The organism is Paenibacillus alkaliterrae, assembly GCF_021532375.1.
Classification (GTDB): domain Bacteria; phylum Bacillota; class Bacilli; order Paenibacillales; family Paenibacillaceae; genus Pristimantibacillus; species Pristimantibacillus alkaliterrae.
The window spans coordinates 1-57,671 of record NZ_JAKGAP010000042.1 but is presented as its reverse complement, the minus strand read 5'-3'; the positions used below and the strand labels follow the sequence as shown (position 1 = coordinate 57,671).

The following is a 57,671-nucleotide window of genomic DNA, read 5'->3' as shown; positions in this document are numbered from 1 at the left end:
TCTTTACTTTCTCTCGAGCATTCGTGTCCTTCAGAGGAACAGTCGCGGACATTTAGCTTCACTTCCTGTACATGAGGTAGAAATATGCTTCTTATTATATCCCCCTAGGGGGGATAATTCAAGAAATAATATAAGAAGATTCACCTCAATTATTAAATCCAATTCCAAAATATAAAAGAGCCAATCAGAAATGATTGGCTCTTTTATATTTATAAATTTCAAAACGAATTTAGTTTGAGTGACATTCATAAGCGTCAGCTTTCTTCGTAGATGATGCTTCGTACCGGACAAATTCCATGTCGCCATTCATCGCTAAGCCCCTTTCATCAGCTATTCGTTTAATGCTTTCTTCAAGGCTTCCAGGTTTTTGGTCATAATGCCGATATAGTCGAGATTGTCCTTCTTTTCCTCGTCCGTCAGCCCTTCTAGCGGATTAAGCACGTCCGTTTTAGCTCCGATCTCATCCGCAATCGTCTGAGCAATCTTCGGGTCGACGAGCGTCTCAAAGAAAATCGTATTGATCTCATGCTCTTTCGCAAACGCAACAACTTCCGACATTTGCTCTGGAGACGGCTCCTGTTCCGGCGACAGCCCCGCAATCGGAACCTGGGTCAGACCATATCCTTAGCGAGATAGCCGAATGCTGCATGTTGGGTTACAAACTCGGTATGCTTAACGTTTTGAAGTCCGGATTTAAAGGCAGCATCCAGTTCTTTCAGTTTAGAAATATAGGCATCCGCATTCGCCTTGTAAGCAGCCTTATGCTCCGGGTCAGCCTTCTCGAATGCTTCCTGAATCGCAAGCACCTCCTGCTGCGCCAGTACCGGACTTAACCAAATGTGGGGATCGAGGCCGGACTCCTCTTCCTCATGACCTTCTTCCTCATGGCCTTCTTCTTCATGCTCAGACTCTTTGCTTTCCATCAGCTGTATTCCACCGCTTGCTTCTACCACAATACGCTTATCATTCGGTGCACTCTCAAGTGCTTGCTCTGCCCATCCTTCTACAATCCCGTTATAGACGAATATATCAGCTTCTTTAATTTCAGCCATATCCTTGGCGCTTGGCTAATTAGGCGGGTTAGAACTGTTAGATACATTCCATAACGGATTTAACAAATGAAAATACACTTAGTGAATCAATACGATTTCAACGGGCCCGTGGTCATCACAATGATCACCATGAAGATGATGCAGTCGACCATTTACTAAATAATCCATATGATCATCATGGGGAACCATTTCATGACCACAGTCTATTTCGTGGTCGCAACCACAAGTCAAGGGATTGCATTCAGCTGGATTCACATCACTTACCGGAATTTTGCATTCATCCCAATGTCCTTCATGTTCTCGATGCAGGTGACCGTTGTGAACATAGTCTATATGATCTTCATGACGGATTTTGGTATGTCCGCAAGCAATGCTATGGCGGTGTTCATGCTCATTATGGACATGATGTTCCATTTCATCCCCTCCTTTCCAAATTCAATTTGCCCTACTCTTCAAAAATTGATTCATATTCTCACTCTTTGACAAATATTATTGAACCTTCTATACTTATTAATAGTAAAACTTACGATTAAAAATCCCGTAAAAGGAGTGTCGCTTATGTCGCAAGCTGTAGAAGCTGATCTGCGCATTCCGGTTACCGTATTGACCGGATTCCTTGGAGCAGGCAAAACCACCCTGTTGAATCACGTCCTTACAGCCGATCACGGTCAGAAGATTGCGGTAATTGTGAATGAATTTGGAGAGGTTGGAATCGATAATCAACTCGTCGTAGGAGCGGATGAAGAGATTTTCGAGATGAACAATGGTTGTATCTGCTGTACGGTCCGGGGAGATCTTATCCGCATTCTCGGTGAGCTGATGGATGCCAAGAGAGGTGCCGGTGATTCGCGTAAAGCTAACTTCGACCGTGTGCTTATTGAGACAACAGGCTTGGCCGACCCGGCCCCTGTAGCCCAAACCTTCTTCGTAGATGAAGAAATGGCAGAGTTCTACAAGCTGGATGCCATTGTAACCGTCGTCGATGCGAAGCATGCTGACCAGCATTTGGATGATGGTCATGAAGCGCAAGAGCAAGTCGCTTTCGCCGATGTACTTCTGTTGAACAAGACGGATCTTGTCACGGAGAATGAGCTTAAGAAACTCGAGCATCGCCTGATATCCATGAACCCTGCAGCCAAGCTATACCATACCCGGCAATCTCAAATCGATATTAACCATATTCTAGGTATCGGGGCATTCGACCTGGAGAAGAAGCTAGAGCTTGACCCCGGCTTCCTTGAGGAAGAGGACCATGATCACGATGATGATGTCTACTCCCTGTTCTTCCGTGAGGAACAGCCGCTTGATCTGGCGAAATTGGAGCGGTTCCTGCAGGAGTGGTTGACGGATCATGGCACCGATACGTTCCGTTACAAGGGTGTCCTTCATATTAAAGGGGTCAAGCAGCGCATTGTGTTCCAAGGCATCCACATGTTGTTCAGCTCCTACCCTGACCGCGACTGGAGAGAGGATGAACAGCGGGTCAGCGAGTTCGTTATTATCGGCAGAAATCTGGACACGGAATGGTTTAACGAACAATTTGCAAACTGTGTAGCCAGTTCGTAAGGCTTTTCACAATAGTGTGCAAACGAAAGTAAAGCCCGTTACCGTTCAGGTAATACTCGGGCATGTGATGCGAAAGATCTACAAGGATTTAGCGTAACGCTTTCTAAACAATATATAAAAAGGAAGAGCGCTAAGCTCTTCCTTTCACGTTTTGAGAAGCTTTAACTTACGGGGTCGACTTCTTTCAGGTTCTGTACATTAAACAAACGGGCATATCCCCCATCTTTCCTCATCAGTTCTTCATGAGACCCCTTTTCTTTAATTTCCCCATTCTCAATGAGTACAATTTGATCCGCATGCGTAATCGTTGACAGTCGGTGTGCGACAATCAAAGTCGTTCTGTCTTTAGCCAATCTTTCAAGAGATTCTTGAATTAAATGCTCAGACTCCAAATCAAGGGCGGAGGTTGCTTCATCAAGAACTAAAATCCGCGGGTTTTTAAGAAATACTCTGGCAATGGCAATCCTCTGCTTTTGTCCCCCTGACAGCTTTACACCCCGTTCTCCGATTTCCGTTTCGTATCCGTTTGGCAGGTTCAAAATAAAATCATGTGCGTTAGCGGCTTGAGCCGCCTGAATGATTTGTTCTTCGGCAGCATCAGGATTTCCAAAAAGTATATTTTCACGTACGCTGCCGCTAAATAAGATATTATCTTGCAAGACCATTCCAATCTGGCTTCGCAAGCTTTTTATGGTTATATCCTTGATATCCGTATCGTCTAACCGAATGCTTCCTTTCTGGATATCGTAAAATCGTGGGATTAAACTGATTAACGAGGATTTGCCTCCCCCGCTCATCCCTACGAAAGCGATCGTCTCACCTGGACATATGCTCAGTTGAAGATTGTTTAAAACCCAGCCGGCAGAAGCCTCATACCGGAAATTGACGTCGTTAAAATCAATTTTCCCTTTTACATCTGCTATCGGTTTCGCTTGCGGTGAATCCACAATATCATAAGGTTCATTCATGAGTTCAACCACCCGTTCCAAGGAGGCGCTTGCCTGCGTCAATTCTGTCGAAGAATTAACTAAGCGGCGAAGCGGACTATATAGCCGATCCAGATAGGCAAAAAATGCGATAAAGGCACCTAACGTAATATTCTCTTGTATAACCTGATAGCCTCCATAAAACAGAACCAATAAAGGAGCAAAGTCCGTTAATGTATTGATGATGGCGTTTGTCAATGCATTCCATTTGGTCAAAGCTAAAGCTCGTTGCAGAAAGTGCCGGTTTTTCCCGTCAAAATTTTCTTTTTCTACTTCCTCCAGCGTGAAGCTCTTGATGACTGGCATTCCGTTAACCCGCTCAAAAAGATAGCTTTGAATATTCGCCAGAGCTTGTGACCTAGACTTTGTATAAGCCTTCAACCTTTTATACAGCTTTTTGACGGACAAAGCATAAAAGGGAAATACCGCTATAGAGACCAATGTTAATTCAAAATCCATATAAAACATGAATACTAAGGCAATGGACAGCGTGAATAGATCCAGCCATACATTCATCATTCCGGTTTCCACGATGCTCTTTGTTTGTTCAGCGTCATTAATCATCCGGGATATGATTTCACCGGTTTTATGATTTTGATAATACCTTAAGGATAGCTTTTGAATATGCACAAACAGACGATTGCGAAGATCGTATAAAATACGGCTGGTTATTAATTGAGCAAAGTATTGTCTGAGGTACTCTATTGGCGCCCTAACCACAACAAACAGTGCAGCAGCACCCAGCATGACATAACTTAATTTTTCGATTTTTACATCTACAGGGATTGGGTTTAGCAATAAATCGTCAACAACATATTTCATAAGAAGAGGCAGCGTCAACGGTATACCAAATTTAATCATCCCAATCAATAACGTGACGCATACTAGCTTCCAATAAGGCTTTACAAATGTAAAATAGGTTTTGAAGCTCGACATATGTTACTCCTTTTATAACCTCATAGATCTACAAATTAAACATGATGGTACAACGGTCTGCATCTGCTATCTGATGTAGTTATTCAGGGCTTTATTTAAGTCAGCTAACACTTGTTCCTGATTTCCCTTTTGAATCGCATCGACTACACAACCTTCAAGATGATCCTTAAGCAGCAATTTTGCAGCGTTATCCAAAGCCTTCTGAATAGCAGCGATTTGCAGAAGAATTTCGGAACAATCGCGACCGGATGCTGTCATCTCCTTTGTAGCTCTCATATGGCCTTCGATACGCGCTAAACGGTTAACGATCTGTTTTCGATGCTTATGCTCATGAGTATGCTCATGCGAATCATGCACAACCGAGGGTACACTTTTATTTGCCTCTCTATGTGAAGATGCATGTTTCTTGTCATGATGATCAACTCCCATTCCAATAACCTCCTTTTGATATAATTTATCCCCCTAGGGGGGGTATGTCAACATGAAACTATCGACATACAATGTGGAAGGGTGTGTTTATCAATTGATTCGGACATCATAATTGCCCCTTCAGTTTATTGTAACCATGGTTACAATAAACTGAAGGGGCCCTTTTTTTTGTAAAGGCTATGATTCAAGCCGCCGCCCATCAATATTCAACGCCCAATACAGCCGGAACGCCTTCATCATAGTAGTGTTTAACGACTTGAATCTCGGAAACGAGGTCGGCTTTATCCATAATCTCTTGTTTCGCTCCTCGGCCCGTTATGACAAGATGGAGATAGCCTGGTCTGCGGTCGATTAGCTCCAGTACCTCCTGCAGAGGCAAGACATCGTCAATGGGAAACTTCTCAATGGCTAACGCATTATTAAGCTCATCCAACACAACGACATCCCAATCCCCGCTCATCACTTCTTCTTTGGCGATTGACCATGCCGCTTGGAGAGCCTCGCGATGCTCCTCCGGTGTTTTTGTCCATGTGAACCCAACACCGAGCTGACGCATCTCAACACCCAATTTGCGAAGAGCGATTTGCTCACCGTAGGTTCGCTGCGGGGATTTGATAAACTGTAAAATAAGCACCTTATAACCCCGGCCTACGGCTCGAACGGCCAGTCCAACCGCAGCCGTCGTCTTCCCTTTACCGTTGCCCGTATAAACGAGTGTATAGCCTTTACGCTTCAGTCTCCGGTCTTGCTGTTCCTGTTCCATTAGCGATACCTCTTTTCTTTTTGCGATACTCGTGACATATTCCGACCCACCTTGACGCGGCGTCCGGGTTGGAAGCGAAATGAACATGCGTGTACCCCGCCAAAATATTGCCGCTGCAGTAGCCTTCTTTCTTGACGCCCCGTAAGCCCGTAGTCTCGTAAGCATAAGGATAAGTATCGCTGTTGTCTGCCGTCAGCGTTGAGTAATGAAATTCATGCCCCCGCATGCGTGAATCTTCAGGCAGAAGCAGGCTGTCCTGTATCGCCCTTACTTCCCGGTAACCGAGCGCTGCTAGCTTAGGCTGCATTTCCACGATCGCAGGAATGATGCCTGCCATTGGATAGGTCTGTCCGGAGCGGTCCTTAATCGAACGGCACAAATACATGTAACCCCCGCATTCGGCGTAAATCGGCATGCCTCTTGCTGCGAGCGTAAACAAATCATCCTTTAAACGGATGTTGTCAGCCAGCTTCGCCGCAAATTCCTCCGGGAACCCGCCTCCGAAATAAACGCCATCGGCATCCGAAGGAACCGTTTCCCCGGCTAGCGGACTGAAGTAAATGACCTTTGCTCCGCAATGCTCGAGCATCTCCAGGTTTTCCAGGTAGTAAAAGTTAAACGAAGCATCGCGCGCGACTGCTATAGTCGGACCGGAGTCCCTTTGCGACGCCAACAGCCGCTCTACCGGTAAAGCTAAAGCAGGCGCATCATTCGCAAAGGATAATATACGGTCCAGATCAACCGTCGCTTCCACCTGCTGCGCAGCAAGCTCGAACAGCGGATTCAGCTCGCCGCGTTCTATCGCCGGAATAAGTCCAAGATGCCGTTCGGGAATATCCAGCTCTTCATTGCGGCCAAGCCAGCCGACAACCGGTATCCCGCATTCTTGCTCAATGGCGGATTTCACGATACGGTAATGACCTTCGCTTCCGCATTTGTTCACGATGACCCCGGCAATCCGGGCACCTTCGTCCAGCTTTTGAAAGCCCATGACAACAGCCGCCGCGCTGCGGGCCATACTCTGAACGTTGACCACAAGAATAATCGGGCAATCCAGCAGTGCGGCAATATGTGCCGTCGAGCCTTCATTGCTTAACGGATTTTTGCCGTCATAAAGGCCCATGACCCCTTCGATAACGGACACATCGGCACTATCCGAGCCTCGTATGAAGATTTCCTGCATCGTCTCATGGGGCACCATCCACGTATCCAGATTACGTGAGGCTCTGCCCGTAACGGCGCTATGATAAGTCGGATCAATGTAATCCGGACCGCATTTAAAGCCTTGTACTTTTAGCCCTTTGCGTCCGAGCGCCCGCATGATTCCGATAGTGAGCGTCGTTTTTCCTACTCCGCTTCCGGTTCCGGCTATAGCAAAACGCGGGCGATACGAGTTCATATTCCGACCACCCCGGCTTCTTCGGCAGCAGGAATACGTGCGACAGAGATCGTACAGTTGCCGCTCTTCTTCTTTTCCAGCAGCCAGTCCGCCGCACCGGCGGAGAGCAGCGCAGCCGGTTCGCTGACCCCATAAGCGCCGGTATAGCGGTAGACGGTCTCCGACGGATTTTTAAGCGGAATTGCATTCAGTTGTTCCGGTGTATACGTTACAAACTCCCAGCTATACCTCTTGCAAACATCCAGCAATCCTTGTTCATCCTTCTTCAAATCGATCGTCGCAAGGCTGCGTACGCTCTTTACAGACAAGCGCAGCTCGTTCAAAGTATCCAAAATGACGGCTTCGATTTCTTCCGGCGGCGTTCCCCGATTGCAGCCCATGCCAAGCACCAGGCTTTTGGGACGATATAACACGCCGTTGCGAAGCAAGACTGACTCCTCGTTCGCATCGAGCAAGCGATCCGTGACGACAAGCGCAGCGTCAAATTCCGTTTTCATCGCCTCATCCGCTGAACCATATACACGGATAGACGGCGGTAGCGGCTTATCGTACATCCACCAGTTTTTCTCCCCTGCCTCCTGAACGACGGCCACCCGCTCCTCATTTACGACTGAAGCGCTGACCGGCGTCGCTTTCTCGAAGCTTTCAATGACCCAGCCGAAAGAGCGGCCAAACATATCCACGGGAATCGTCTGCTGCACATCGGAAGCCGTAGTAATAACCGGACGCGCCCCTATCGCCTTCGCCACTTCCCGGGTAAGCTCGTTGGCCCCTCCCAGATGTCCGGACAACACGCTGATCACATGCTCGCCGCGGTCGTCGATCACGACAACCGCCGGATCCTTTTTCTTATCCTCCAGAATCGGCGCGATCATCCGAACTACGGCACCTAAGGAAATAAATAAAATAATGCCGTTATAGCTCTTGAACAGCTCGGGAAGGATGAGCTTAACCGAGCCTTCAAATAGATGGATATTTTTGCCGAACTCGTCACCGCGGGCAAACTTGCTCATGTAGTACAAATCCGATGCCGGGAATATATCTGCAAGGCCTCGAGCCATCTCAACGCCGTGCTTCGTTATCGCCACGACAGCGTATGGCTTATTCACTTGCCTTCACTCCCCTTCTATAACCGTGCGTGAACGTTTTATCATAAAGCTTGGAGCGATGCGCATCCCGGTCCGTGATGGTCGGATCAAGCGACCAGCCCGCCAGTATCATCGCATGCATGCGGATTCCAGCTTGCCGCATGTCCTCATCCAGCTTATTCAATGTCGTACGGACAATTTTCTGATCCGGCCAGGTAGCACGCTGAACCACCGCCACTGGCGTGTTCTCGGACCAGCCGGCCTCTATAAATTCCTTCACTACCTTTTTTGTCAGCGTGGCGCTGAGGAACAAGGCCACCGTGCAATGATGGGAAGCCAGATCCCTCAGCTTCTCACGTTCAGGAACAGGCGTCCGTCCCTCGGCGCGCGTCAGGATTACCGTTTGCGTCAAATCCGGTACGGTCAATTCCGCACCCAGTACGGCGGCTGCCGCAAATACGGAGCTGACCCCGGGAATGATCTCGTAAGAAACTTCATTTTGTTTAAGCAAAACAAATTGCTCCAGCACGGCACCGTACATCGATGGATCGCCCGTATGAACTCTCGCTACGCTTTTGCCGGCCCGTACCGCTTGCACCATGACATCTACCATCTGCTCCAAATCCATCCCGGAGCTTTGCAGCACCTCGGCATGCTCCCCCGCTTGCGCAATCAGGTCATCGTTAACGAGCGAGTCGGTATACAAGACGACATCAGCCTGCTGCAAAATTTTTAAACCTTTGACTGTAATGAGGTCCGGATCGCCGGGTCCGGCTCCTACGATATAAACCTTCGGTTCCAACGCCATCATTTTCTCACCGCCATTAACGTCAAATATTCAAGCTCATATCCCTTCAACACGCGGACATCGCGCCAGACCGTCTCATAAGGGGATGTCGCCTTCGTCACAACGGACGCTTTGCTCGTTAGGTCGAGCTCTTCCAATAAATCGATCATCATATCGATGACCTTGGCCACCTTAATAAAAATAACCGTATCATGCTCTTCGATCGCTTTCTTCATTGCAGCCCTGTCGTCCGTTGCAGGAATAATTGCAACCTGCTCATCACCGTCTGCAAGCGTAATGCCAAGCTGCGCAGCCGCTCCCAGCACCGAAGAAATGCCTGGCACGGTGCGGATCGGAACCTCGGGGTGAAGCTCATTCATGAGACGCGCCATATGAATAAAGGTGCTGTACAGATTCGGGTCTCCTTCGGTTACAAAGGCAATGTCCCTTCCCTCTTTTAATTGCTCCCAGCATAGGGCTGCCGTCTTGTTCCATTCCTTCCCGAGCACGGCCGGATCCTTGGTCATCGGAAAGATCAAGCCAAGCATTTCCTTCTCGGCAGGATTCACATACAGCTCAACGATTTCGAGTGCATACGACTTGCCGCCCATTCGCTTCTTGGGATAAGCGATAACCGGGCACTCCTTCATCAAGCGAAACGCCTTTACCGTAATGAGCTCAGGGTCACCGGGTCCAACGCCAATCCCATAAAGCGTTCCTGTTCTCGGTATATTTATCACGTTAATTGCTCTCCTCTGTTGTCGTTTTTTCCTCGGCTTTAAAGCCTGTAATGACGTAAATCGGATTCAGCCCTTCGAACCTTGTCATATCCAAAATCGGCTTGCTTCTCGAAATCTGAACAAGCGTCACGCGGGCCTCGAACCCTTCTTCCTTCAAGGCGCGGCAGGAATCCGTCAGCGTTTCGATCGTTGCCGCGTTAATGACGAAGCGTCCTCCCGGACGCAGTCTGCCGCAGCAAATCCGAATAAGCTCGCGAAGCTCGCCTCCGCTCCCGCCTATGAAGATTGCATCCGGGTCCGGCCATGCATCAAGACCGTCGGGCGCTTTCCCGTGCACGATTGTGAAATCAGCCCGAAACTTAATACGGTTCTGCTGAACGTTCTCCATATCGCCTTCATTTTTCTCGATGGCAAACACTTGCCCATACGGAGCGAGCCGCGTGCTCTCTACGGCTACGGACCCCGAACCTGCGCCAATGTCCCACACCACGCTGCTCGAATGAATGTTCAGTTCGGATAAGCTTAAGACGCGGACCTCTTTTTTCGTTATCAAGCCCTTCTCCGGCTTACGCTGATGAAATTCCCCGTCGTCGAAGCCGAAGCCGGTGCGCACCGCATAAGCCGCCTCTTGACGATAGCGAAGAATGACAATATTAAGCGGGGAAAAGGCCCCTCCCGCCATATCCTCTAAGGAATAGAAGCCGCAGCGTTCCTGTTCGCCGCCTAAATTTTCCGCAACGAAGGCTTCATATTCCCTCATATTAAATTGCAATAGATACGAAGCTATCGCAGATGGCGAATTCGTATCATCCGTCAACAGCGCCACTTTCGATTTGCCGTCGATGCGCTGCGCCAAGCCTTGCAGCGGACGTCCATGCACGCTCTCGAGCGCTGCGTCCTGCCAGCTTTCGCCCATTCGGGCAAAGGCCAATTGCAAGGAACTCAGGTTTGGATATATATCAACAGCCTCGCGGCCAAGCTTGGCAACAAAAAAACCGGCTATGCCGTAAAACATCGGATCGCCAGATGCGAGCACAACGACCCGCTGATGCCCGCGCATTTGCGCAACCTGTGACACCAATTGAGATAAACCGCCTTTTATAACAAGCTTCTCCCCTTGAAACTCAGGAAAGAAAGCAAGATGTCTCTCACCTCCAACCAGCACCTCCGCAGCCTCTACCAATGCTGAGGCTGCGCCGGGCAATCCATGTGCACCATCGTCGCCAATGCCAATAATAGCTATTCGGTTACCCAACAATTTCCACCCTCCCCAATACGTCGCCCTTCATCGTGACCAATACCGTCTCCACAACCATTCCCCCGTCGACATGGCTCACGGCGTGTTCCGATGCGTATTTGCACAATAATTGAAAATAGGTTTCCAACCCGGCTTCGATTGCCAAATCCGAAGCATGCGATGCCGTATTCGCTCCTAAAATAGCATCTCTCAGCGCATCATCACCACCGGCTTGAACGGCCACACCCGCCAGAAAATTCAAATCCACCGGCGCGCTTTTGGAATGCACCATCATGACGCCTTGCGCCACCTTTGAAAATTTCCCCATCATCCCGATGAGGCTTACCCTTTCCATGCCAAGCCGCTTGGCATGCTTTAATGAAAAGCCTACGAAATCACCCATCTGTACAAATGCTTCCTCCGTGAGCTCCGGAAGAAGCTTCATCGCATATTTCTCGCTGCTTCCGCCGGTAGTGAGCACGATATGCTTACAGCCTGTAGCTTTGGCCACCTGGATGGCTTGTACGATACTTGCTTTATAAGCAGAGGTAGAGAATGGAACAACCGTACCCCGGGTTCCGAGGATTGATATCCCGCCTAAAATGCCCAGTCGGGAGTTAAGTGTTTTCTTCGCAATCTCTTCTCCGTCCGGAACCGAAATGACGACACGGACACCGCGATCCACCTCATATTCATTAAGCACCTCCTGCACGGCGCTAGTAATCATTCGTCTAGGCACAGGATTAATCGCAGCTTCTCCGACCGGGACAGGAAGACCCGGCTTTGTCACCCTTCCAACGCCGATGCCGCCGTCCAATTCGATACCTTCGCCGCCGCTCCACGTTACCGTACATATAATTTTCGCTTTGTGCGTGGCATCCGGATCATCGCCGCCATCCTTGATGGTCGCGCACTGGGCCATGTCCTGCGTCATCTCGCATTCTATTAATTCGAAGGTGTGAAAAAATCCTGCCGGCAGCCATATCTCTGCCTGCTCCACTTTATTTTGCGTGATTAGCATCGTTACCGCCGCTTTAGCGGTGGCTGTCGCGCATGCCCCTGTCGTATACCCATGGCGAAGCGGTTGTGCTTCCGTTTCGACATCGTCGCTCATGCCGTCATCTCCTATTCCTTATTTCTGAGCGGCCGCCATAATAGAGATCGCATTAATGGCCGATACGACGATGGTACTTCCGCCCTTGCGTCCAATGTTTGTTATGAATGGAATATCAAGCTTTCGCAATTCGTCCTTCGATTCCGCTGCAGATACGAAGCCGACCGGCATGCCGATAATAAGCCCGGGCCTCGCCTCACCTTCCTTCACAAGCCGTATTAATTCAAGCAGAGCTGTCGGGGCGTTTCCGATTGCATATATACCGCCGTCCGCCTCTTTAATCGCTTTGCGCATGGAGATAATCGCGCGCGTCGTGTTCAATCGCTTGGCTTCCTCCATGACATCCGGATCCGATATAAAGACCTTTACTCCGCCGCCAAAACGTTCAAGCCTCTCCTTGCTCACGCCGGCTTGAATCATTTGCACGTCTGCTACGACGGTCCTTCCTTCGCGGATCGATTTAATCCCGGCTTCAATGGCATCCTTGTGGAACACGAGACTGCGGCCAAGCTCGAAATCAGCTGAAGCATGGATGATCCGCTGCACGATCGGGTATTGCTGCTCCGTGAAAGGATGCTCCCCCAGCTCCTCTGTAATGATCTCAAAGCTTTTTCCTTCAATCTCTTGCGGCTGAACGGTCAGCGGTTTGAATTCCGTCTTAAAGTCCATCATGATCCTCCTTTTCGTATGAAAACAGCTCTTTCAGCCGGTCTAACACACCGTCATAGTGCGTGAATACATCGCCGAACTCCAGCTCGGGACGCGATATGAGAATGACATGTATGTCCATCGCCAGTGCCGCATTAACCTTTTCGTCCACGGCTCCAGTCTTTCCGCTTTCCTTCGTAATCATGACGGTCGTACCGAATTTCCGGTACAATGCCTCATTTAAGTCACTGGAGTAAGGCCCCTGCAGGGCTATAATGTTCTTTTGCTCTATGCCAAGCTGCTCGCAAAGCTCCATATTATCTTTGCGCGGAAGCATTCTGGCGACGAGCCGAATGTCAGGGTCCTGCAGCAGATGCTTGGCGAATATGGCCAGTGTTTTGCTTCCCGTTGTGAGCATAACCGAGCCTTTGAGCCTTTGAGCTTCCAGAGCTGCTTCCTCATAAGAGGAAACGACCGTCAGCATAGGGTGATCATCATACACTAAGGAGGATCGCTCGAATCGAATATACGGCAGCCCGGCTTCCTGTGCTGCCCGCATCGCATTGCGATGGGCTTCCTCTGCGAATGGATGACTCGCATCTACAACCGCCTTGCAATTGGATTCACGCAGCAGCTCAATCATTTGCTCGGAGGCTAACCGGCCGGTCCGTACGGCAATGCCTGCCTCATCCAAGCTTTTCGCCGCGTTATCCGTGACTACAGAAGCAAGCAGCGGGTAACCGGAAGCTTTTATCCGGACAGCCAGCTCGCGTGCATCACTGGTCCCGCATAAGGTTAAAATCATGAAACAACCTCCTGTTTTTTATCAGCATGCTGATGATCGTGATCGTGGTCGTGATCGTGATGGTCATGACTGTGGTCGTGATGATGGCCGTGACTGTGCCCATGATCGTGATCATGATGATGGTCGTGGTGCTTGGCCGCTTCCGTCCGATACTTGCACATATCGCAGTTCATGAGAGCACGGCCTTCGCTAGCCTCCTCCACCCGGTCAAGCAATAGCTCAACCAGCTGCGGATGAAACCCGAAATATCCGGCAAGCTCCACGTCGATATTGGGGTGTTCTTCTGCAAATTCCGCTGTCATTTGCTCGATTCGTTTGATTAAGACACCTGTAAAAAGAAAATACGGCAGCACGTAAATCTTCTTCGCGCCAAGCAGCTTGCAGCGCTCCAAGCCTTCCGGAAATGACGGCTCCGTCACCCCGATAAAGCTGCTCTCTACCCATTTGACGGGTAATTTCTCCCACAAAAGGCGGGCCATTTTCAGAAAATTGCTGTTCGCATCCGCATCGCTGCTGCCTCTGCCGAGCAGTAAAACGGCTGTGTTCTGATCTCGTTCGCTTGCCTCTCCATCCGTGCTGTATCCGGCTTCCGTCAATCGCGACGCTAAAATGTCAAGCACCTTTTGATGAATGCCGATTGGCTGTCCATAGGCAAAGGAAACGTTAGGGTATTTCAATTTGGCATGATCGATTTCATGCGGGATATGGATCTTCGAGTGCCCTGCGGCAAATAAAATAATCGGCACAAGTACAATTCTCGTTGCTCCGGCTTCAACGCAGCGGGCGATACCCTGCGGTATAGTTGGACTCACGAATTCCAGAAAGCAGGTTTCCACCCATCTCCCCTTTGCGCTATTTCTTACCGAATCCGCAAAACGAAGCATTTCCTCGTTCCCTTCGTTGTCACGGCTGCCGTGACCTACCAGTAATATAGCTTCCACACTTTCTCCTCCTTAATCTCCGCATACGGCATCAACGATCACCGGCGCTATGTATTCTGTGTGCGTAAATCCGGCTACCTGTCCGACGCGTTTGAAAAATTTATGGAAACGTTCACCTGGATGGCCTTTTTCCGTGAATTCCTTTACGACTTGCTCCACCGTTTCAACAATCCGGTCTGCCGGAATGCCTTCGACCACGTTCTGCCCGGCATGAGCATTCCGTCCGATTTGCTTGCCGCCCAAAAATAAATCATAACCGCCTTTGCGGTAAACGATGCCGATATCCTCCATAACAGCCCCATAACACGCCATGCCGCAGCCGTTTAGTCCAATCTTTAGCTCTTTAGGCGCCTCGATTCCCCCAAACCGCATGTGAAGCTCTTCCGCGACAGGAATAGCCTCGTCCTTCTCCAAATTACAGAAGTCGCATGCTTTGACTTGAACGATGTCGCCGATTGCAAATACAAGCAGCTGATGTTCTTTGAGGCGGGTGACAATGGTTTCCGCATCATCCGTCGGCACCCGCAGCAGTACTTGATGCTGAGGCGTATATTCAAGCTCGCCGTCGTCGCCTGCCAATTCAGCTAACAACCCCATTTGCTTAGCCGTAAACTTCTTGTTCGCGATTCCCGGAGATACGCCGACTTCAAATATGGATGGGGTCTTGCTATGGACCTCAGCCGCTTGCGGCAGCACGTTAGGCCCTCCGGATACAAGTGCTTTGCTCTGAAACAGCTGCAGTGCTTCGTTCGCAAGCTCAGCCGCCCCCAAGGAGGACACCTTCTCCTTCTCCACCTCTTCTTCTTCTTCGTTTTCCACCCACTCTTCTTGGGCATTCAATGACCACGGCTCAGCTTCGGTACGCAGCCGTTCATGAGGCTTTAACGTTTGTACATCTGAATTCAACGTATATTTACGCTGATACCCGCGCGGGGTAATGATTTTGCCATCGTAAAAGAAGGTTGAAGAATTGCCGATAATGACCGTAGTCAACATCCCGATATCATGGTCCAGCATGTCTCCAAGCGTAGTGATCACCACATGCTCGCGGTCTCGATAGGCGCTTTTTACTAGCCCTACGGGTGTTTCCGCCGAACGGTATTTCAGCAGAATCCGCTGTGTTTCTACGATTTGCCGCGTACGGCGGCCGCTTCTGGGATTATAGAGCGCGATGACGAAATCGGCGGAAGCAGCAGCTTCAACCCGCTTGGCGATGACCGCCCACGGCGTCAAATGATCGCTGAGCGAAATCGTACAAGCATCGTGCATGACGGGCGCGCCAAGCAGCGAAGAACACGAGTTGATTGCAGAGATCCCCGGAATGATCTCGATCTCCACTCCAGTGGCCTCCGTCCATCCTTTTTCGATCAATACTTCATATACAAGACCTGCCATACCGTATACACCAGCGTCACCACTAGAGATAACGGCAACCTTCTTTCCGAGCTCCGCTTGTCTCACCGCTTCGCGTGCACGGCTAACCTCCTCAGTCATTCCCGTCCGGACGATAGCCTGGTCAGTCAGCAGACCACTGATTAAATCGACATAGGTATTGTAGCCGATAATAACGTCACTCTCTTGGATAGCTGCCCGAGCACGATCTGTAATATGTTCAAACGAACCTGGACCAAAACCGATCACCAATAGCTTTCCATTCCTACTCATGCCATTTCCCTCCTGCCTAGACCTCCGACTGAAATTTTTGGAAGCCGGTCGAACTAGACTCTAATCATAATTAAACAACCAAGCGTTATACCGTAAACCCCATTACATGGCCATGAATTCTATAGCACGACTTGAATGGTTTTGCTTTTGCAATTTCCCATAAAGCTAATAAGCACAACCCTATAGACAACGACCATGCTGGGTAAACATAAAAAAGCACTCCCAGCCAAAGAGGCCGGAAATGCTCAGAGAAACACAAGCGGTATCACTCAAATACTATCGTATTTGAGCATCCGTGTGATACTGTTACATTCCAACACTCTCCTATTACGCGTAGGATTCCATGTTTTTGAAATGGGCAGGTCTCCTGACTTAAGGCTCTCGTTTTCTAGTCTTCCCAGGTATCCCTAGTGACTATATGTAGATGAAAACATAGATATGCCTATTACAGTGGCGCGACCGTGTCGGTTTTTCACCGAACTTCCCTATTAAGTCTGCTTCCAATTCAAAATCAATCGAAGCAAACACCCATTTCAATATATTAAATAAGAATATCTTATCAGCAACTATTTGTATACCTATAGTATTTTAAGTTACTCGACTTGAGTCTTGCAAAAATATGCTGTAAATCTAATGCGAAGGACGCAAAACGATCACTTCGATTCGAAATCAGGCCGGACAATACTTTCACTATGCTCACGATGATGGCAAAAGCCAATGGTCGCATTGCCTCGTCACGTCTCATCTCGTGACCATCCTGTGTTATTATGATGTACGCTGGCACATCGAGACCGGCTATCGTTACTTCAAGGATTTAATGGGCTTTGACCAGATAAGGATTTTTCAGGAGCCCTTTCGGGACACGGCATGTATATCCGAAAAGTACAGCCCGACTTCGTCTTTACCATTTGCAGGTCAAGAGTCGAAGAATATCAAAAGTCGGGTATTCCAGCCGCTCACATGGACTTCGGCCACCACCCGAGCGTACACCGCCGCGTTAAAGCGAGCAAGTTGGATAATCCTGCCCTTCACTTTTCTTTAAACGTGCGTCCTTTTGAGAATAATGCAAAAGAAAAGACGCCAGTCCCGACTGGCGTCTACTTCCATTAAGGCTTAGCAGGCAAGCCGTTCGCGCTGCGGATCAACGAGAAATATTGATCGGCGCGAACCGCAACGTACTCCGGTCCAAGCGAAGCTTGCAGCTCGGCAATGTCTGAAGGCGTTAAGCTCCAAGCAAGCAGTCCCAAGGATACGAACAACGGAGACTTCCCGTCCCACTGGGCCTTGGCGTCGGCAAGAATCTTCTGGCCGTCCTGTACAGTGCTGATGCCCTGAATCGTCGAGACGGGAAGCTTGCCGCCGACAATCTCTACGCCATGGCGGTTTTCCCAGCTCAGGAACAGACCCGGAGCTTTATACTCCTTGATATAGGCAGCGGCATGGGCGTCGCTGAGCGGCACATTCTCGCTGTCGATGCGGTTTAATACGTAAGGAATCGTCATGCCCGTCTTCTCCATATACGAATACGACTGCTTCAGGAAGGCGGAGAAGGATGCTTCAGGCCATGCATTCGGGTAGAAGTAGCCTGCGCCTGATGGTCCCGCGATAAGAAGGTCGTTATCCGTAGCGGTCTCCCGGTAATAATTCAGCATCGCAGGAGCGCCATCGTAGAGCAAAGGACTGGATGTCCAGTTCAGCGGCACTTGACCGCGGCTTGGATCATCCCATAGGATCCGCATTCTATGCTGATTATACTGGAAGTTGTCGCCCTCGCTGAACGTATACGTTACATAAATCTTGTTCTCCAGCTTAGGCGTTTTTGCGGCTTTAGCTTTGGCAGGATTCGCCTTGGTTCCGGAGAATACGGTCAGATTGCTGAACCAATCGGCCGCGAGCACATAGACGCCGTAATTGGATGTAATCTCTACGCCGCTGAATTCTCCGTCAACATCGTTGCTGAACCAGCCTAGGTAAGGCGTGCCCGGCTTCACGTCCGACATGATCTTCTGGAAGAGCGCTTTCTGTTCCGGCACGTTGGAATCGAGCCAAAACACCATCGCTTTGTTCGCAACAGCATAATCACGCAGGTAACCGTAAGGCTCCTTCTGCTCGGAGGATACCGGTTGAACGTTGCCGATGGACACTTTGTATTGATTCCACATGTCGATGGAAGCCGTTAGCTGCTTCGCATCGGAAGGCGGCGTGAATTTGTAAACGAAGTAACGGTTGTTGTCAGCGAACCGATGTCCTCCGTTTCCTGCAGATACTTGCGAGTTTTGGCGATCGTACAGGAACGGCTCTTCTTCCGGCGTACCCGGAATGAATTGAGCGATGGTCTTGCCGTCAGCTTTGATCGTAACCTCATGAACAGCCGTACCCCAGCCGTCCTGCGGGAACGCATCGTCGAAGCGGAGATAAACGTCCGACTTGCCGAGGCTGGCACTTAGATCGAGATTATACAACTCCCTATTGTTGCCGTCCCGCTCTTGCGTCGTATCTTCTGCGATCACCTTGAACAGGTCTGCTTGGTTGTCCGGAAGCCTGATCGAGGTATCCGGGCTAAGCCCGACAAGCATCCGTTGCGTCGTCTGGCTCCACAAATTCTCGTATTGCCAGGTGTAAGCGTCCAGCCTGTCCTTGAATTTTCCTTGAAGATCGTCCAGCACCTTTAAGCTGTACGGTGCAGCTTGCAGCTTCTCCGCCAGCTCGGGGCTTGCGACCACGGCGCTTTTCAAGCCGGCCAGCGTCGTTGCCACGTTGACGGAGTCAGGCACTTTCGGATCGTATATAATGATTCCGTTTATTTCCTGCTTGTACATACGGACGATCTGCCAGTAGTCGTCTCTAACCTTGTAAGTCACATCCAGGTCATTCAGCCAAGTGAACTTCCCTTCTTCTTTGTTCTCCAGCAAATAAATTCGAGGCTTGTCACGGTTGACAATGCCTTGCAAGGTTGCCATTAAAAGTTTTATGTCGCCGGGCGCATCATAAATATCCGCCACGTCCAGGTGATTAATCTTCGAAAAGCTTGGAAGCGCTTGCTTTTCTGGCCACGCAATCGTGCTCGCTTGCGGCTTCTCCTTGGAGTCGGCAGCGGATGCGGTTAAAGTCATGGACAATGTACAGACGATTGCTAGTCCGATAACGGAAAGCTTACGTAACATGATCTACACCTCGTTTGATTATGGTATGGAGGACTGTCTTACGACGCGCGCCTTATCCTCTGCCCCTCCTTTACTCGGCAGCGTTCCTTCACGTCCTCTCAAATATATATTTATTATATTGATAATAACATTACAAGCACTTCGACAAAAGTTCTCAAGCTTTGACATCGATTTGAGTCTCATGGTCCAGGTAATTATAGCTAATTCAGTAATGTTGTCCTGCTCGCAGGAGGACTCACTACAGATTTTCTAATCAAGATAAATATATATTATACATAACAATTCGTTGTTTATTAACGACACATTCGTACTCATTCATCCCCTCTGACCAGCCCGGCCGAATACATGATTAACGATTACTTGCGGGATCTGCTGCAAAAGCAAGGATCGTGACGGAACCGGACATCATTTGTTGAAAAAGGAAAACCTCACTTTTAGCCCAAAAAAGCTAATCGTGAGGTTTTTTAAAATAATAATTCCGGATTATCGGATCAGGCCACAGACGGTCAAGGCTAAAAGATACAAAATATACCTGGTTATTTCACCAAGATGATCTAAGAATAGAGAGGGCGTGTTTTGCTGGCGCTGGCGATAGCGATAGCGATTCCTTTGCTAATTATGTTGCTTCAATGGCAAGATGCTCGTTTTGTAGAAAATAGTGCGCCACCTGGTAGCCGTAATTTTCAAGTCCCTTTAATATTTCGACTTTTTTGTTTAGGCAAACCGCCGTCCGCATTTCGCTTACCATCTATTTAGTTTTCAACTTTCTGCGTGATAGTAATATTCATTAACCGCAAAACTTTCATTTCTTCTTCTAACTGCTCTTCGGGTCCCTCAAAGGTCGCTCGTCCTGTGTATAACGGCATCCCATCCCCTAAATCAAGCACGGCCGCCATCGCAGCCGTTTTCCTATCCAGCAAGAGATATACACGGTCTGAGCCCAGAACCGCGGTATTCAATTCGTTGGCTTCAAGCTGTTTCGCCGATATGGAGCTAGGCAATGCTGTAAGCATACCCGTCCTATAAGAATACGAATAGATCTGCTTATCGGCAAAGGCTTCCACGCCCTCTTTTGAGCTGATTCTTTCTTCACTTACTATCAGAAGAATATAGTCGCTGGGCGAAGAATGAAAATCGGATGTTATGAAACTAACTCTAAACACAACATCCTCCTCACTTCTCCAATCACCTAGTTTCTCGTTCCCCAATACTGCCCCTGTTGTGGGCGAAGAGCAAGCGAATAACCGATTGAGCGAAAACAGGACGGGACTAGCCGCTATCAGCCTGTCAAAGGGCGCATCCCTTACCACCGATTCCGTAACATGGTTGCCGCTCCAAGGCTTGAGAGCAGCTTCTGCGAGTGTTCCCATTGCGCCTTGGAATACGCAAGGAGATGGGATGTATATCGTTTCTGTGATGTCAAGGGTCGATCCAAGCGTACTGCTCGGCTGGCTCGATCACGGAAGGCAATAACCAAGTGGAGCGATTGAGGATTGGAAACGCTATACGTCAAACCTGACTTCCTCCAAAGAATATCAAGCAATGATGAAGGAATTGCAAAAGCTGATTTCGGTTTAGGCTTCCTAATTCAAAAAAGAGTCGCGGATTCGCGGCTCTTTCATTTATGTTATGGAATGTATTGTTGAACGATCCGAACGATTTCTCCATCCTTGACCGTCAAATGATAAGGGAAGCCCTTTATGTTTAAATCATCTTCCGTTTGAATGAGTTCTACAAATTTGTCGACGGAAATTTGCTCATCCCATACGATATCGGCTTCCAGTATATTGCCGGTCCTATTATAGATTTGCATGAACACTTCGGCATCACCCGCTATGGGCAAATCTTTCAAGTCAGCGTCATCGTCAATGATATAATAGCCGTCCGGCGGGCCTTCCATCTCTCCGTCGCCTTCTCGCTCGAGAAACTTCCGGACGGCCTGCTCGCCTTCATACCATTCGATGGAATCGATGGTCAGCACATACCGGTTTTCCTTCTTCTCGACCTGATCGATAAAAGCTGTTGTAAGATCCGGCGATTGTTCTACCGGCGCATATTCACGGCCAACCGTCGGCGCAAAGCTAAAGGCCGTGAGACAGGCAATCGCAACTGCCGCAACCATGACAGATTTTTTCATAGCGTCGACGCTCCTTCTTTGTGGTGTATATAAATATTCAGCTTACCTATAGATTATAACGTTTGGGACGCGAAATATGTTACAAAAAAGCTAAAGAAAAAATAAATATTTATATGCAAAGACCGCTCTCCTTCATTGGATCATTTTAGGTCGGTTCATCGTACAAATGCTGGTAGCCAGCCCTCCGGCTGTAATGGTCATAAAGGATAGGAATAAGGTATCGTCCGGCAAAAGGATTTCACCGATACTAATAATCAATAGGTCTATCATTAAAATAATGAAACCGACATTTAAGGGAATCAGTCTTGTAACAAAATGAGCCAGCAAATCCGTTCCTCCCGTAGAGCTCTCAAACCTGAGCATAATTCCCATTCCCGTGCCGATAATAAACCCGCCGATTATGGACCGCGTAAACGCCGTCCATTCCACATAATAAATAAAGTAATATTGATAGGGCTCTAATAAATCGATCATATAACTGGAAAACAGCAAGCCGCTAATACTGTAATATAATAAGTCGCGGCTATAGAACCAAGCCAGTATAAAAATAGGTATGCTGCATAATATCATGACGAGTCCAATCCTTATGTCGAATAAATAATTGATGATCAGTGCGATACCAATGACTCCTCCGTCTAATATGCCTAAGGGGACCAGAAAGAAATTTATGCCGATTGCGATTAGGACGCTTCCTATAAGAATTGCAATAATTTTATTCAATGATACCAAGCGAATCAACCCCCTCGATAAGGCCTGTCTGATTTATATGCAGAAATTGGATTCTGCATGAAAGCTTATCAGAAATATCGCAAGGAGAATTATTCCATGTAAGCTTTTATTTGACTGATCGAGATTTCAGCCGCCTCTCCATCCTTTATCCAGCTTTGCGTCCAGTCCACGACTTTGTCCAGCGCCTGGCTAATCGTCCATTTGGGTTTCCACCCTAAGCGATGCTTCGCTTTAGAGCTGTCAAGGCGCAGTACCGCACTTTCCTTAATCTGCTGTTCATCAAGCTCGGATCGATATGCCGCAGAGCCGCCCCATTTGGAGCAAAGCAAGCTGGCTATTCCCTCAACGGAATGAAAACCGCTTTCATCCGGTCCGAAATTCCACGCTCCCTCATACGAATGCCCATTATCGTACATTTTTTCCGCAAGCTGCAAATATCCGCCTAGAGGCTCGCATACATGCTGCCATGGACGAACGAATGAAGGATTTCTGAGGCTGATCGGTTCACCTTTCATGAGCGCCTCCAAGCAATCGGGAATTAAACGGTCTTGAGCCCAATCCCCGCCGCCAATAACATTTCCGGCTCTCGCGGTCGCAACGGCACAGCCTGCCGCACCGGAGAAATAAGAAGAGCGATAAGCATTCGTTATCATTTCGGAACACGCTTTGCTGTTAGAATAAGGATCGCTGCCGCCTAACGGATCGGTTTCCCGGTAGCCCCATTCCCAATCCATGTTCTCGTAGCATTTATCGGTCGTCACATTAATTACGGCCTTGATCGATTGATCGGCGGCAATCGCACTGCGAATCGCCTCGAATAGATGAATGGTGCCCATCATGTTGGTCTGATAGGTTTCCAACGGCTCGAGATACGATCTCCGAACAAGGGGCTGTGCCGCCATATGAATAATAATGTCCGGACGGGCGTTAAGAATTCCGCTGCGCAGGGCATCCAAATTTCGAATATCATCATAAATAACGCCGGCAAGACGAGTCTCGACCTGTGCGAGCTCATACAGGCTGGGTTTTGTCGGCGGCCTTAGAGCATATCCGTGCACTTCAGCACCGAGGTAAGACAGCCACATGCATAACCATGCTCCCTTAAAGCCCGTATGTCCGGTTAGAAACACTCTCTTGCCTTGCCAAAATGCCGGTCTCACTTCGATCCCCTCCATCTGTGCATCTGTTCAACCATTCATTCGTTCAATCCCATTTTCGCCAAGGAGCTTTTCCGGTTTTCCATACCTCTTCCAAAACCTGTTTGTCTCTCAGCGTATCCATCGATTGCCAGAAACCGGAATGCTTATACGCCATCAACTGACCGCTCTTCGCCAGCTTTTCCAACGGCTCTTTCTCTAATATCGTTTGGTCCCCCTCGATCAAATCAAAGATTTCGGGCTCCATGACAAAGAAACCGCCGCTGATCCACGAACCGTCTCCCTTCGGTTTTTCCTGAAAGCCTTTGACGCGGTCGTCCTTTGCAAGCGAAAGCGAACCGTATTTGCCCATCGGCTGCGTCGCCGTCACTGTTGCTATCTTGCCATGGTCACGGTGACAGCGAAGAAGCTCGTCAAAATTGACATCTGCAAGGCCGTCTCCGTAAGTAAGCATAAACGGCTCATGGCCGATATAATGTTGAATGCGTTTAATTCGGCCGCCGGTCATCGTTTCCTTGCCGGTATGGACCAGCGTCACCCTCCAAGGCTCAATCGGGTGGTTATGAATGATACGCTCATCGCGCTTCAGATCAAACGTAATGTCGGAATGATTGCTGACATAATGATTGAAATAATCTATAATGCTGTGACCCATATACCCCAAGCAAACAATAAAATCATGGAATCCGTATGCGGAGTAAAGCTTCATGATGTGCCATAGGATTGGCTGCGTACCGATTTCGACCATCGGCTTTGGCTTGACCTGCGTTTCCTCGCTGATTCGCGTGCCGAGTCCTCCGGCTAATATGACCACCTTCATGATGACTGCTCCCTTTGAAAGGCCTGAAATAGGTTTCCAATTACATAATGCAGCATCTCTTCCGTTAAGCCGGGATAAAGACCGATCCAGAACGTATGGTTCAAAATGTTATCCGTATTTTTCAACTCGCCTATCGTTTTATATTTCACATCGCGATAAGCAGGCTGCCGAAGAAGATTGCCGGCGAAGAGATACCTCGTAGCGATTCTGCTTGCTTCCAAATACGAGACCAGCTGATCTCTCGTTATCGGCGAATGGGAACGAACGGTAATCGGAAAACCGAACCAGCTGGGCTCGCTCTTCGCTGTCGGTTCCGGCAGCAGCAGCACATCTCCCAATGGTTCGAGAGCGTCTGACAGCAGCCGGAAATTGTCGCGGCGCCGCTTAATGAACGCGGGTAGCTTCTTAAGCTGCGCGACGCCGATGGCGGCCTGCATATCGGTCAGCTTGAGATTATACCCGATGTGACTGTACGTATATTTATGATCATATCCGCGAGGAAGGTCTCCCAGCTTCCAATCGAAGCGTTTGCCGCATGTATTGTCTTTGCCCGGCTCGCACCAGCAGTCCCTTCCCCAATCCCGGAACGACTCTACCAGTTTTTTGAGCTGCGGCCTTGAGGTGAGAACGGCTCCGCCTTCTCCCATGGTGATGTGATGAGCGGGAAAAAAGCTTACGGTAGCTAAATCTCCGAAGGAGCCGACCGGCTTCCCCCGATATGTCGAGCCTACTGCATCGCAAGCATCCTCGATCAGCCATAGCCGATGCTTTCGCGAGATGCGCAGTACCTCATCGAGGTCAAACGGATTGCCAAGCGTGTGGGCGATCATAATCGCTTTCGTCCGGGTACTGATCGCTTGTTCCAGCAAGGTTGTATCAATATTGTAGGTGGAGCTGTTCACATCCAGAAAAACAGGCACGAGCCCGTTCTGCACAATCGGATTCACCGTCGTCGGAAACCCGGCAGCGACAGTAATGACCTCGTCGCCGGGCATAAGCCGGCGCTCGCCTAATGCGGGAGAAGTAAGGGCAGAAAGCGCCAGCAGGTTGGCGCTTGAACCGGAATTCGTCAGCAGAGCGTAACGGGTTCCCATGAAGCGGGCGAATTCGTCTTCAAAACGACGGGCATACCTTCCCGAGGTCAGCCAAAAATCAAGCGAGGAGTCAAGAAGGTGGTACAGCTCTTCATCGTCAAATACTTTTCCGGACACCGGGATGATATCGTGACCCGGACGAAAATCATGATCGGGCCAGCGAAGCTTGTAATACTGCCTGGACAGCTCCAATATTATTTCCCGCAGCTCTTCCGCTGATTGAGCCAATTAGGCGTCCTCCTTCAATCCGTATGTTCGCGATGCTCGAGCATCTCTCTAATTTTCTGCTCATAATCTTTATGACAGACCAGCACCGCATTGTCCGTAACGACGATGATGAGCTGCTCCACTCCGATGGTGCCGACAAAGGAATGATCGCTATAAACAATACAATTTTTCGTATGGCTAAGCCTGTGATTGCCGATAACTACATTGGAATCGGCGTCCTGCGGAAGCCAGCGATCAAGCGAGGACCAGCTTCCGAGGTCATCCCAGCGAAACGAAACGGGAAGGAGATAGGTTAGAGGCAGCTTCTCCAAAATGCCGTAGTCGATCGAAATGCCGGGAATGGCTTCATAGATCGTATGCAACAGATTTCCATGGATGGGGCTGACCGCCGCTTTCCATTGCGCCAAGCCGTGTGCGAGCTGCGGCATATATTTTGTAAGCAATGCCTCTATATAAGAGGCCCGCCAGGCCATGATTCCGGTGTTCCAATAATAGCCGGATTGATTCATCCAGCTCTTCGCTTGAGCCGCATCGGGCTTCTCGGTAAACTTCTCGACCCGGAAGAGATCAGTTGCATTTTCCTGGACGATCTTGATATAGCCATAAGCCGTTTCCGGTCTCGTAGGCTTAACGCCCAGCGTCACCGCGCAGTCCTCCCTTCTGGCCTGAAGATAAGCCTGCTGCAAAGCCTCCCGAAATGCCTCCTCGCCCTCGATGGAATGATCGGCGGGAATGGTAATGAGAATGGGATCCTCCTGTTTGCGAAGAAAATGAATGGCGGCAAGACCGATGCACGCTGCCGTATTTTTGGCCATAGGCTCAATGATTAGCTGGCTTGCTGGAAGGCCCGACTGCTCGAGCGCGATAGCTTCATACTTTGCCAACGTAACCACATAAATATCCTGTAGCGGTAAAAAAGCGGTTAACCGCTCCAGCGTTTTCTGGAACATCGATTTATCGCCCAGAAACGGCAAAAATTGCTTCGGCAGATCGGGCCTGCTTTGAGGCCACAGCCTGCTGCCACTGCCTCCCGCCAACACAACCGCCTTCAGCAATCGAATCCCTCCTCAAGCAAATCGATCAGCATTTCCCGCTTCAGCACATCCCGCTCCAAGTGCGGCGACATATCCTCTATCGGTTTATTCACGTTCAGCTTCGGATGAACGACGGCATGAGCGTCTAACGGAACGTGGACTAAAACGGGGCCTTTATACGCAAGCGCGTTCTTGATGATTCGCTCCGCCTGATCCATTCCGGATATGTGATAGGAACGAATGCCGTATGCCCTTGCGACCTTGATAAAGTCCGGGCAGCTGTACCCGACGAGCGAGGATTGCTGCCTGCCTTGAAAATACACGTCCTGGAATTGCCGCACCATGCCGAGGTTATAATTGTTCATGACGAATATTTTGATGGGCAGCCGATGATAGTTAACGGTTTCCAGCTCTTGAATATTGACCTGCAGCCCGCCATCGCCAGCGATAACGATCACTGGCTGCCCCGGCCTCGCTTTGGCCGAACCGATAGCGGCAGGCAAAGCGAAGCCCATGGCGCCCAGTCCGCCAGAATTTAATAAACGCTGCCCTTGCTTCACTTTGAACGATTGACTCGCCCACATCTGATGCTGTCCGACATCCAGGCAGATCACCTGATCTTTCTTGCAATGCTCTGATAGCAGCCGTAAGAAGGTATTCGGGTCAATGATTTTGGAGTTCGTACTCGTTGGCTCCGAAGGATACCGCTCGCGATAACCTTGAACAATTCGGTACCAGCCGGCTAAATCGTTGGGCTCCATCGGCGATAACACTTTATTCAGCCGGGAAAGAAATATTTTCACATCTGCGTGAAGAGCAATGTCGGCTTGCACTTTTTCGTTTAACTCGTGAATATCGGTATCGACATGCACTTTTTTGGCAGCTCTAGCAAAGGTGCCGGGCCTGGTTCCCGTCTGCCTCGTATCCAATCGCGATCCTAAAATAAGCAACAAGTCGCAATTGGCTAAAGCCAAATTGCTGAAACGATTGCCATAGGAGCCGATCAGCCCGAAAAAAGCGGGGTTATCATGAGAAAGGGCGTCAAGACCCATGAGGGAGGAAACGACAGGAATTCGGGTATGCTGGACAAAATGATGCAATTCCGCTTGTGCCTTAGCCGCCCGGATGCCGCCGCCAACGAGAATCAGCGGTCGTTCAGCCTGCTTGAGAAGTGTGGCAATGTCGTCTAATACAGTACCTTCAAGGTACGGGGCATTGGGGACAGGCGTTTCTTCGTCAGGCTTGTAGCCTTTGAGCTCCTCCGGCTCGATCTCGGCGCGTTGAACGTTAAGCGGAATATCGAGCAGCACGGGTCCGGGTCTGCCGGCTCTGGCAAGATAGGCCGCCTTTTCCAAATGGTAACGTATCGTACTTGGCTCCGCGACCAGCTCCGCATACTTGGTTATAGGCTTGACGATGCTCACGATATCCGTTTCCTGAAACCCGATCTGACGCAGCGGCCTGTCGAATTTATATTCATACGTATTGACCTGACCGGTAATAAATAAGGCCGGGACCGAATCGAAATAACAAGAGGCTATACCGGTGGTCAAATTCAAGGCTCCCGGTCCGCTGGTAGCCATCGCGACGCCGAGACCGCCGCTCGTTCTGGCATACCCTTCTGCGGCAAAGGCGGCAGCCTGCTCGTGATGAACGGATACGCAGTGAATATCCTTCCTTTCATAGGTCGAATCGACCAGATGCGCGATCGCACCGCCGACCATCTCGAATAGATGGGTCACTCCCTGCCGGACAATAAAGTCGATAACATAATCGGAGAGCTTCATGAATGAGGAGACCACCTTTGCAATACCTCGATTCTGAAAACATTACTCCATATTATTCAAGCTTCTTCCCTGCGGCTACGCTTTTTCGCCTATTACCGCCAAAAAATGGGTTTTCGCATATTCAACACCCTCATTGACCTACATATACTGAATGAAGATGCAGGAGGCGGTGAGACTGGGTTTGAATAAAGCAAGCAAACGGGATTATATCCCCTACCTCGATAAACATCACGCCGGTTTATCCAGGAAAATAAAGTTGGACGCGAATATGATCCGCAAAGCGCTGCAGTCCAACTATTCCTTGGCTAAATCCTTCTACGGCGTCGCCCGTCCTCCAGTGGAGAGCAAGCCGGAATACGCGAAGACCAAGCTTCCAGAATGTCCAAAGAGGAAGAAACGAGCTGCGCGTCCCAAAAAATGTATGAAAGCAAAAAAAAGAAAAGCTTGCAGCAAGCCGAAAAGGAAACATATCTGCAAATGCCATCCCCGAAAAAGGATCAAATGCCGTAAAAAAAAGCGCCCCGCGGTTCGAACGATACATTTTGTAGAAAAAATTTTTAAAGGCGTGACGGTCGGGGATCATTTTATGTTTTTGCCGTCGCAAAACACTTCGCTGTCCACGAACATCATGTATATGATTCAAAATCGCAGCGATGACGCTGTCTTGGAAATACAGGTTGAGGTCAGTCCGGACGATAAAAATTATTTCGTGGATACGAAAGGAATCAAAATAAATCCCAAGCAAAATTATGTGACTACCCCCTTAAGGTTTGCCAAGTTTACCCGAGTGGGCTTCAGAACGTTGGAGCCGGGAACAACCGCAAGCGTCGACGTCAATTATCAAACGCAAACGCAGCTCCTTCAAAAGAGGAAAGGAAGCTGCAAGAAGAAGGCCCGATCTCGTTCATGACAGAACTTTAGTGAGCCGGGCCTTTTTTAATCTGTTAAACCCATTTGCTTGAAAATGTTTTCGAATCGCTGTACGTAAGAATGCTTCTCCCGCGCTCGCTTGCAGCCCGCTGCGGCAATTCGTTCCCTTTCCTCCTCGTGAATCAGGTAGTAGTTTATTTTGCTAATTAACTCCTCTGCGTCACGGTATGTCTCTATCTCCCGGCCGAATTCATAATAGGCTCTTAATTCCGGATTATAGCCTGTCATCAGAAATCCTCCGCAGGCCGGCACCTCAAAATCCCGCGCTTTAATTTGCAGAAGATCGGCTGACGAGCATCTGCTTAAATTAAGGTTTATTTTCGTTTGATTAAAGATGCTGACCATTTCCTCGAGAGCAACCTTTCCCGTTGACCAGCCATTCCCCCATACATGGACCCGAAGCCCCGCATTCACCAAATGCTGCAAAATCTCAACGCGATTTCCATGAGGCATGCCTACAAAAGAAACATCATAACGTTTTTCCGTTTCAACTTTTTTATGAATGGCCGTATTGTGGCCCCATTGCGAATGGATAACGTTCGAATAACCATTCTGCCGATAGAGAGGGACAGCGTCCGCCGAGGTGGTCACCATCCAATTAAAATGCGGAGCCCATCCCAACGTATAATTGAGTCTCCAATGATCGTCGGCACATAGATTAAAAGTGAGCGTATCGGTGCGATGACTTATTTCATCCATGGTGGCCGGGTCCAGTTGATTCTCGGAAAGAATGGTAAAGAGCGCGTCCGGCTTTTCCTTCCGAACGAGTTCGAGCAGCATCGCGTTCATCTTCTCCCTCCCGAATTGCTGCAGGAGCACATCATAATGAAACGGGACGAGCAGATGCCCCATGCGGTGCAACTGGTCATAGAGTACCATCTCCAGCCCGTAGCCTCTGGATGGATCCCCGTAATCATAAAGCATATTGGCAAAAACAATTTTTAACGGTTTCAAGCGCATTTCATCCTTCCTATTGTTAAATGGTGTTCGCTTTGCTTACCTTTTCTTTTGCAAAAAAGCGATATCCCTGCTTAGAATCCTCTGTTCAGATTCAGAAAGATGATTGGCTGCGAAGTCGTCCGCATGTCTCAATTGTGCGTTTTTCAACGCTTCCTCTACGATATTGCGTGCCAGCCGTGCGTTACCGAAGAAACTATCCCGGGAATGATAGATTTCCTCATAGCAGCGGCACAAAATCTCATCCGCTTCCGCAGATAAAACGTAATTGTGACGATTGAATAATCGCTCCGTTATCTCTAGCAGCTCATTTGGTTCATAGTCCTCGAAATAAACAATTTTAGAAAATCGGGATTGAAGTCCTGGGTTGCTTTGTAAAAATCGCTGCATTTTTTGCGTATATCCGGCTGCAATCACCATAAATTCGCCTCTGTAATCCTCCATTTTTTTTACAAGCAGGTCAGTTGCAATTTGGCCGTAATCCTCTTTCAGATCCTCGGTCCTCAGTGTATAGGCCTCATCAATGAACAGTACCCCGCCTAAAGAATCACTTATAAGATTCGCCGTTTTTTGTTCCGTATGACCAACCCGCGTACCCACAAAATGCTGTCTCGATGTTTCCATCAAGTGACCTTTCGATAATATTCCGAGTGCCGCGTAAATTTCGCTGAATAACCGGGCTACCGTTGTCTTACCTGTCCCCGGATTGCCAAGAAATAAAAAATGGGGATAAGACTTTGCGGTTTCATGGCCAGACTCTTTATAATACCGGTTCAGCTTCACAAGTTCGTTTACACATTGTTTGACCTTCTTAAGGCCGACCATATTTTGAAGCTCTTGTATTGCCTTGTTTAAACGGGTCTCATCGATAGGAATGAACACCCTTTTATTCAGCAGGGAAGGTCGTAGAGCGGTTATGTCCTCGGGTAAAAGGGTGGTCAAGACCTCCCTTGTGCGCTTGTCTCTCGGCAATTTTGCGCAGCGTCTGGAATGAGCTATTTTCACCTTTTCCAAACAGTTGCGAACCAGCCGGGCATTGCCGAAAGATAAATCCCGGGTTCGGTATAGGTCCATAAAATAATCGTGCAGCAACGTTTCAAAATGTGCATCGAGGATATATTCTTCGCCTAGAGCCATATGACGGGCGATCCTGAGCAGTTCATCCGGCGTGTAATCCGGGAAATAAATCGTCTGCTTAAACCTCTCCCTTAAACCGGGATTGATTTCGATCAAGGTTTGCATTTGTTGAGGATAACCCGCCGCAATGACCACAAATTGGCCTGAGAGATCCTCCATACGCTTCAAAATCACTTCGATTGCTTCCTTGCCGTAATCCTGTCCCGAATCGGATTTCGCGAGCGTATAAGCTTCATCAATGAATAAGACGCCGCCAACGGCCGATTGAATCGCCCGTTCTGTTTTCATTGCGGTTTGACCCACATATTCTGCGACTAAACCCGAGCGGTCAACTTCTACCACATGTCCCTTTTCTAATAACCCCATTGATTTATAAAGCTTGCCTAACAGACGGGCCACTGTCGTTTTTCCTGTTCCGGGATTGCCGATAAATAGAGAATGCAGCGACAAAGTGTCGGCAGACTTCATACCAAAATGCTGACGGTCCTGCACATATTCCATATAATCGACCAAATCCAGAATCGTCTGCTTTACCGATTCCATCGCTACAAATCCCTCAAACTCTTGAAGCTGCGCAGCCAAGCTCTCACGGTCTTCCATTCCGGCAGACGATTGCGGAATGCCCGCAGGCGGGATAAGGATGTTACTGCGGTCGCGAATGATACAATTCACCAAATGCGGATTTCCGTCTTTAATCCATAGTCCTTGCCCTGCATGACCGTAGATTTCGCAATCCTCCAGCGTTCCCAGACCGGCGTCCGCAATAAGCAGTCCAAGCTGTTTCCCCTCAAAGATTTTGCAGCGTGTTAATAGCGGATTGGCCCCGCTCTTAATTGCCACATTTAACATTTTGTTGCCGTATATCTGGCAATCCTTCAATATTCCCTGTCCGCATTCCGTCGCAAATACCCCCGCGTCGTGACCATCGAAAATTCGGCAATGGGAAAGATTAGGGTTTCCTTCGTGTAAAATCGCCAGTCCCGCTTTTATATTGGCATAAATATCGCAGGACTCGAAACTCCCTCTGCCTTGATTGACGACCAATACGCCTGCATTTCCTCCCCCATAAATACGGCATCTTCGAAAAACGGGATTACCGCCGCGTTCGATTACTACACAGGCAGACTGGTGAAAACAGATATCACAATCCACCAACAGCCCTTGACCGCCGTTCAGCACATGGACTCCCGCATCGTGACCGGAATGAATTTTACACCGTTTGATGATAGGATCCGCCGCATCGCATATAGTGAGTACAGGACCGGCCTTCGACGAAATCTCGCATTGTTCTAATAAGGGAGAACCCTGCGCGATATAAACCGCCTTGCATTCCCCTCCGCCCGCATGGTCGATCATCATGTTTTCAATCGACGCGAAATCGGTCTTCAGCTCAAGGGTGTGGGAATCTGTTCCGATCAAAACCACTTGTCCCAAAGAACCGGATCCAATGATTTTCACTTGTTTTTCAATGACGATGTTTTCCCGGTAAGTACCGGGATGTACGACAATTGTATCTCCCGGTTCCGCTGCATGGACTGCTTCTGCAATGGTCCCGAAATGAGCTTCATCCACGGGGGAAACGTTGATTATATGAGATGCGGCCATTAGATGAGCTCCGCTAAAGGGAGGAAATGTTCTCCCTCAACCAGTCCGGATTTTATCAACGCGTACTTGTGGTTTCTCATGCTGACATCGGAGGCGAGAATAGCAAAAGTATCCGAGAAGTCCAGTTGGAGATCCGAAGAGATCGGAATTCCCTTGAACCTATCCGATTCTTGGCCGTTCTGCTCGGTCTTAATAACCCGGGTGACACTCTGTTTCAATTCTGGAAAAGCATCCAGGAAACATCCCGCAAATCCCCCGTCTCCTAGAACCTGCAGCTGTTTGCCCGATTCTTTCAATTTTTTTTCCAGACTGTAGAGCTGATGTCGAAACGCGATTCCATATTGGTACAAATGAGCATATGCTCGACACTCGTTCTGTGAGCGCATATAATCAACAATTTCAGCGGGTGTTTTTCGGAGTACGAGAAGATTCAGCAAGCGGGACAGCACCTTCTCTCGATCTTCCTCGTAGTCGTGCAATTGGGGATCCATTTTCAGCAAATCAAGCACACCTTGGAGGGCAATATGAAAAGACCGCATCTCAATGGCTTCCTTTGCTCTTATCATCACAGTCATATGCAAGTAATTGCACAGTATATTTTTCAATTCCACAGACAGCGAAGAATAGTAGGGAAGCTGTTCAAGCGCCTTAAAACGCATAAACTCCCAACCATTCAAAGAGGAAGCGAATGTGGTTTCGCTGCCATCGTGCAAAGCATGATCAACGAGAGGCTCGGCAATAGAAAAAGTGTCAAACGCATACACCGTCTTCATTACAAAATCGACATCGCAAATATGCGAATCGATCAGCAGCCCTGTATAAGGCAGGATCTCCCTTTTGATCATCCATTCGCTCGGAAGGCCGAAGCTGTGAATGTTCATGCACTCCCTGACGGAATTGAAGCCTTTGAGCCGCAGCAGATCGAACGGCAGAGAAATGTGCGGCTTTAAATGAAAGGTGAAGCAGCAGGTAATGATTCCCGCATTCGGCTGGCTGATCGCGGCATCGTAAAAACGCTGCAATGTTTCCGGTGTAACCAGAATGTCATCCGAGTGGAGAAATTTGATATATTTCCCTTTCGCCTCAAGCAGGCAGCGATTATGATTGGCGGAGGCTCCTATGTTCCACTCATTCGCAATAAAGCGGATCCGATCGTCATCAAATGAAGCAACCACGGCTTCCGTATGGTCAGAGGAATGGTTATCCGCGATAAGAAGTTCAAAATCTTGAAAACTTTGTTCCAGAACGCTGCGAATGGAATCTGCAAGCCGTTCCGCCCTGTTGTATGTGGGTATGCAGACTGACATGAAAGGTATTTCCAAAATAACATCTCCTTCCCTTACGCTTTGCAGGTTAAAGTCTGCTTAGCTTTTCTCTTAGACGATTCGATTCCGGATGAAATTGAATGCCAAGCTGCAGCGCTTCTTTGGCGTACTGAAGTGCAATGCCGTACCGGGTTCTCCAGTTTTGAATCAACTGCTGGGAAGCCTGGATATATCGGGGGTTGCAATCAAGTGCCAACATAAAATAATGGGTAGATCGCTCCCACTGTTCAGCCTCCCGGTGCGCTAACCCCAGCCCATAATAGGTATGGTAGGTGGCCACACCTTCAAAGCTGCTGTAAAGATAAGGTGCGGGGCCCATGGCGATGCACGCTTCAAAATGCTCGATGGCCTGCTTCCACCGCCCCTGTTCGAAGGCGCATGTAGCGAATATATGGTGCAGGTCGGTAAAATCCGGAAACCGGGTGATTCCATCGCTCAGTATTTTTTCGCAAGCTTCATACTCCTTTAAAGCCAAATAACTGTGTGCCAATTTATTTAAACAATCGGCATATTGGGGATGCTCCGGGGTCCAGTCCGATAGGGAGGCTTGAAAATGGTTGGCCGCCTCAAGACACTGATTTTGCAGCATAAATTCCACACCCAAATAGTATCGATAAAGGGGCGACTCCTGTTGTTGCAATTGCTTCCGAATGATGGACATATTTCTTCTTGATTTTTGCTTTTTCTCGATGACTTCCGTTTTGTAACCACCGTGATGGATTACAATATCAACCGTTTCAATACGATTTCCCTGTTCCCAAAATCGCTGCAAGGGAATGCTTTCATGAATAATCCCTTCATACCGGTATTCCGGCTTGTTTCTAAACAACGAAAGTCTACGGTCAACAATCGTATGCGTATCGTCGATCTTGCTTTTGATGGTCAGGAAATAACCGTCAATATCAGAGTTTTGAATCAATTCCCGCAGTCGATCGCAACATTCAGGATCCAGCCATTCGTCCGCATCCAAGACCAGAATCCATGTCGAGGCTGCCTGTTCCAAGGCGGTGTTTCGTGCGAGAGAAAAATCGTCATTCCATCCCACCCGGAAAATTTTAGCCCTATGTTGTTCCGCTATCATAACGGTATCGTCTTCCGAACCTGTGTCGACTATAATGATTTCGTCGACCAAGCCGGATATGCTTTGTAAGGCTGCAGGCAGATGCTCTTCTTCGTTTTTTACGATCATGCAGAGGCTGATTCCATCCTGATTAGGTTTAGGAGTCGCAGAATGAAGATCCAGCCCAGCGGTTTCCAAATAATACTGATATGAAATTCGCGACAACCCGAGTATCGCCATAATATGATCCGGGGATTTGTGCAATACTTCCTGGTATCCCTTCCAAGCTTGATCGTATCGACCAAATGAGTAAGCAATTTCTGCCATTAGGACGGCCGATTCTAAACTCGGATTCCCGCGGTCATCCCACAGACGAGCCCAGCGTTCCGCTTCAGTTGCATTCCCTTTCTTTAGCAGCAGCTTTGCGAAGAGGATCAGCTTTTCTTCATGCTGCCACTGCTTTGGAATAAAGGTGTATATTTTTGCGATCCATTCGTATTTTCCTAAATAAACAAAAATTTCCGCTAATCCGAGAAGCGCCTCTTCCTCCTTGTCGGATAAAATCCATGCAGCCGGTCTGCCGTACTCCGATTTCTCTTCCAATATTCGACTCACTTTCTCGCATAATTCAATTTCATAAGGGGCGAATCGATTTGCTTGACGAAGGAGGTGCAAGGTGTTTAACGATTCCGCATAATCCCCGCGCAACCAGTAATAAATACACTTGAAAAATGACGCCCTTACAAATTTCCGGCTCTCTGCGGGGATCTGGTTAAACATGTCGTAAGCCTGCTGCAGTTCACCGGAATAAAATAAACATTGTGCTTTCAAGAGATGCAGTTCTTCCGGTAAAGACGGGCTGAGCTGTTCATATTGATGGAGAAAAACAAGGGCCGTATCGAACGCACCCGCATTCGAAAAAGCTTCGGCGAAATACTGGTTGGCAATAGGAATATTCAGATCAAACTGTCTTCCTAATAAGGTTAGTATTTCATCATTCGATTTCGACTTGACCAATTCATCAGCAATAGCATGAACCGCGGGAACATAAGACGTGTTGCATTGCAGTGCGTCGAAATAGGCTTCCAGCGCCTTGTCGCTCTCCCCGATTTCGGAATACAAATATCCGATTCGATAATAGGCGGTATAGGACCCGCTTCCGCACATGGAACTGTATGTCACGGGCGCTTCCCCCTGCTGGGTGCAGGCATGATAAGCCTTAATCGCCTCGATGATTTTCCCTTCCTGCTCAAGCGTTTCCGCTCGAAGAAAATAAAGGTCGGTATAATCGGGATACAGACGGATGGCTTCCTCTAATTGTTCATACACGCGTTTGTATTGGCACAATTCCTGGAACGCGATAATCTTTTTTTTCAGCATTTCCGATGAGGGAACAACCCCCATTTCCAAATAGAGCTGCTGCGAACGTTCAAATGTTTCAACGGCCAGGTCGTAATCCCCTGCGCGCAAATGCTCCGTACCGAGGTAAAAATAGGTTATCGCCGTTGGATTTTGCGCCAATTCATCTTCCAGGAGAGTCCGGTTTCGCGAAATTTTCTTCTTTGCTTCTACTTCCGTGTTCAAATACCCATAGTGCTGCACGCGGATATCGCAATAATTAATCCTCACGCCATTCAACTGTAACGTTTCATGAATTTTTCCGGTAAAGCGGAACCGCGGATTGTTTTTCACCAACCGGGGCTGAAGCATGCGAACATAAAGGCCGCCGCCTTCTCCGAAATAACTGAGCGTATCGAAAAAGAAACAATCGGTGTCATTTTCAAGCAGCAGCTCCCTAACGAGATGCCGGTCCTCCGGATGAAGCTCGTCATCCGCATCCATCAATAACATCCAATCGCCGGTCGCGTGTTCGATCGCAACATTTTTCGCCAGGCTGAAATCATTCTGCCACGGGAAATAAAAGACTTGGGCTCCCAAAGCTTCCGCGATTTCCACCGTATCGTCGACAGAACCTGTATCTACAACGATCATTTCATCTACGATATCCTTCACGCTGCGCAGCGCACGCCCAATATTTAATTGCTCATCTCTGGCAATCATCACCAAACTTAGCCGCTGCCCTCTACTTCCCGACATGCAAAATGGCCTCCTCTATTTTCTCCAGCTCTTTCGATAGAGACTTGACTTCAGGAAAACGTCTTACCCCTCTCGTAAGAATATCCTTCGAATCCTCGAGGAATAGAAGAGAAAGCCTGGCAAACAGGTTTTCATCCCCATTCAATTGCAAAAGGACATCCTTTGCTTTTTCCGCCTCATTTTCATATTGATAACAGGCGCAGAGGTGCAGTCTTGCCTCGGTATAATAAGGACTGGAGACCGGAACTTTGCTAAGCTCCCGGATAGCGTCTTTATAGGCGCAGCGTTTTCGATAACAGCCTCCAAGCAAGTAACGAAACTGATAATGGGGATCATGATTTGCCATCTCGGCAATATACTTTTCGGCGGCCTCATACTCTCTAAGGCTTAATAAAATATCCGCAATTACAGGGTATTTCTCTTTGTTCGGCTGAGACATCATATTTTCCAGATACTGACCTATCCATGGCGATGGCTGTTGATTGAGCTGGATAGCCGCTATATCGTAAAGGGGCACCGGACGCGCGGGAAATAATTTGTACGATTTTTCATAGGCTGCAACGGCCTCTTCATTTTTCCCCAGCGTTCGATAGGCAAGACCAAGCGCGTAATAGGATTTATATCCGCCAATCCCTTTACTTACCACATAATTCAGTCCTGCCGGATCACCCATGGCAATGCATTTGGAAAAGTCGGAAACCGCAGCAAGAGGATTTCCTTGTTGATGATGAATGACGCCGCGTAAATAAACGAGGTCGGTATAGTCGGGGTATAACCGGATTCCTTCTTCTGCAATAGACATCGCCTGTTCCCAGAGCCCCAATTCCATTAACACTGTCGTATAGGCTTGAACGCATCGCGATGCCCACGGCAGCTTAGGATCAATCCTTCTCATCGCTTCGGCAAACTGAACTGCGGCAAGATTCCTTTCGTTCTGACGGCGGTACTCCACCCCCATATAGAAACGGAGATATCCGTTGTCGGGTTCGCGTTTAATGGCCTCCAACGTTATTTCCAGGTTTCGTTTTCCTTTATTTTTAGCGTCGGATATTTCCTTCAGGTATCCGTAATGTTTGATGCGCACATCTGCCGATTTTATTACGGCTTTCGGGTCTCTTCTGTAGATGGAAGGAATCACCTGTTCGTGAATCAAACCCTCATAAACATAATCGGGCCGGTTCCTATACAGCCGGATGAATGAAGATACCTCTTCCTCGACAACATTCTGATCGTTAAGCAGACTGATGATCGGAAGAATATAGCCCTCCACCCTGGGATCGGTCATTATTTTTCGCAGCTTCCCTTTATCTTCAGCAACCAGCTCTTCGTCGCCATCCAAACGCAGAATCCATTCTCCCTTAGCTTCCCTGAGCGCCCTGTTAAGGGGCTTGGAGAAATTTTGTTCCCATGGCTCTTGAATGACGATTGCCCCGGCTTGCTCAGCGATCTGGATCGTGCGGTCCGTGGAGCCCGTATCGACAATGATCATCTCATCCGCCAAATCCTTAACGCTTTCCAAACATCTCGGCAATAAAAGCTCTTCGTTTCTCACAACCATGCATAACGTCAGCTTTGGTTTTTTGTTAGCCATGGGCTATCACCTCGCGTAACTTTAGAAGCAGCTCCGACAGCTTCCGGTTATTGTTTTTTGTAAACCCTTCTTCAAGTCTTAAAGCTGCCTCTTGCATAAAACATAGAGCCAGCTCACGATACAAAGCCGCATCGCCATATGTTCGGAGCAGCTTGATGACCATTGTTTCTTCCCCCATAAACCAATATGCTGCTGCGCGCATCACCATAGATCGGCGGAAATAGATACTGTCTTCCGGGACCGCAGCCATTCGTTGTATGGACTCGTTATATTTGCCAAGCGCAATCAAATAGCTTCCTGCCAAGATTAAAGCTTCATCACGGGCCGGCTCCATGACCAAAATTCGTTCCACATAGTAAAGCGCGGCGTCCAATCGATTCAACTGCACGAATATATGGTTCAAAAATTGCAACCCGTCTATCGTTTCCGGAGATACCCATTGTTCGAAGAGCTGCTGTACAGACTCCACGCTGCCACCCTTTAGAAGCAAAGCTCCTATTCGTACATAGGCCTCTTTCCGGCCGGCATTAAACTCGATCGATTTTTTATAATGTTCGATCGCTTTGGCATCGTTATTTTTGAATTCAAAAATCCGGCCTAGTGCCAAATGCAGCTCATTTGATTCAATTTCGGGGCCGAGTCCGCTCAACCGGTTATTCTGATCCACTTCCAGGCCTTGCATATATGAACCGATGGCCCGATCCATTTTGCCAACCTTCTCGAAGATTTTCGCTTGCAAATAGTAAAGCTCCGCACTCTCTTTATACAGGATAATGCCCTTCATCATGACTTCAAGCGCCTCGCTTGTTTGTCCGGAAGCCTCCAAAGCTACTGCCAGCAGTTTGTACATCCGCGGCCCCCACATGGCATTAGGATCGCTTAATTCTGCGGCGATGCGCAAATGTTTTATCGCTTCCCTTATTCCCGCGCTATCCGGACTCTCTTGTCCAAGGTATGCTTGAGCCACACAAAACTGAAGAAAACCGTCATCCGGCCGTTTGTTCAATTCCGCTAACGTCATCTCCAGATTCCGTGCCGATTTATTTTTCTTTTTCATCCTTTCGCTTGTGTATCCCATATGCAAAATACGGATACCGGTGCGATGAAATTGGGCCTCTGGATTTGCTGTAAGGATCGAAGAACCGATTTGTTCATGAAAACTGCCCACAAAATAATGTTCGGGGTGATTGCGAAACAATCGAAGCGCATAGTCTCTCTCCACGTTATGCTCGAGCTTGCTTTCTATCGTCACCAAATAACCGGAAGCTTCCGTTTCGGCCAGCAGGGTCCGGATCGCTCCCCGATCGTCCGGATGAATTTCTTCGTCCGCATCGAGAAACAAAATCCACTTGCCCCGCGCCCTTTCCAAGGACACGTTCCGGGCTCTGGAAAAATCATGATCCCATCTGTACGGGTATACTCTGGCCCCCATTGATTTGGCAATCTCTACGGTATGGTCTGTGGACCCTGTATCGATAACAATCATTTCATCCACAACCCCCTCTGCACTTTTAAGACAGTGCAGGAGCATTTCTTCTTCATCCTTGACAATCATACACAAACTTAGCAATACATCTCCGCTCATTCAGGCTGCAGCTCCTTTGCTGCTTGATATAAACGCTTCAACGATTCATCCTGCGGATAATCGCGTATTCCCATGCTCAGAATCGTCAATGCCCAATCCTGAAGGATGTCAACATACTGCATATATCTTTGCGGTGATGTCATCATTTCGCCTAGACGGAGACTTAGCCATTGCGCCGCTTCATATTCCTTTTTTTGTTCTTTTTTGGATTGCAAAAAAAGAATTCCCATTTTCTCATGCTCCGGATCCAGCTCAAGCACCTTGGAAGCAAATCGGTCCGCATAACGGAATTGACCGTATTCGTAGAACAGTTTTGCTGCAGCGGGGTACATATAAACGTTTTTTTCAAACAACGGAATAAGAGATACAATGAGATCATTTCGTTTCAAATGAAGAAAACAACGGACAATGTGTTTGAATTCGTCTTCGCTCTTGATAAAAGCTTGCTCTCCCACATTTGCAGCAGCTGTTTGTTCTCCGGATAACAAATGATGGATCGCCATATAGATAATAACGGAAGAAGAACCTTCGTATGCATGACGTTTATGAAGGATGGCAAGACATTCCATCGCTTTATTCCATTCTGCCAGGACCCAATAGGTCAGGCAGGTTCGCAGCAATGCTGAATCATAACAGGTGCTCTGCTCTGAAATTTTCGTGTAAGACAAGATTGCATCGTTAGGTTTGCCCAGCATCAGCACACTGTCAGCGATGATCATCATAGCGGCATCCCTTTGTGCAGGCGACGATCGCCATCCGTTTTCCGCAGCATCCTTGGCTTTCTTGTACAGACGTTCCTTGAATAAAATATTTGCGTGTAAAAGCTGCTGCTGTTGCCCGTCAGGTTCGCAAATCATTTGATCCAGCAGCGCAAGCAATTGCCTCTCTCCATGCCGATTATGCACCAGACGGGCACAGGCATAAAGCGGGGCTGTGAAGCTGCGGTCTGCTTCATAGCTTTTTTCATAGTACACCATAGCCTGATCCATAAGATCTTTTGCTTCGTTTATCATTCCGAGGGCATACCATGCCTTAGATCGTACTGCCTCCGGTTTTAATATATAATGATCCGATTTGAACTCAGATTGAAGGCAATTATGCAGCAATTCCTCCGCGGCATCCCATTCATCAAGAAGAAATAATAAATTTCCTTTTATCAATAGCAGTCCCATATCGTGAGAATGTTTCATTAAAATATCGTTGATGCAATCCAATGCTTCTTTGAAACGTCCGTTCTCTTCCAGAGCTTGTGCGATCCATTGATAAAGCAATCCTTCATACCGGAGCGGCAGGCCTTCTTCCATTCTCAGCTGTTCCCAAAAACAAAATGCCTCTGTAAGTAAACCGCAATTCGCCAGTTTAATGGACAAATGCACTCTTTCCATGGAGTCGGTCAACCATAAGCTTATGTCGAGCATCCGATCGATATTTGGGTCTGTTGATTGCCATTTCCGATCTCCGGGTTGAAAGATTGGGAAGGAGACAAGTTTCGCTTTTTTCTCAAGTTCAAGGGGCAAGCAGCAAACGAGCTGACCCTGGTAGCGATAACCGGGCCGATTTCTAAACAATTTTGTTTCGAAAGGAATGTTATATTTGGTTTCCGAACGATCGGTTATCGGGAAGCAAAAGCCTTCTTCTTCAAAGCAATTGGCCAACATTTGCAATCTGTAGATTTCCTGTTCCAAGAGCTTTTCTGTTGCATCCAGCCGCAATATCCATACTCCTTGCGCCTGATCCAATCCTTTATTTAAAGCATCCGATTTACCTAAACCAACGCCGTCAATCCATGTTACAGCCCATTGTTCGATCTCTTCTTGAGCATATTGGAATGGGATCAACGAAACGATAATGATTTCATCTGCAATCGCTTCGCATTGCCGAATAAATAAAGGACAGGCTTCCATATCTTTTTGATCCTCTACAACTGCGATTGCAGAGAGCTGAAAGGTCATCGTCTTATATGCCTCCAATCATTCCCAACCTATGTATATATATATATGTGAATAGAAAGGTCTTGCTACTTGGAAGCATTTACTGCTCTAAAAATAGGTTGTTGAGTATTTTCCTCACTTAATTCGAAATCCCCAGTCAGTTTGCCTTAGGACTGCATAAACAAATAAGGAATATGTAGGAGAGGAGGAACAAACATGAGAGTATTTACTGAGACTTCTGCTGATTTTATCGCTACAATCACGAACCTTACGGCCTCATGCTTACTAGTCAATTCCGTTACTTCAAACCTGACGGCCGCTTGTTTACTGGTTCAAGTCAGCCAAGCTACCGCCGCCAGCTTGCTTTCCCAAGTCAGCCAAGCTACCGCCGCCAGCTTGCTTTCCCAAGTCAGCCAACCTGTCGCTGCCAGCTTGCTTTCCCAAGTGAGCAACGCTACCGCCGCTTGTCTGGTCATACTTCTTGGCGATCTGGGTATTACTGACACGACTGCATCAAGAACAACAGCCAGCGCTACACTTTCTCCTTCCAGTACACGAAACGTTATCACCTTGGAACAGTACAATATCAGTGTTTCGAACTCTTGCGAGACCGGTCTTGTAACGCAGCTGCAATTGAGTCCGGATAATGTCAACTGGACCAACGATTCAGGCACCAGACTTATCGCCGCAAGTACTACCGGCATTTTCAATCCCAGCCATTTCTCTAAATACGCCAGAATACAATATGCAGCGCAAACTGCGGGCTGTACAGTTACCTTCAACGAATTGTTTCAAGGACAAGTATAGTGACAGAAGAAAAAAGCGAAGCTGCACGCGCCTCTCGGGGATCCGTGCAGCTTCGCTCAAATCGCGGCTGACTGGTCGAGTGCCATGATACGGTCAACAACGGTTTGGCTGAACGCTTCTTTGGAAAACCGTTCAGCGTACAGGCTGCTTTTGAGATACCGATCAATATGCTCCATATAAACATGATATTGTTCCTCGGTTATCTGCTTCAAGAAAATATATAGCTGCTCATAGCCGTTAAACTTACGGAAGTCAATAAACGCCCCTTCCGGCACATAGTCTGTGATATTAGCTGCACCAAGATAAACGGGTACACAGCCGGCCCGAAAGCAGTCGAATATTTTTTCGGTTATATATCCGTTCACATGGGCCATATTTTCAAAGCAGACGGCATATTTATACCTGCTTAAGATATCCCCTTTTTCCTTAATCGTTCCCCGGTATGAGGGGAAGTCTGCTTGATCCCAGGCAAACCCGTACAATTCGAAATCTTCGGGATGATGGGTTTCGAAAAAACGAATCGCTCTTAGACGTTCCGAATAAAGCTCCAGCGAATGATTGGACGAACGGTTGCCATTAATCATCGTGCAAAACTTTTTTTCAGAAAAGGCAGCGCCCTGGTACCGTCTCTCAGGCTGTACATAGTGTATTTTTACATAATCGCCGTTCCCGGCCAAATCGTCATACCAAGTAAAGATGGTCTGGAAATACGCATGATAGCGGGCCGTCCAATTTTGTTCGTTTACGACGGGCGGCTCCCAAAGAAATAACAGCATCTTTTTACGATAGGCTATGCTCTTCATATATTGCAAAAAGTAAAATTGCTCCAGTGACGGGATGAAGGCCGGCATGTCGAAGAACAGCAAATAATCGCAGGTCAGCACATCCCCTTGATCAATGGTTTGCAAGTCATAACCCTGCTCGGCCAGCTTCTCTTTTAAATGAGAGAGATGAATCAGACAATCGTCGCGATTGTAAGGCGAATCGGGCTGAAATACAATATTGTTCCGGTTCATCTCGTCATATACATTGTGAAGCAGAATAGTTTTCATTTTGCTCATGTTTCGCCACCTTCTTCCAAGCGATCCAATAATCGATGCAACTCACCGATTTGCTCCTCTATATTGAAATGATGGTTTCCAACAAAAAAACCATTCCGGTCAATAAAATCCGCATGTTCAAGCTGGCCGTGAATTTCGTAGTTAAAGCGTTTGACCACTGCATTGCCCGTAAAATTTCCTGCGACGATCGGCCGGCATTCGATTCCGTTCTGCCGCAGGAAAGAGACAACCGTCGTCCGGTCGATGGGCGCTTCCTTCTTAAGCAGCATCGAAAAGCCGAACCAGCTGCTGCTGCCTATTTCCTGTTGCAGCGTAAACCATGGATGATCCTTCAGTCTTTGCCGGAACAAAGCGGCATTTTCCCTGCGCACTCGCAGAAATTCAGGCAGCTTCTTTAATTGCTCCAGTCCGACGGCCGCGTTTATCTCCATCGGGCGCACATTGTAGCCCGGCAGGACGAAGCGGAAGGATTCCTCGAAGGGATCGTCGCTCTTCATACCGCACACGCGGTTTAGTTTAGGGAGATTCCTTGTCCAGCCATGAGCTCTTAGGCTAAGCAAAATATGATACAGCTCTTCATCATCGGTTATAATCATTCCGCCTTCCATGGTGGACATATGATGGCTGAAGAAGAAGCTGAAAGTTCCTATCACACCGAATGTTCCGGCCTGCTTCCCATCGAATATGGCGCCAAGCGACTCGCAATTATCCTCCAGCAGAATGATGCTGCGGGTTCCGGCGATTTTTTTGATGGCGTGAAAGTCATTCGGATTTCCCAATAAATTTACGATTACGATCATGCGGGTTTGCTCGGTAACTGCTTCTTTTAGCGCAGCGAGATTATAGTTCAACGTATCGCGGTCGATGTCCACAAACTTCAGCTTCAAGCCATACTGGTAGAGTGGATAATACGTTGTCGCCCAGGAAACGGCAGGCACGATCACCTCGTCGCCCTCTGCCAAAGAGCCGGCATTCGTATAAAATAGCGCCGCTACGGCCAAGAGATTAGCTGATGAGCCCGAATTGACCATAACGCCGTATTTGCTGCCGACGAATCGCGAAAACGTTAGTTCAAACTGTGCAGTAACGCTTCCCATTGTGTACATGCCGCTGTCCATAACGCTCTCAATCGCTTTGCGTTCCGCTTCATCCCAAGAGCTGCTGGCCAGTGGATAACGAATCAAGAGATTCCCTCCTTCCGTTCCAAATAATGAGCGTACGTTTTCAGAAGCCCTTCTTCTAAAGTGGTGCGCGGCGACCAGCCCCAGCTTATTTGCTTAGCGATGGAAACGACCTTCTGCCGCATCCCGGACGGTTTGCTCAGATCATGGTTGAAAGCCCCATCATACCCGACGATATCCGCAATGATCCGATAGTAGTCATTAATGCTGTAATCGGACCCGATGCCTACGTTCATGACCGAAGGCAGAGTATCGAATTGTTCGACGGCTCTAAGCAGGCAAAGTGCAAGATCGCCGGCATACATAAACTCTCTTCTCGCCCCGCCTTCTCCCCAAATCACGACGGGATTTCCCGTCGTTTTTGCTTCATGTATCTTATGGATTGCGGCAGGAATCATATGCGATCGATCAGGCTCGAACGTATCCCAGCGTCCGTACAAATTACATGGAATGAGTGTTTTGTATTGAAATGCAGGGTCTTCACGAAAGATATATTCGCATAATCGGGCAACGGTAATTTTGGCAAGCGCATAACCTTCGTTGGTAGGTTCCAATTCCCCCGTCAAAATCATTTCTTCCCGCAAGGGGTTGACCGCTTCCTTCGGATACATGCAGGAGCTTCCGAGATTGATGAGCTTTCTTATGCCGCTGCGCCTCGCCGCTGCAACGATATTGCGGCCCATATCCAAATTATCAAGCAGAAACCGAACCGGCTGCCTCATATTGGCCTGGATGCCGCCTACCGTGCCGGCGGCATGAATAATCATTTCCGGCTTATGAGCTTCGATATAACTGCAAACGCTGGAATAATCAAGCAAATTCAGCTCTTGCCGGGACGGGGTAAGCCATGCTCCGGAAATGCCTTGCAGCTGGCGCTGCTCCATCAGATTTCTTCCTACGAGTCCCCCTGCGCCGGTAAGCAGTATTATCAATTCCGGCTTCCTCCTTCAAGCGCAGTTTTAGCCATGGCTATCCCTGTTCAGGAAAGCTGGAATACCCGCCCTTATTCAAGTATTTCTCTCTCGGATCTTGAAATGAATGATTGATTCTTCCGGTATTAAATAGAGAGCTTTTTCGTTTCAGTCCGTGGACAATGCAGCCTTTATCAAGAAGCAGCTCGGCGAGATAAGCGCCGTCTTGTCCTGTAATGCCTGTGATTAAAGCTACTTTTCGCATAGGTACCTCCATCACTCTCGTTTATGCAATAAGTTATGTGCTCGAGCATGTAAAGGAACCGATGATTTAACCTAATTTCAATAGATAAGCTCTTCCAGAACGTATTCCTCCAAGTTTTTTTTTACGAGCTGCAGAAATTTTGCGCAATAAGCTTCGTATACTGCACGCCGGTCAAACGATAAACAGAGATTGATAAGGAGGCTTTTGGTAAGGCTGTCGTTCACGAATATGGCTCTTTGCATGATCGATTCGAAGGATAAGCTGGCGGTTTGCGGTTTAGATATGGCTGGAGCAGAAAGAATTGATCCAGTGCCCGTAACGATTTTCACTCCGAAAGTTCCCATATTTGAAAGGACATTTGCGCTAGGATTAGCGCTCGTGCGTCGATGAATTTTTTCCTGAATATGCGCAAAGCCTGCAAGACTAATACGATCGGCATGCTCGAGTAACGCAGCGCCCCATCTATCGCCGGCCATGATCGTCAAATCAAGATTAATTCCCGGCTTTATTTCGACAGCTTGCGCTGACCATACGGCGTTCATCCTCGGATAAGCCTTAATGCTATTGATAACCGCTTTTAAATAGAAGGGCAGAAGCGTAAGCTGGACGCCTTCCCTTCCCCAAAATTCATCTTTGTGCTTGTCATGCAGCCGGACGAGATTGCTGACCTCTGCTTCCATGACCATCCATGACTGTGGCGCTTCCATACGATCATAAGCTTGAAGCAGCTTTTCCTCGGGTATCTTCTGATCGGACATGGCGATTCCCACCTTTGGCATATGCTCAAATGCTGAACAAATCGACAAACTGCTGAACGGAAGTTTTAGCGAGAGACTCTTGATTCTGACATAGGCTTATTATTGCATTCACCTGCTTGCCTGGAAGGCGGCTTCTTAGATTGGCTTCGAACTTTCTCTCCAGGAGCGGGATCGCCTCAGCGCGCCTTCTGCGATGCCCGATCGGATATTCGGTCGCGACCTTATCCGTCCCCGTTCCGTCCTTATAAAAGATTTGAATCGCATTGGCAATCGAACGCTTGCTTTCATCAAGATAATCATGCGTATAGCTTTTGTCTTCTACCGCAATCATTTTCTGCCGCAAGCTGTCAATCCGCGGGTCCTGCGCGGCTTCGTCTTCGTAGTGGTCGGCCGTCAAAGTGCCGAAGAGAAGCCCGATTGCAACCATATACTGCAGGCAGTGATCACGGTCTGCCGGATTGTGCAGCGGACCCGTCTTATCAATTATGCGTAAAGCCGATTCATGAGTTGTGAGTATGATTTTATCGATTTCATCGAGTCTGTCCTTAACCAGGGGATGAAGCCGTATGGCACATTCGACAGCGGTTTGACCATGGAATTCCGCCGGGAAAGAAATTTTGAACAGGATGTTTTCCATCACATAGGCTTCTAACCGCCGCTTACATGAAAATGCTTTCCCCTTGAACAGCACATCGTAAAACCCCCAATTTTTCGCAGTTAACGCTGAAGGATACCCCATTTCCCCTCTGATTGCCATAAGCGCCAGCCTTACGGCCCTGCTCGTCGCGTCTCCGGCGGCCCATGATTTTCTCGTACCCGTATTGGGCGAATGCCGGTAGGTCCGCAGCGGGTGCCCGTCAATCCAGGCGTTCGATACGGCTTGAATGATTTCGTCCTTCGTACCGCCGAGCAGCTTTGTCACGACGGCCGTTGAAGCCACTTTGACGAGAATGACATGGTCGAGCCCAACGCGGTTGAAGCTGTTCTCCAGCGCTAAAACCCCTTGGATTTCATGCGCTTTGATCATCGCGGTCAACACGTCATGAATCGTTAAAGGAGGTTTGCCTTCTGCGGCATTTCTTCTGCTTGCATAATCGGCAGCGGCTAGAATTCCGCCCAAATTGTCCGAGGGATGCCCCCATTCCGCCGCAAGCCATGTATCGTTATAGTCAAGCCAGCGTATCATGCAGCCGATATTAAAGGCGGCCGTTACCGGATCGAGCTGAAAAGACGTACCGGGCACGCGAGCGCCGCCGGGCACAATGGTTCCGGGCACAATTGGTCCAAGCAGCTTTGTGCATTCGGGATAACGCAGCGCAAGCAGACCGCAGCCAAGCGTATCCATCAAACAATATCGCGCAGTCTCATAAGCCTCTTTGCTGCCGATCTCAACATCCGCCGCATATTCGGCCAAATCGACAAGCAATTGATCGGGCTCGGGTTTTTCATTGCTCATATACGTGGTCATACCGCTTCCTCCCCGCCTTCTATGATCAGGAACGCCTATCGATTGGAGGCCAGGCGAGAAGCTCGGGACCGGTATAATCGGCGTTTGGTCGAATGAGCCGGTTGCCTGCACGCTGCTCTATGATATGAGCCGCCCATCCGCTGGTCCGTGAAATAACAAAGATCGGAGTAAATAATGAAGTTGGAATGCCCATAAGCCGGTAGGCGGACGCGCTGTAAAAATCCAAGTTTGCAAACAGCTTCTTTTCCCGCAGCATGACCTGCTCAATCCGCTCGGATAGGTCATACAGCTTCGTCACGCCGGCATCCGCGGACAGAGTCCTCGACCAGCTCTTGATAATGTCGGATCTTGGATCGGATACCGAATAGACGCGGTGGCCAAACCCCATAATCAATTGTTTATTTGCGAGCATTCGCATAATGCCTTGCTCCGCGTCGTCCGGACAATCGAACCGTTCGATCAGCTCCATGGCCGCCTCGTTCGCCCCGCCGTGGAGAGGTCCTCTCAGCGTCCCGATCCCCGTCGTGACCGCCGAATAAATATCGGATAAGGTCGATGCTGTCACTCGCGCCGCAAAGGTGGAAGCGTTAAATTCATGCTCCGCATATAAAATTAGAGATACGTCCAGCGCCTTCTCATGCAGCTTGCTAGGCTGCCGGCCATGCAGCAGATGCAGGAAATGGCCGGCTATACTTTCGCTGCCGGTCTCCGTTTCAATTCTCGTTCCATATTTATGAAAATGATGCCAATACAACAGCATCGATGCGCAGCTGGCAAGCAGCCGATCGGCAATCTCCTGTTGGCTGCGAACGTCATCCTCCGGCTCAAATGCGGAAAGCGCGGAAAAACCGGTACGCAGGATGTCCATGGGATGCGTGCTGCCGGGAAGCCGCTCCAGTATCGCAAGCAAGCCGCTCGGCAGCTGCCTCAGGCCCGATAGTTTTTTCTTATACTGCTGTAACTCCATATCGTTCGGCAGCTTTCCATAGAGGAGCAGATATGCGGTTTCCTCGAAGGTCCCAAAGCGAGCGAGATCCTCAATCGAATAACCCCGGTAAGTCAAACCTTTGCCATCCTTGCCTACCGTTGAGATCGCCGTTTGCCCGGCAATAACGTCGGCAAGGCCGCCCATTTTTTTAACCGCCATTTATGGGTCTCTCCTCTCCGCTCCAAACAGCTGATCCAGCTTCTGCTCATAGTCGTAGTAGTGAAGAAAATCATAGAGCTCCTTACGGGTTTGCATGAGATTGACGACCTCCCTTTGCGTCCCTTCCCGCTTTATCGTTTCATAGACATGCAGGGCTGCCGCGCTCATGGCGCGGAAGGCCGACAAAGGGTAAAGCGCGAGGGCTGCGCCGGCCGCTCCCAATTCCAGTACCGTAAATAGCGGAGTTTTCCCGAATTCGGTCATGTTCGCAAGAATGGGCACCTTTACCGCAGCGGCAAATGCAGCGTAATCCTCGAGAGTCGTTACAGCCTCCGGAAAAATCATGTCGGCGCCCGCCTCGACGCATGCGACAGCCCGGTCGATTGCGGCCTCCAGGCCTTCTGCGGCTAACGCATCCGTACGGGCCATAACAACAAAATGACCGTCGGCTCTCGCGTCCACGGCCGCTTTAATTCGATCCGCCATTTCCGCTTTGCCGATAATGGCTTTATTCGGCCGATGCCCGCATCTCTTGGCCATGACCTGATCTTCGATATGGACGCCCGCTGCGCCGGCTCGGCTCATCTCCCGGATGGTCCGGGCGATTTGAAAGGCTCCTCCGAAGCCGGTATCGGCATCGACGAGCAGCGGCAGCTGCGTCGCGCTTGTTATCCGGCGTACTTCCTCCAGGCAATCGTTTAACGTCGTAATGCCGAGGTCCGGCAGTCCAAAAGATGCATTCGCAACGCCAGCACCGGATAAGTATAAAGCGCGAAAGCCCACCCGTTCCGCCATTATTGCCGTATAAGCATTGATCGTGCCCGCTACCTGCAGAGGTTTCTCGAGCGATAGCGCCTCGCGAAGCCGTTGTCCCGGTAAATCCCTCACCCGATCACCCCTTTAGAATTATCAACTTTTATTTAAGCAGCTGATTGCTAATGACAATCCGATGAATCTCATTGGTCCCTTCGTAGATTTGAGTGACCTTCGCATCGCGAAACAATCGCTCCGCCGGCAGCTCCTTTAAGCAACCTTGCAAGCCGTACAACCGAACTGCTGCGCCGGTAACCTCGACAGCCGTATCCGATGCGAACATCTTCGCCATCGATGCTTCCTTCGTACAAGATAAACCTTCCTGTCTCAAATAGGCCGCACGATAGACGAGCAGCCTGGCTGCTTCTACCTTCGCAGTCAAATCGGCAAGCTCCGCGTGCTCGGGCTTCAGCTTACCTGGTGTATGGCTGCCTTTAGCGCGATAAGGATTCCAGCGGCAATGGATCAATTGCAGAGCCGCCTCAGCAATGCCCAACGCTTGCGCGCCAATGCCGATCCGGCCTCCGTCAAGCGAGCCCTTGGCGATAGCAAAGCCGTCTCCTTCGGCGCCAAGCCTCTGCGAAACGGGAATTTTTATTTGGTCAAAATGCAGTTCGCAGGTATTCGAGCCGTGCAGGCCCATCTTCTTTTCCTTCCTTCCGACTCGAAGGCCTTCCGTGCCGCTTTCAATAATAAATGCGGTAATCCCGCCAGCGCCTTTCGAATAATCGGTTACCGCAAACGCGATGTAAATGTCTGCGGCGCCGGCGTTCGTTATAAACATTTTCGTTCCGTTCAAAATATAATGATCCCCGCTTAAAGAAGCCGTCGTTCGGATGGAAGCGGCATCCGATCCGGCATGCGTCTCCGTTAATGCAAATGCGCCTAAGCTCTCGCCTGAGGCAAGTCTCCGCACATATTTCATGCGCTGCTCCTCGGTGCCGTAATGTATAATTGGAAAGGTTCCGACCGATGTATGGACCGATAGAATAACCCCAAGGGTGGCGCTAACCTTTGAAATCTCGTTGACAGCTATCGTATAGGCTATAAAATCCGAGCCCGCTCCACCCCATTTCGTCGGAATAGGAAGGCCCATCAGACCCAGCTGCGCCATCCTCTTAAGCAGTCTGCTTGGAAATTCATCCTCCCGTTCCATCGCGTGTACTTGAGGGGCAATTTCCGTTTCCGCAAAATGCCGAACCGCCCTCAGCAGCTCTTCTTGTTCTTTCGTATAGCGGAGCTCCATCGTCAGGCCCTCCTTTCCGTAAATCTACCCCCGTTCACTGTATAAGTAAAAGCCGCGTCCCGCCTTTCGTCCCAGCCATCCTGCTTGCACATAGCTGCGCAATAATGGGCACGGCCTATATTTCGAATCGCCGAAGCCATCATGCAGCGTTTCCATAATCGAGAGGCATGTATCAAGTCCAATCAAATCGGCCAGAGCGAGCGGCCCCATCGGATGGTTCATTCCAAGCGTCATCACCTGATCGACCGCCGCGGGTGTTGCAACACCTTCGTACACGGCGTAAATCGCTTCATTAATCATCGGCATCAGCAGGCGATTAGACACGAAGCCCGGGAAATCCTTTACAGTTACCGCGGTTTTCCCTAATGCCTGCGTGAGCGACAGAATATGGTCGTACGTATCATCCGAAGTGGCAAGCCCCCGAATGATTTCGACAAGCGGCATGATAGGCACAGGGTTCATAAAGTGCATCCCGATTACGTTTTCCGGCCTGGCGGTCGCCGCCGCTATCTCTGTAATGGACAGCGAAGACGTGTTCGACGTTAATAGAGCATGCTCTTTGCAAATCCGGTCCAGCGATTTAAACAATATTTTTTTCGTTTCTATTTTTTCCGGCGCCGCTTCAATGACAAGATCCGAATTGCAAGCGTGCCCAAGGTCCGTAGAAAGTGTCAGGTTGCTTAAAGTCGCGAACTTCTGATCTTCCCGTATTCGCCCTTTATGGACGAACCGTGACAACGATGATTCAATGGCGGAAAAACCGCGATTGACCGCCTCCTGCTCAATATCGTAAAGCGTTACGTTAAACCCGCTATGAGCAAATACTTGAGCGATGCCGCTGCCCATTTGTCCGGCACCGGCCACCGTAATGGCCCGGATCACCATCTTCATCACCTCGGCTTCAGCCATCTACCTGTATCAGCAAGGCATCTCCTTGCGCACCGCCGCTGCAAATCGCCGCAATGCCCAGTCCTCCTCCCCTGCGCTGCAGCTCATTCATTAACGTGAGCACGATTCGCGCCCCGCTTGCTCCGATCGGGTGACCCAGCGCGATAGCCCCGCCGTTTACATTCACCTTATTCGGATCCCAGCCGAGTAATTTTCCGCAAGTGAGGGTAACGGTTGCAAAAGCTTCATTCACCTCGAATAAATGAATATCGTCGATGGCCACGCCCGCCTTCTTCAACAGCTTTCGAATCGCCAGCGCCGGTGCCGTGGCGAGATAAGGCGCCTCTGCTCCGATCGACGCATGCCCGATAATCGTTGCGAGCGGCTTATGTCCCCGGCTTAGCGCTTCTTCCCTTGACATGAGCAGCAAGACCGCAGCCCCGTCGTTCACGCCTGGCGCATTTCCAGCGGTAATCGTCCCCTTATCGTCGAAAATCGGCCTGAGCATCGCCAGCTTCCCGGCGTTCGTATCGGACCGGGGACCTTCATCCGTTGCGACAAGTTTCTTATCCGTCGCGTAGGATACGATTTCTTCGGCGAATAGTCCCTGCCGGCTCGCCGATACCGCGCGCAAATGACTCCGAAGCGCCCAATCATCCTGTTCCGCCCGGCTAATTCCATACTCCTCCGCCACGCGGCTGCCATGAACGGCCATATGGACATTGGCAAAGGCGCAATGCAAACCGTCATGGATCATAAGATCGGTGAGCTCGGAATTGCCCATGCGAGCTCCCCATCTGCCTAGAGGAAACGCGTATGGCGCCCGGCTCATGCTTTCCATTCCGCCTGCTATTAAACAATCCGAATCGCCTGACCGGATGATTTGATCCGCCAGGGTGACAGCCCGCAATCCCGAAGCGCATACCTTGTTGACCGTTTCCGATGGAACGTTCCAATCCAATCCGGCAAGCCTTGCTGCCTGCCGCGATGGTATTTGTCCTGCGCCGGCCTGCAGCACCATGCCCATCAGGACGCCATCCACATGTCTCGGATCGACTCTTGTTTTTTGTAACGCTCCCTTCATCGCTGCAGCTCCGAGCTCCACGGCCTTTGCGTCTTTGAATGCGCCGCCGAATTTGCCGAAAGCCGTTCGTGCGCCGCCGATGATGACTGTTTCGCGCATTGCGGTATCGCCTCCTACTCCGCCAATATGCGAAATATGATGTCCGTATTCATCCCTCCGGTTCCGATATCGGTTTCCAAGCATTTGGCGTCCCGCAAATATCGCTCCATTCGATATTCACGCATATACCCGTAGCCGCCAAATACCTGTACCGCATCGATCGTTACGGACACGGCAGTGTCCGCGGCATATTTCCTTGCCATTGCCGCTTCTTTTCCGCAGATTAACCCCTCGTTCATGCGCCATGATGCCTGATATGCGAGCAATCGCGCCGCCTCGATCTTGGCCGACATGTCAGCCAGCTTGAATGAAATTCCCTGCTGCCGTCCGATCGGTTTGCTGAATTGCTTGCGCTCCTTCGCATAGCCGGTTGCCGCTTCCAACGCCCCTTGCGCAATCCCTACTGCTTGCGCAGCGGCGCCTATTTGTCCGATATCATACATCGCCTTGGCGATCTCCTGTCCCTGCCCTGCTTTACCGACTCGGCAGCTGTAAGGAACCTCGCACTCTTCGAATATGATTTCTGCGGTTAACATGGAGCGTAAGCCCAGCTTCATCGCTTTTTCCCCTATTTTCAACCCAGGCAACCCGCTTTCAACGAGAAAGGCGCTGAACCCGGAAGTTCTTCTTTCACCCGCTGAATGCGCAAAGATCATATAATAATCCGCCGCCCCGGCATTCATAACGAAAGGTTGTGATCCATTTAAAACAAAATCGTTCCCCTTGACGCGTGACGTCATCCTGGCAGCACCCACAGCGTTATCTATTCGGGCATCCAGGGATCCAAATGCGCCAAGCTTCCTTCCGCCAGCCAGTGCTGCCAGCGCACCCAGCTTTAATTGCGGATGACCAAATTTGAAGAGCGGCCAAGCGCAATAAGCGGTATGGGATGCCACAACGGCCGCGATCGATGCACAAACCCTCGAAAGCTCTTCCAGGACGACTGCATAAGTTAAAAAATCACTCCCGGCGCCGCCATCCTGCTCAGGAATAGGAATGCCCGCTAAGCCCAGTTCCCCGATTTTTGCAAAGAGCTTGCGATCGAACTGCTCCTCTTCATCCCGCTGTCCTGCCTGTAACGCTACCTCATTTTCCGCAAACTCCCGAACGACTGAACGCGTCATCTCCAGCTCCCCGGTTAATTGAAATCGCATCTTCCTCCCTCCTCCAACCAACGTCAATGTTATTCTAAGTGGACAAAGTTCGACTGTTTCTGCATTTATCGTATTATATGAGCGCTGTCCGGTTTAAAGTATCTACATTTTATGTTTAGCTTAAAAGTTAATTACAATGGATGCCAACTTTAGATTATTGCTTATTGACAAGTCTATTATCGATTTAATATACTATTTTTGAATTAAAAACCCTTTAATATGTTATTGTAATTAACTTTTAAATTAATTTAAATCAATGAGGAGGATTATGATGAGCGAAGCAACTCCGTCTATCCCGCGTCCGGAATATCCGCGACCGCAAATGGTGCGCACCGAATGGTTAAATCTGAATGGAGAGTGGGAATTCGAAATCGATTACGGCAATAGCGGAAAACAACGTCATTTATACGAGGCTTTATCGTTAAAGGATCAAATATTAGTCCCTTTCTGTCCGGAGAGCAAGCTGTCCGGTGTCGAATCGAAAGATTTCATGTCTGCCGTTTGGTACCGGAAGGAAATCGAGATCCCTGCCAATTGGAACGGCAAACGGATTCTGCTCCATTTTGGCGCTGTCGATTATGAAGCCGAAATATGGGTGAACGGTCAATCGGCCGGGACACATCGCGGAGGCTATTCTTCTTTTTCCCTCGACATTACTCATTTGCTCGGTGCAGGCGTCAACGTGCTGACGGTATGCGCGGAGGACGATGTCCGCTCCGGCCTACAGCCTCGCGGCAAGCAATCTGCCAGGTTTTATTCGCATGGCTGCGACTATACGAGAACAACGGGAATTTGGCAGACCGTATGGCTGGAAGCGGTGCCGCAGCAGTATATTCAAGCTTTTAAGCTGACCCCGGACGCAGATAACGGCGTTCTGCATGTAGAGGGCGACCTCATTGGGGCTGACGGTTTAACGTTTGCCGTTGAAGCCCAGTATAGAGGCAAGACTGTAGGCTCCGGGTCCGCTGTCGTAACCGGGAAGCAAGCGCGTCTGTCGGTGAAGCTTTCGGAAAATCATCTTTGGGAAATCGGATCTCCGAACCTGTACGATTTAAAGCTAACTCTGGAAAGTCACGGGAAGTCCATCGATGCCGTCGACAGTTATTTTGGCCTTCGTTCCGTGAAATGGGATAACAACGCTATCCTTATCAATGGCAAGCCAGTATTTCAACGCCTGGTGCTGGATCAAGGCTTTTATCCGGACGGTATCTACACCGCCCCAACGGATGAAGCTTTAAGAAATGATATTGAATTGTCCCTGAGTCTGGGCTTTAACGGAGCTCGCCTGCACGAAAAGGTATTTGAAGCGCGCTTCTTATACTGGGCAGACCGGCTTGGGTATATCGTATGGGGCGAGCATGCAAACTGGGGGCTTGATATTACGACGGCCCAGAGTCTTCAGCCCTTTTTGCCGGAGTGGATTGAAATTGTGAAGCGCGATTATAACAGCCCTGCATTGGTCGGCTGGTGTCCCTTTAATGAAACCTGGGACGGACCGACGGGAGCGCGACAAAATAATGACGTGCTGAAAATTACTTATCAAGTAACCAAAGCTTTAGATCCTACTCGTCCGGTCATAGACACAAGCGGCAACTTCCATGTCATTACCGACATTTTCGATGTGCATGACTACGAACAGAATCCGGAGAAGTTTGCCGGCAACTACGAGGCGATGCGCCATGGCGGCGAGAGATTCGTCACCTTCTCTAATCGTCAGAAATACGAAGGCCAGCCTTACTTTGTTAGCGAATACGGCGGTATATGGTGGAATCCCGGGCAATCTGACCAGAAGAGCTGGGGCTACGGCGATCGTCCGAAGACTGAAGAGGAATTTCTCGCCCGCTATGAAGGCTTAACTTTAGCGCTGCTTGAAAATCCGCATATTTGCGCATTTTGTTACACGCAGCTTTACGACGTGGAACAGGAAGTTAACGGGCTTCTCACATATGAGCGCAAACATAAATTCGATCCTGAAGTCATTCGACGTATCAATGCAACGACCGCGGCTATTGAGAAAACGTTTGCAAACAACATAAAAGCATAATCATCCGCCGAACAAAAAGCAGCCCGAAACTGGAACCATACAGTCTTGGTCTGCTTTTTTCTGTTATTCAACTATCGTAGCAATAGGTAAGCATTTGATGTGATCTCCAGCTTTTCCCCTGCTCAACACCGGACGTGCCAGTTTCCCAGCATCTCGGCGTTCCATCTAACTGAATTTACTAGTTCATAAGTTCCACGTTACTCATTGATTTAGGATAGATC

Annotated in this window: 47 protein-coding genes, 1 pseudogene and 1 riboswitch; of the genes and pseudogenes, 5 read left to right on the top strand and 43 right to left on the bottom strand. The window is 49.0% G+C overall.

What is annotated here, in order from left to right:
• Window positions 1-330: 330 nt before the first annotated feature.
• Window positions 331-1,067: pseudogene (locus L1N85_RS17450) on the bottom strand (metal ABC transporter solute-binding protein, Zn/Mn family); the annotation flags it as partial.
• A gap of 63 nt (window positions 1,068-1,130) precedes the next feature.
• Complete coding sequence (locus L1N85_RS17445) at window positions 1,131-1,466, bottom strand: hypothetical protein (RefSeq protein ID WP_235240347.1); 336 nt, start codon at window positions 1,464-1,466, stop codon at window positions 1,131-1,133.
• Between the two features lie 144 nt (window positions 1,467-1,610).
• Between L1N85_RS17445 and L1N85_RS17440 the strand changes: the two genes are divergently transcribed.
• The gene (locus L1N85_RS17440; protein WP_235240346.1) at window positions 1,611-2,618 is read left to right on the top strand and encodes a CobW family GTP-binding protein; all 1,008 of its coding nucleotides are present in this window, start codon (window positions 1,611-1,613) and stop codon (window positions 2,616-2,618) included.
• 161 nt (window positions 2,619-2,779) lie between these two features.
• Here L1N85_RS17440 and L1N85_RS17435 read toward each other — a convergent pair whose 3' ends face one another.
• The 15 genes from L1N85_RS17435 to L1N85_RS17365 all read right to left on the bottom strand — a co-directional run bounded on the left by L1N85_RS17435 (window position 2,780) and on the right by L1N85_RS17365 (window position 20,528).
• Window positions 2,780-4,540, bottom strand: a complete 1,761-nt coding sequence (locus L1N85_RS17435) for an ABC transporter ATP-binding protein (RefSeq protein ID WP_235240345.1) — start codon at window positions 4,538-4,540, stop codon at window positions 2,780-2,782.
• A 66-nt stretch (window positions 4,541-4,606) separates the two neighbouring features.
• Window positions 4,607-4,969, bottom strand: a complete 363-nt coding sequence (locus L1N85_RS17430; protein ID WP_235240344.1) for a metal-sensing transcriptional repressor — start codon at window positions 4,967-4,969, stop codon at window positions 4,607-4,609.
• 199 nt (window positions 4,970-5,168) lie between these two features.
• Window positions 5,169-5,732, bottom strand: a complete 564-nt coding sequence (gene cobO, locus L1N85_RS17425; protein WP_235240343.1) for a cob(I)yrinic acid a,c-diamide adenosyltransferase — start codon at window positions 5,730-5,732, stop codon at window positions 5,169-5,171.
• Entirely contained in the window at window positions 5,695-7,131 is a 1,437-nt protein-coding gene (locus tag L1N85_RS17420; protein WP_235240342.1) for a cobyrinate a,c-diamide synthase, read from the bottom strand. The genes cobO and L1N85_RS17420 overlap by 38 nt, the downstream gene beginning before the upstream one ends.
• Window positions 7,128-8,192, bottom strand: coding sequence for a cobalt-precorrin 5A hydrolase (locus tag L1N85_RS17415; protein ID WP_268818340.1), 1,065 nt, complete (start codon window positions 8,190-8,192; stop codon window positions 7,128-7,130). Before L1N85_RS17415 ends, L1N85_RS17420 begins: the two co-directional genes overlap by 4 nt.
• Before the next feature lie 40 nt (window positions 8,193-8,232).
• Window positions 8,233-9,027, bottom strand: a complete 795-nt coding sequence (cobM, locus tag L1N85_RS17410) for a precorrin-4 C(11)-methyltransferase (RefSeq protein WP_235240359.1) — start codon at window positions 9,025-9,027, stop codon at window positions 8,233-8,235.
• Window positions 9,027-9,743, bottom strand: a complete 717-nt coding sequence (gene cobI / locus L1N85_RS17405) for a precorrin-2 C(20)-methyltransferase (protein ID WP_235240358.1) — start codon at window positions 9,741-9,743, stop codon at window positions 9,027-9,029. Before cobI ends, cobM begins: the two co-directional genes overlap by 1 nt.
• A gap of 4 nt (window positions 9,744-9,747) precedes the next feature.
• Complete coding sequence (gene cbiE, locus L1N85_RS17400) at window positions 9,748-11,001, bottom strand: precorrin-6y C5,15-methyltransferase (decarboxylating) subunit CbiE (RefSeq protein ID WP_235240340.1); 1,254 nt, start codon at window positions 10,999-11,001, stop codon at window positions 9,748-9,750.
• Complete coding sequence (locus L1N85_RS17395; protein WP_235240339.1) at window positions 10,994-12,097, bottom strand: cobalt-precorrin-5B (C(1))-methyltransferase; 1,104 nt, start codon at window positions 12,095-12,097, stop codon at window positions 10,994-10,996. Before L1N85_RS17395 ends, cbiE begins: the two co-directional genes overlap by 8 nt.
• An 18-nt stretch (window positions 12,098-12,115) precedes the next feature.
• Entirely contained in the window at window positions 12,116-12,766 is a 651-nt protein-coding gene (locus L1N85_RS17390; protein WP_235240357.1) for a precorrin-8X methylmutase, read from the bottom strand.
• Complete coding sequence (gene cobK / locus L1N85_RS17385) at window positions 12,756-13,550, bottom strand: precorrin-6A reductase (protein WP_235240338.1); 795 nt, start codon at window positions 13,548-13,550, stop codon at window positions 12,756-12,758. The genes L1N85_RS17390 and cobK overlap by 11 nt, the downstream gene beginning before the upstream one ends.
• A complete protein-coding gene (locus L1N85_RS17380; protein WP_235240337.1) occupies window positions 13,547-14,491 on the bottom strand; it encodes a sirohydrochlorin chelatase in 945 nt (314 codons plus the stop codon). Before L1N85_RS17380 ends, cobK begins: the two co-directional genes overlap by 4 nt.
• Window positions 14,492-14,503: 12 nt before the next feature.
• Window positions 14,504-16,156 (bottom strand): precorrin-3B C(17)-methyltransferase, encoded by a 1,653-nt coding sequence (gene cobJ / locus L1N85_RS17375; protein WP_235240336.1) that lies wholly within the window; start codon window positions 16,154-16,156, stop codon window positions 14,504-14,506.
• A gap of 340 nt (window positions 16,157-16,496) precedes the next feature.
• Window positions 16,497-16,703: riboswitch (cobalamin riboswitch) on the bottom strand.
• Window positions 16,704-17,262: 559 nt separating this feature from the next.
• Entirely contained in the window at window positions 17,263-19,320 is a 2,058-nt protein-coding gene (locus L1N85_RS17370) for a GxGYxYP domain-containing protein (RefSeq protein ID WP_235240335.1), read from the bottom strand.
• Between the two features lie 752 nt (window positions 19,321-20,072).
• A complete protein-coding gene (locus L1N85_RS17365) occupies window positions 20,073-20,528 on the bottom strand; it encodes a hypothetical protein (RefSeq protein ID WP_235240334.1) in 456 nt (151 codons plus the stop codon).
• Window positions 20,529-20,568: 40 nt separating this feature from the next.
• Here L1N85_RS17365 and L1N85_RS17360 point away from each other — a divergent pair, with 40 nt between their 5' ends.
• Window positions 20,569-20,793, top strand: a complete 225-nt coding sequence (locus L1N85_RS17360; RefSeq protein WP_235240333.1) for a hypothetical protein — start codon at window positions 20,569-20,571, stop codon at window positions 20,791-20,793.
• A 154-nt stretch (window positions 20,794-20,947) separates the two neighbouring features.
• Here L1N85_RS17360 and L1N85_RS17355 read toward each other — a convergent pair whose 3' ends face one another.
• The 7 genes from L1N85_RS17355 to L1N85_RS17325 form a co-directional block, all read right to left on the bottom strand.
• Complete coding sequence (locus tag L1N85_RS17355; protein ID WP_235240332.1) at window positions 20,948-21,457, bottom strand: hypothetical protein; 510 nt, start codon at window positions 21,455-21,457, stop codon at window positions 20,948-20,950.
• 132 nt (window positions 21,458-21,589) lie between these two features.
• Entirely contained in the window at window positions 21,590-22,186 is a 597-nt protein-coding gene (locus tag L1N85_RS17350; RefSeq protein WP_235240331.1) for a YitT family protein, read from the bottom strand.
• Between the two features lie 89 nt (window positions 22,187-22,275).
• Complete coding sequence (rfbG, locus tag L1N85_RS17345) at window positions 22,276-23,346, bottom strand: CDP-glucose 4,6-dehydratase (protein WP_328285237.1); 1,071 nt, start codon at window positions 23,344-23,346, stop codon at window positions 22,276-22,278.
• Window positions 23,347-23,389: 43 nt separating this feature from the next.
• A complete protein-coding gene (gene rfbF / locus L1N85_RS17340) occupies window positions 23,390-24,163 on the bottom strand; it encodes a glucose-1-phosphate cytidylyltransferase (protein WP_235240329.1) in 774 nt (257 codons plus the stop codon).
• A complete protein-coding gene (rfbH, locus tag L1N85_RS17335) occupies window positions 24,160-25,485 on the bottom strand; it encodes a lipopolysaccharide biosynthesis protein RfbH (RefSeq protein WP_235240328.1) in 1,326 nt (441 codons plus the stop codon). The genes rfbF and rfbH overlap by 4 nt, the downstream gene beginning before the upstream one ends.
• Window positions 25,486-25,499: 14 nt before the next feature.
• Window positions 25,500-26,540, bottom strand: a complete 1,041-nt coding sequence (locus L1N85_RS17330) for a mannose-1-phosphate guanylyltransferase (RefSeq protein ID WP_235240327.1) — start codon at window positions 26,538-26,540, stop codon at window positions 25,500-25,502.
• Entirely contained in the window at window positions 26,534-28,306 is a 1,773-nt protein-coding gene (locus tag L1N85_RS17325) for a thiamine pyrophosphate-binding protein (RefSeq protein ID WP_235240326.1), read from the bottom strand. The genes L1N85_RS17330 and L1N85_RS17325 overlap by 7 nt, the downstream gene beginning before the upstream one ends.
• 169 nt (window positions 28,307-28,475) lie before the next feature.
• Between L1N85_RS17325 and L1N85_RS17320 the strand changes: the two genes are divergently transcribed.
• Complete coding sequence (locus L1N85_RS17320) at window positions 28,476-29,216, top strand: DUF6385 domain-containing protein (RefSeq protein WP_235240325.1); 741 nt, start codon at window positions 28,476-28,478, stop codon at window positions 29,214-29,216.
• 26 nt (window positions 29,217-29,242) lie between these two features.
• Here the strand turns inward: L1N85_RS17320 and L1N85_RS17315 are convergent, their stop codons facing one another.
• Genes L1N85_RS17315 through L1N85_RS17285 form a run of 7 tightly spaced genes read right to left on the bottom strand, consistent with a single transcriptional unit; the run spans window position 29,243 to window position 42,545 of the window.
• Window positions 29,243-30,190, bottom strand: coding sequence for a CgeB family protein (locus tag L1N85_RS17315; RefSeq protein WP_235240324.1), 948 nt, complete (start codon window positions 30,188-30,190; stop codon window positions 29,243-29,245).
• 42 nt (window positions 30,191-30,232) lie between these two features.
• On the bottom strand, window positions 30,233-32,935 hold the full coding sequence (locus tag L1N85_RS17310; protein WP_235240323.1) for an AAA family ATPase: 2,703 nt from the start codon (window positions 32,933-32,935) through the stop codon (window positions 30,233-30,235).
• Window positions 32,935-34,257 carry a glycosyltransferase family 2 protein gene (locus L1N85_RS17305; protein ID WP_235240322.1) on the bottom strand — a complete coding sequence of 441 codons (1,323 nt, stop codon included), beginning with the start codon at window positions 34,255-34,257 and terminating at the stop codon, window positions 32,935-32,937. Before L1N85_RS17305 ends, L1N85_RS17310 begins: the two co-directional genes overlap by 1 nt.
• Window positions 34,258-34,288: 31 nt before the next feature.
• On the bottom strand, window positions 34,289-37,417 hold the full coding sequence (locus tag L1N85_RS17300; protein WP_235240321.1) for a glycosyltransferase: 3,129 nt from the start codon (window positions 37,415-37,417) through the stop codon (window positions 34,289-34,291).
• A complete protein-coding gene (locus tag L1N85_RS17295) occupies window positions 37,404-39,008 on the bottom strand; it encodes a glycosyltransferase family 2 protein (protein ID WP_235240320.1) in 1,605 nt (534 codons plus the stop codon). The genes L1N85_RS17300 and L1N85_RS17295 overlap by 14 nt, the downstream gene beginning before the upstream one ends.
• On the bottom strand, window positions 39,001-40,593 hold the full coding sequence (locus tag L1N85_RS17290) for a tetratricopeptide repeat-containing glycosyltransferase family 2 protein (protein WP_235240319.1): 1,593 nt from the start codon (window positions 40,591-40,593) through the stop codon (window positions 39,001-39,003). The genes L1N85_RS17295 and L1N85_RS17290 overlap by 8 nt, the downstream gene beginning before the upstream one ends.
• On the bottom strand, window positions 40,590-42,545 hold the full coding sequence (locus tag L1N85_RS17285; protein WP_235240318.1) for a tetratricopeptide repeat-containing glycosyltransferase: 1,956 nt from the start codon (window positions 42,543-42,545) through the stop codon (window positions 40,590-40,592). Before L1N85_RS17285 ends, L1N85_RS17290 begins: the two co-directional genes overlap by 4 nt.
• 195 nt (window positions 42,546-42,740) lie before the next feature.
• Between L1N85_RS17285 and L1N85_RS28000 the strand changes: the two genes are divergently transcribed.
• The gene (locus tag L1N85_RS28000) at window positions 42,741-43,331 is read left to right on the top strand and encodes a DUF6385 domain-containing protein (RefSeq protein WP_407946491.1); all 591 of its coding nucleotides are present in this window, start codon (window positions 42,741-42,743) and stop codon (window positions 43,329-43,331) included.
• A gap of 56 nt (window positions 43,332-43,387) precedes the next feature.
• On the opposite strand, the gene L1N85_RS17275 is transcribed toward L1N85_RS28000, so the two are convergent.
• From L1N85_RS17275 to L1N85_RS17220, 12 genes are all read right to left on the bottom strand, one after another.
• Complete coding sequence (locus L1N85_RS17275; RefSeq protein ID WP_235240316.1) at window positions 43,388-44,392, bottom strand: glycosyltransferase family 10 domain-containing protein; 1,005 nt, start codon at window positions 44,390-44,392, stop codon at window positions 43,388-43,390.
• Window positions 44,389-45,576 (bottom strand): DegT/DnrJ/EryC1/StrS family aminotransferase, encoded by a 1,188-nt coding sequence (locus L1N85_RS17270; protein WP_235240315.1) that lies wholly within the window; start codon window positions 45,574-45,576, stop codon window positions 44,389-44,391. The genes L1N85_RS17275 and L1N85_RS17270 overlap by 4 nt, the downstream gene beginning before the upstream one ends.
• Window positions 45,573-46,505: a GDP-L-fucose synthase family protein gene (locus tag L1N85_RS17265; protein ID WP_235240314.1), complete on the bottom strand. Its 933-nt coding sequence runs from the start codon at window positions 46,503-46,505 to the stop codon at window positions 45,573-45,575. The genes L1N85_RS17270 and L1N85_RS17265 overlap by 4 nt, the downstream gene beginning before the upstream one ends.
• A gap of 37 nt (window positions 46,506-46,542) precedes the next feature.
• The gene (locus L1N85_RS17260; protein WP_407946490.1) at window positions 46,543-46,749 is read right to left on the bottom strand and encodes a GDP-mannose 4,6-dehydratase; all 207 of its coding nucleotides are present in this window, start codon (window positions 46,747-46,749) and stop codon (window positions 46,543-46,545) included.
• A 77-nt stretch (window positions 46,750-46,826) separates the two neighbouring features.
• On the bottom strand, window positions 46,827-47,507 hold the full coding sequence (locus tag L1N85_RS17255) for a 2-oxo acid dehydrogenase subunit E2 (RefSeq protein ID WP_235240313.1): 681 nt from the start codon (window positions 47,505-47,507) through the stop codon (window positions 46,827-46,829).
• A gap of 25 nt (window positions 47,508-47,532) precedes the next feature.
• Complete coding sequence (locus L1N85_RS17250) at window positions 47,533-48,975, bottom strand: bifunctional 2-methylcitrate dehydratase/aconitate hydratase (protein ID WP_235240312.1); 1,443 nt, start codon at window positions 48,973-48,975, stop codon at window positions 47,533-47,535.
• A gap of 25 nt (window positions 48,976-49,000) precedes the next feature.
• Window positions 49,001-50,122 carry a bifunctional 2-methylcitrate synthase/citrate synthase gene (gene prpC / locus L1N85_RS17245; RefSeq protein WP_235240311.1) on the bottom strand — a complete coding sequence of 374 codons (1,122 nt, stop codon included), beginning with the start codon at window positions 50,120-50,122 and terminating at the stop codon, window positions 49,001-49,003.
• Window positions 50,123-51,010, bottom strand: a complete 888-nt coding sequence (gene prpB / locus L1N85_RS17240; protein WP_235240310.1) for a methylisocitrate lyase — start codon at window positions 51,008-51,010, stop codon at window positions 50,123-50,125.
• A 28-nt stretch (window positions 51,011-51,038) separates the two neighbouring features.
• Entirely contained in the window at window positions 51,039-52,181 is a 1,143-nt protein-coding gene (locus L1N85_RS17235) for an acyl-CoA dehydrogenase family protein (RefSeq protein WP_235240309.1), read from the bottom strand.
• A 24-nt stretch (window positions 52,182-52,205) separates the two neighbouring features.
• Window positions 52,206-53,066, bottom strand: a complete 861-nt coding sequence (locus L1N85_RS17230; protein WP_235240356.1) for a 3-hydroxybutyryl-CoA dehydrogenase — start codon at window positions 53,064-53,066, stop codon at window positions 52,206-52,208.
• Window positions 53,067-53,082: 16 nt separating this feature from the next.
• On the bottom strand, window positions 53,083-54,252 hold the full coding sequence (locus L1N85_RS17225; RefSeq protein ID WP_235240308.1) for an acetyl-CoA C-acetyltransferase: 1,170 nt from the start codon (window positions 54,250-54,252) through the stop codon (window positions 53,083-53,085).
• A gap of 14 nt (window positions 54,253-54,266) precedes the next feature.
• Window positions 54,267-55,406, bottom strand: coding sequence for an acyl-CoA dehydrogenase family protein (locus L1N85_RS17220; RefSeq protein ID WP_235240307.1), 1,140 nt, complete (start codon window positions 55,404-55,406; stop codon window positions 54,267-54,269).
• 271 nt (window positions 55,407-55,677) lie between these two features.
• Here L1N85_RS17220 and L1N85_RS17215 point away from each other — a divergent pair, with 271 nt between their 5' ends.
• Window positions 55,678-57,450, top strand: a complete 1,773-nt coding sequence (locus L1N85_RS17215) for a glycoside hydrolase family 2 protein (RefSeq protein ID WP_235240306.1) — start codon at window positions 55,678-55,680, stop codon at window positions 57,448-57,450.
• The last annotated feature ends 221 nt before the right edge of the window (window positions 57,451-57,671 follow it).

Excerpts from the sequence above, each read along its gene's own strand:
- L1N85_RS17260 (WP_407946490.1), bottom strand. The coding sequence starts at position 46,749 with ATGCGAAAAGTAGCTTTAATCACAGGCATTACAGGACAAGACGGCGCT.
- L1N85_RS17395 (WP_235240339.1), bottom strand. The coding sequence starts at position 12,097 with ATGAGCGACGATGTCGAAACGGAAGCACAACCGCTTCGCCATGGGTAT.
- L1N85_RS17290 (WP_235240319.1), bottom strand. The coding sequence starts at position 40,593 with ATGAGCGGAGATGTATTGCTAAGTTTGTGTATGATTGTCAAGGATGAA.
- L1N85_RS17295 (WP_235240320.1), bottom strand. The coding sequence starts at position 39,008 with ATGGCTAACAAAAAACCAAAGCTGACGTTATGCATGGTTGTGAGAAAC.
- L1N85_RS17300 (WP_235240321.1), bottom strand. The coding sequence starts at position 37,417 with ATGTCGGGAAGTAGAGGGCAGCGGCTAAGTTTGGTGATGATTGCCAGA.
- cobO (WP_235240343.1), bottom strand. The coding sequence starts at position 5,732 with ATGGAACAGGAACAGCAAGACCGGAGACTGAAGCGTAAAGGCTATACA.
- L1N85_RS17220 (WP_235240307.1), bottom strand. The coding sequence starts at position 55,406 with ATGCGATTTCAATTAACCGGGGAGCTGGAGATGACGCGTTCAGTCGTT.
- L1N85_RS17435 (WP_235240345.1), bottom strand. The coding sequence starts at position 4,540 with ATGTCGAGCTTCAAAACCTATTTTACATTTGTAAAGCCTTATTGGAAG.
- L1N85_RS17430 (WP_235240344.1), bottom strand. The coding sequence starts at position 4,969 with ATGGGAGTTGATCATCATGACAAGAAACATGCATCTTCACATAGAGAG.
- L1N85_RS17445 (WP_235240347.1), bottom strand. The coding sequence starts at position 1,466 with ATGGAACATCATGTCCATAATGAGCATGAACACCGCCATAGCATTGCT.
- L1N85_RS17235 (WP_235240309.1), bottom strand. The coding sequence starts at position 52,181 with ATGGAGCTCCGCTATACGAAAGAACAAGAAGAGCTGCTGAGGGCGGTT.
- prpC (WP_235240311.1), bottom strand. The coding sequence starts at position 50,122 with ATGGCGGTTAAAAAAATGGGCGGCCTTGCCGACGTTATTGCCGGGCAA.
- rfbF (WP_235240329.1), bottom strand. The coding sequence starts at position 24,163 with ATGAAGGTGGTCATATTAGCCGGAGGACTCGGCACGCGAATCAGCGAG.
- L1N85_RS17355 (WP_235240332.1), bottom strand. The coding sequence starts at position 21,457 with ATGAAAAAATCTGTCATGGTTGCGGCAGTTGCGATTGCCTGTCTCACG.
- L1N85_RS28000 (WP_407946491.1), top strand. The coding sequence starts at position 42,741 with ATGAGAGTATTTACTGAGACTTCTGCTGATTTTATCGCTACAATCACG.
- L1N85_RS17250 (WP_235240312.1), bottom strand. The coding sequence starts at position 48,975 with ATGACCACGTATATGAGCAATGAAAAACCCGAGCCCGATCAATTGCTT.
- cobM (WP_235240359.1), bottom strand. The coding sequence starts at position 9,027 with ATGGCGTTGGAACCGAAGGTTTATATCGTAGGAGCCGGACCCGGCGAT.
- cobK (WP_235240338.1), bottom strand. The coding sequence starts at position 13,550 with ATGATTTTAACCTTATGCGGGACCAGTGATGCACGCGAGCTGGCTGTC.
- L1N85_RS17370 (WP_235240335.1), bottom strand. The coding sequence starts at position 19,320 with ATGTTACGTAAGCTTTCCGTTATCGGACTAGCAATCGTCTGTACATTG.
- L1N85_RS17415 (WP_268818340.1), bottom strand. The coding sequence starts at position 8,192 with ATGGCTCGAGGCCTTGCAGATATATTCCCGGCATCGGATTTGTACTAC.
- L1N85_RS17255 (WP_235240313.1), bottom strand. The coding sequence starts at position 47,507 with ATGTCCGATCAGAAGATACCCGAGGAAAAGCTGCTTCAAGCTTATGAT.
- L1N85_RS17215 (WP_235240306.1), top strand. The coding sequence starts at position 55,678 with ATGAGCGAAGCAACTCCGTCTATCCCGCGTCCGGAATATCCGCGACCG.
- cobJ (WP_235240336.1), bottom strand. The coding sequence starts at position 16,156 with ATGAGTAGGAATGGAAAGCTATTGGTGATCGGTTTTGGTCCAGGTTCG.
- L1N85_RS17230 (WP_235240356.1), bottom strand. The coding sequence starts at position 53,066 with ATGGTGATCCGGGCCATTACGGTGGCCGGTGCCGGACAAATGGGCAGC.
- L1N85_RS17325 (WP_235240326.1), bottom strand. The coding sequence starts at position 28,306 with ATGAAGCTCTCCGATTATGTTATCGACTTTATTGTCCGGCAGGGAGTG.
- L1N85_RS17225 (WP_235240308.1), bottom strand. The coding sequence starts at position 54,252 with ATGCGCGAAACAGTCATCATCGGCGGCGCACGAACGGCTTTCGGCAAA.
- L1N85_RS17420 (WP_235240342.1), bottom strand. The coding sequence starts at position 7,131 with ATGAACTCGTATCGCCCGCGTTTTGCTATAGCCGGAACCGGAAGCGGA.
- L1N85_RS17275 (WP_235240316.1), bottom strand. The coding sequence starts at position 44,392 with ATGAGCAAAATGAAAACTATTCTGCTTCACAATGTATATGACGAGATG.
- L1N85_RS17390 (WP_235240357.1), bottom strand. The coding sequence starts at position 12,766 with ATGGACTTTAAGACGGAATTCAAACCGCTGACCGTTCAGCCGCAAGAG.
- L1N85_RS17440 (WP_235240346.1), top strand. The coding sequence starts at position 1,611 with ATGTCGCAAGCTGTAGAAGCTGATCTGCGCATTCCGGTTACCGTATTG.
- L1N85_RS17285 (WP_235240318.1), bottom strand. The coding sequence starts at position 42,545 with ATGACCTTTCAGCTCTCTGCAATCGCAGTTGTAGAGGATCAAAAAGAT.
- L1N85_RS17310 (WP_235240323.1), bottom strand. The coding sequence starts at position 32,935 with ATGGCCGCATCTCATATAATCAACGTTTCCCCCGTGGATGAAGCTCAT.